This is a genomic window from Burkholderia sp. WTPI3, from assembly GCF_021483755.1.
Classification (GTDB): domain Bacteria; phylum Pseudomonadota; class Gammaproteobacteria; order Burkholderiales; family Burkholderiaceae; genus Burkholderia.
Genome location: NZ_JAGIXF010000054.1, coordinates 1 through 50,516, shown reverse-complemented (window position 1 = coordinate 50,516; position 50,516 = coordinate 1). Strand labels below are relative to the sequence as shown.

Genomic DNA, 50,516 nt, shown 5'->3' with positions numbered 1-50,516 from the left:
CACGCGATCGCCGTGTCGATACACGCGTTGCCGGATGAGTCTCTCTATGTCGTTCGCGAACTTTTCGTAGAGCTTCATCCGCCTCGCCCCGCCTGCGGTGAACCGGCCCGTGACGCATCGGCGAGCATGCCGCGTCGATGCGGGAAGCCGGATAGCCGTGCGCGATCGCGGGCGTTCCGGTTCGAGCGTCGTCCATTACCGAAAGTGAAGGCGGATATCAATGCGAAACCCATCATGACAGGGATCGGCATCCTACTGCGTCAATTCGGCGAATGTAAGTGACAGTTTGGCGGTGAAACGCCAAATCGCGCGGACGTGGTGAACAGATGGAAAGACGGCGGCACGCGGCGTTCTCGTGCCATCCGTTTCTGCGGCGTGCATGTTGCTGCGGGAACATGTCGCGACGTCGCAACGTCGTGCCATGTCATCACGCGACATCGATCCGTGCGTGTCGCGTCACGCTCGGATCAATGCGCGGCATTCCCGATCGTCGTGTCGGGCAGCGGCAGCGCGACGCGCACGTGCATTCGAAGTGTGCGAATGCGCGCGCGTCGGCGATGTCATCGGCGCAAAGATCGATCGGCCGCGCCCGACCCGGCAACGCTAGCACGATCGCAGGAAGCACGGCGATAGCGTCGCCGCGATGCCGGCGCATTGCACGGCACATTCGCGCACGGCGCGAACGCGCCCCGCCTACCCGAGCGCGTGACGAACGACCTTGCCGCCGAACCCCGTCACGACGTTGTCGACCGAGAACGGCGTGACCTCCCGCGCCTCGAGAATGACCGCGGCGCTGCCGGGCACGAGCTGCGTCGCAACCGATTCGACGAACCGGCCGTCGAGCAGCGCGTGGCCAGCCGCATCGGCGACGGTGCCGAGCCCCGCGCCGGCCGCCATGCCGGTCGCGACACCGAGCGGCCCGGCGAGCATCCCGAGCAGGCCGCCCGCCATCGCGCCGATCAGCCCGCCCTTGAACGGCGGCGCTTCGGCGTTGAGCACGGCGAGCTTGCCGGCCGCGTCCTTTTCGACGGCGATGCCGTTATAGATATGAAACCCTTCGTGCTTCTCCGACAGCGCGTCGAAGTCGTTCGCCGCGCGACGGGCCGTGTCGGCATTGCCGAACACGGCGACGATCAGTTGCCTGGCCATTCGATACCTCCTGCATTGACGATCCGGGCGACCGCCGCCGATCGACGGCCGTCCTCGGACGATTCGGGCCGCATGCATGGCGCGCCCGGCATTCAGGCATTCGATTCCCCGCCCCGCAGTCGGGCTCCGCCCGCCTACCTGCGCGCATGCGCATCGTCGCCGGCGTCGTCGGCCTCGATCGGGAACCGGTGCTGCCCGAAACTGAGGATCAGCACGCCCACCGCGAGCAGCACGATCCCGAAGGTGGTCATCAGCATCCGCTCGGGGCTGTCGGTCGCGCCGCGCAAGATCAGATCCCGCGCGAGCGACGTCATCGCGATGAACAGCGGAAAACGCACCGGCAAGCGGCCGAGCCGCAGATAGCGCACGTCCATCGCGAGTACTTCGAGATACAGGAACATCAGCAGGAGATCGGTCAGCGACACCTCGCCGGCCAGTACCACCCTCCACGCCTCCTGCGCCATCGCGAACACCGTCGCGAGTCCGATCACGATCAGCCCGCCCAGCTCGGCGGCATGAAGGAAATGACCGAAGCGACGGCGCAGGTGTTCGGCCGGCGGCCAGGAAGCGGTAGACATGTTCGACGTGTCGGGCGATGGAATGATGGGGACCGGAAAGCAGCGCCGCGGCCGGCTTCACCGGCGCGCGCATCGTCGCGAATCGCGAGCGAACCCAATCTACCGCGCACGTCACACGGTCTCAAGAGCACAGCGTCGCGCGCGTCAGGAGCACAGCTGGGCGAAGCCCGCACAAACCGTTCATCGTTTGACCCATTCGAATGACAGATTGACGATACGTGTTCCAAAGACCCGCCGAAGCTGCTAGATTGCATGCTCGACGACGTTACGCGGTGCGGAACAGCCACGCGCCGGGCGAACGCGCGGCCACCCTGCCTGCCGCCCCTTTTCGCGCCCGGGCGACAGGCCGCCGCCGCCGCTGCGGCCCGTTGCGCGATGCCCGCGCAACGTCCTTCATCCGCATGTCACAAAGAGAACAGTCGCATGACACAGTCCTACCGTTCGCCCTCGCGCGCCGCGGCATCCGCGGGCCGTTCGTCCCGACATGACTGACCGGCAGGCCGCGATGCAAACCCGTCCCCCGCTTTCCCAGGCTGTCCACAGCACGATCACGCGCAGCGCGATCTTCCTTGTCGCCACCGTCAACCCGGGCGCCGACCGCGCCGACACGATCCGAGGATGGTGCGGCGACATCGCCGCGCTGGTGCGCTCGGTCGGCAAGCGCGTGCCGGACGGCAACCTGTCGTGCGTCTGCGGCTTCGGCGCCGACGCATGGGATGCGCTGTTCGGCGCCCCGCGCCCAGCGTCGCTGCATCCGTTCCGCGAATTCGGCGCCGGCCAGCGCGTCGCGGTCGCGACACCCGGCGACATTCTGTTGCACATCCGCGCCGAAGCGATGGACCTGTGCTTCGAACTCGCGACGCAACTGCTCGGCGCACTCGGCGACGCGGTCACGGTCGTCGACGAAGTGCACGGCTTCCGCAATTTCGACCAGCGCGCGATGATCGGCTTCGTCGACGGCACCGAGAACCCGGAAGGCCGCGAAGCGGTCGACTTCACGGTGATCGGCGACGAGGATGCCGGATTCGCGGGCGGCAGCTACGTGATCGTGCAGAAGTACCTGCACGACATGGCCGGCTGGAACGCGCTCGCGGTCGAAACGCAGGAGCGCATCATCGGTCGCACCAAGCTGTCCGACATCGAACTCGCGCCGGACGTGAAGCCGTCGTGCTCGCACAGCTCGCTGACCACGCTCGACGAAAACGGCCAGGAAGTGAAGATACTGCGCGACAACATGCCGTTCGGGCGGCCCGGTTCCGGCGAATTCGGCACCTATTTCATCGGCTACGCGCGTTCGCCGGCGCCGATCGAACAGATGCTCGAGAACATGTTCGTCGGCCGCCCTCCGGGCAACTACGACCGGCTGCTCGACTACAGCCGCGCGGTCACCGGCTCGCTGTTCTTCGTGCCGTCGGCCGACCTGCTGGAAGCGCTCGCCGATCGCCCGGCGCCAGCCGATGCCGATGCTGCCCCGACCGCCCGGCCGGAACCCTCATCACCCGAGTCGCGCCGTGACGGCTCGCTGAACATCGGATCGCTGAAAGGAGCCAAAGCCTATGAATAACCTGCACCGCGAACTCGCGCCGATCTCGTCGTCCGCCTGGGAACAGATCGAGGAAGAAGTGGCACGCACCTTCAAGCGCTCGGTGGCGGGGCGCCGTGTGGTCGACGTCGAAGGCCCGGCGGGCCCCGAACTGTCGGCCGTCGGCACCGGGCACCTGCTCGACGTGGCCGCCCCGCGCGAGCAGGTCGGCGCGAGGCTGCGCGAAGTCCGCACGATCGTCGAACTCACGGTGCCGTTCGAACTGAGCCGCGATGCGATCGACAGCGTCGAGCGCGGCGCGCGCGACGCCGACTGGCAGCCGGCGAAGGACGCCGCGCAGCGGCTGGCCTTCGCGGAAGACGGCGCGATATTCGACGGCTACCGGGCTGCGGGCATCGTCGGCATCCGCGAAGGCACGTCGAACCGCAAGCTCACGCTACCGGCCGACGTCAGCGCGTATCCGGACGCGATCAGCGACGCGCTCGAAGCGCTGCGGCTCGCCGGCGTCGACGGCCCGTATTCGGTGGTGCTCGGCTCGGACGCGTACACGGCGCTCAGCGAGGCGCGCGACCAGGGCTATCCGGTCCTCGGCCACATCAAGCGGATCGTCAGCGGCGAGATCATCTGGGCGCCGGCGATCAGCGGCGGCTGCGTGCTGTCCACCCGCGGCGGCGATTACGAGCTGCACCTCGGCGAAGACGTGTCGATCGGCTACACGAGCCACACCGACAAGGTCGTCCGCCTGTACCTGCGCGAAACGTACACGTTCCTGATGCTGACAAGCGAGGCATCGGTGGCCGTGGCGCCGCAGGGCAACGCGGCGGCCTGACGTCCCGCTCGCGCGCGATGCCTGGCCGGCGTCGCGCGCACCGGCCGCGTTGCCGGCCGCACGTTCGTCGCCGACCGAACCATCCTGCATGGAGCATGACTTGACGTCCTCCCTCGCCTAAAGACGGGGGATTCCCGCACCTGGCGATGCACGTCCGAATCGGAGAATGTTCTGCGCAGCGTTGGTATCTCGATCATGCACGACACCACAGTCACTGCAGGTCCACTCTCTTGTTCGCAGTCCCGCGATACCTTTCGGCCGCGTCGTGCCGTCTTTCGACCCGCACGCCGAACAGGACTGGGTAGAACCGCTTTCGTCGACTTCCTCGAGCGTGGCCCCGTGCGCCAGTGCCCTGTAACGGAGCTTGTTTCGGAAGGACGACCAGGATGCGTCGCAGACGCTCTTCGCCATCCTGGTTCTGGCGAGTTTCGTGGCCGACACATTGCCGACCGCGATGTAGTCGAAGCGCCGCACCAGATCGAGCGCGAGTTTGCGCTGGAAATCGGCGCGAGCATTTGCGACCTTCGCATGCAACTTCGCGACATGCCGCTTGTGCTTGCGCGCCCGTTGCGCGTTCGGCAGTTTCTCGCCGGTCGAGAGCACGGCGAAGTCTTTCAGACCGAGATCGATGCCGACCCCGAAACGGATCGGCCGGGCCTGAACATCGGGCATCTCGATCACGATGTTGAGACACCAGTTGCCACGCGCATCCTGCGCGAAGTTGGTTCCGTCCTTGATCTCGCCTTCGGGAAGCGGCCGGCTGTTGAACACGCGAAAGGTGTTGCCGGCGAAGCGGAATGCGCCCCCTTCTCGCTTCAGATCAAGGCCCTTCAGCGGCACCAAGCCAAGCGGTTTCCTGCCGCGACAGCACAGGTAACGCCGCCGGTGCTGACTGCGCGACTTCGCGTATTGCTCGCATGTAGCGTTGATCGTGCCAGAGTGAATGCCAAGCGCCTTGCTGCTGCCGGTCGTCAGCACGTTCAGGTCGAAACCGGTCGGCCACCTCTTGTTCCATTTGAGCGCGTGCTTATGCGTGTCGTTGCAGCAGCTCCAGGCGGTGTTCTCCACGCGGCTCTGCTTGTTGAGCAGTCCGTTGAGCGACTTCACCCGGCAGCGGTAAAAGAGGAGCATGCTGGTGGTCCTAACCCGTTGAAAAAGCTGCCTGTCAACAGCAGGCCTTTCCTTCCGCCATCCGCCCCGACGGACGTCTCCTTGGGGGAAATGGCGGGATTTCTCGGAGCAAATGCTGATGAGCGAATCGAATGACGCACTACAGGCGCTGCAAGCGTCGATCGACAGCCTGAAGCAGGCCGTCGACGCCAACGCCAGCCGCCAGGCCGGCGACACCGCCGTGCTGTTCACCGTCGTGTCGCTGATGCTGGCCGAGTTGCCGCCCGACACCCGCAACCTGATCGAGGATTCGTTCTCTGTCTGGGCCAATGGTCTGCAGAATGCGGCACTGTCAACCGACGTGAAGCAGATCGCGCGCCAGCGGCTCGCGATGACGCTCTCGGACTGACACCGGCGCCACGGTTGTGCCATTCCGGCCCATACCGTGCAACCCGCCCGCCACGTCATCCTCTCCGCGCCACGCACCGGTTGCGGTGCGCGCGCGGCGCGGCGTCACGCGCCCTCGCATCCCGCCGCACCGCACCATCGCGCCGATGCGTGCGCACCGCGTTTCATCCCTCACACCCCGTCCCGCCCACCGCCCGCCGGCCTCCTGCGCGCCGATGCCGCACCGCGCTCCGTGCGCGTCGCGCGCCGGCATTTTTCCGCGTTGCGCACACCGCAGCCGCATACGCGCGCCGCTGTGCTCCTTGTCGCGCGCATCCGCACGCATGTGAGGGTGCAATTCGCGGCCGGGCCGGCGCGGAACTGTGTCTTGGAGGCCCCCGCCCGATTCGCTATTTTGAACGCAGTCGCAGTGATGTTGCGGGCTATGCGCAGCACCGGTGCCGCCGGCGTCGGCCATGGCCGTGCGCCGCACCGGCGCGCGCTGCGTGATCGGGCGGGCGCGGCGCGTGCGCCACCGGTCGCGGCGCGCCGGTACGCCCCGGCGTCGTACCGCATCGGGACTTCCCCTTCGATCCATGTTCATAGACAGGAGCCAGACCACCATGCCCGCACTTTGCGATATCTGTCACGCCCGGCCGGCCGTCGCGCGCGCCACCGTGATGCAGGACGGCGAGCGCAAGACGATCTCGATCTGCGACTACCACTTCCGTCAGCTGATGCGGCATCAGAGCATGCTGAACCCGTTCGACTCGCTGCTGGGCGGCGGCGGGTCGTCGCTGTTCGGCGAGCCCGGCGACGAATCGCCGCTCTCCGCCGAGGTTCCGCGCGAATCGGTCGACCCGACCGACGCGTTCAGCGAGCAGACGCTCGAACTGCTGCAGCACGCGGCCGAAAAGGCCCACGAGCTGCGCCGCACAGAACTCGACACCGAACACCTGCTGTACGCACTCGCCGACACCGACGTGTGTGCCGCGCTGTTGAAGGAACTGAAGCTGTCGCCGCAGGACATCAAGGCCTACATCGACGAGCACGCGCACACCGGCACCGCATCCTCCGACGCGTCGCTCGACAAGCTGTCGATCTCGCCGCGCGTGAAAAAGGCCGTGCAGTACGCGTTTCAGGCATCGCGCGATCTCGGCCACTCGTACATCGGCCCCGAGCATCTGCTGATCGGTCTCGCGTCGGTGCCGGACAGCATCGCCGGCACGCTGCTGAAGAAATACGGCGTGACGCCGGAGGCGCTGCGCCAGAAGGTCGTGAAGGTCGTCGGCAAAGGTGCGGAAGACGGCCGCGTCGATGCGCCGACCGGCACGCCGAACCTCGACAAGTTCGGCCGCGACCTCACCGCGATCGCGCGCCAGGGCAAGCTCGATCCGGTGCTCGGCCGCGCGCAGGAAATCGAGAGCACGATCGAGGTGCTCGCGCGCCGCAAGAAAAACAACCCGGTGCTGATCGGCGAGCCGGGCGTCGGCAAGACGGCGATCGTCGAGGGGCTGGCGCAGCGGATCGTGAACGGCGACGTGCCCGAGGTGCTGCGCGGCAAGCGGCTCGTCGAAGTCAACATCAACTCGATGGTGGCCGGCGCGAAGTATCGCGGCGAATTCGAGGAGCGTGCGAAGCAGCTGATCGACGAAGTGACTGCGAAGCATGACGAACTGATCCTGTTCATCGACGAGCTGCACACGATCGTCGGCGCGGGCCAGGGCGGCGGCGAAGGCGGCCTCGACATCGCGAACGTGTTGAAGCCCGCGCTCGCGCGCGGCGAACTCAGCCTGATCGGCGCGACCACGCTCAACGAATACCAGAAGCACATCGAGAAAGACGCGGCGCTCGAACGACGCTTTCAACCGGTGTTCGTGCCGGAGCCGAGCGTCGAGCAGACGATCGTGATCCTGCGCGGGCTGCGCGACAGCCTCGAGGCGCACCATCAGGTGACGTTCGCCGACGACGCGTTCGTCGCGGCCGCCGAGTTCGCCGATCGCTACATCACGTCGCGCTTCCTGCCCGACAAGGCGATCGACCTGATCGACCAGGCCGCCGCGCGCGTGCGGATCGGCGCGACCTCGCGCCCGGTCGACATCCAGGAAGGCGAAGCGCAGATCGCGCAACTGAAGCGCGAGCAGGACTACGCGACTTCGCGCAAGCGCTTCGACCAGGCGAAGCAGTTCGAGGAGCAGATCAACGAGAAGCAGCAGTCGCTCGACGAGAAGATGGAAGCGTGGCAGCGCAAGACCGGCTCCGAAACGCTCGAAGTGACCGTCGAATCGGTCGCCGAAGTCGTGTCGCGGCTGACGGGCATCCCGGTGTCCGAGCTCACGCAGGAAGAGCGCCAGAAGCTGCTGAAGATGGAGGAGCAACTGCGCGAGCGCGTGGTCGGCCAGAACGACGCGGTGGTCGCCGTCAGCGACGCGGTGCGGCTGTCGCGCGCGGGGCTCGGCCAGACCCACCGGCCGATCGCGACGTTCCTGTTCCTCGGGCCGACCGGCGTCGGCAAGACCGAGCTCGCGAAGGCGCTGGCCGAGACCGTGTTCGGCGACGAGCAGGCGATCATCCGCATCGACATGTCCGAGTACATGGAGCGGCACGCGGTCGCGCGGCTGATCGGCGCGCCGCCCGGCTACGTCGGCTACGACGAAGGCGGCCAGCTCACCGAGCGCGTGCGGCGCCGCCCGTACAGCGTGATCCTGCTCGACGAGATCGAGAAGGCGCACCCGGACGTCTATAACGTGCTGCTGCAGGTGTTCGACGACGGGCGTCTCACCGACGGCAAGGGTCGCGTGGTCGACTTCAGCAACACGATCATCATCGCGACGAGCAACCTCGGCGCCGCGATCATCATGGACAACCTCACGCAGCCGGAAGCCGCGCGCAAGACCGACAAGGCGATCCGCGACGAACTGATGCAGGTGCTCAAGGGCCACTTCCGCCCCGAATTCCTGAACCGGATCGACGAGGTGATCGTATTCCATGCGCTGTCGAAGGAGAACATCCGCTCGATCGTGCAGATCCAGCTCGACCGCGTGGTGCGCACCGCCGCCGCCCAGGACATCACGCTCGTGATGGGCGACTCGCTCGTCGAACACCTGACCGAAGCCGGCTATCAGCCCGAGTTCGGTGCGCGCGAACTGAAGCGTCAGGTGCGTCAGATCATCGAGACGAAGCTCGCGAAAGAGATCCTCGCGGACAAGCTGAAATCGGGCGATCGCGTCGAAGTCGATTACGACAAGGCCAGCGACGAAGTGAAGTTCAACAGGCTCGCGCCGCCCGAAGCGAAGGACGCGAAGAAGGACGCCGGCGGCAAGGACAAGGCGAACGGCAAGGCGACGAAGGCGTCTGGCGATGCAAAGGATGCCGAATCAAAACCCGAAACGCCTCCGGCCGCCGCGAAACCGTCCGGCAAGAAGGCTTCCGGCACGAAGAAGGACGCGCACTGACACCGCGCAGGTGCGGGTACCCAGGCACGCATGACCGGCTCCGTCCACCCGACGGAGCCGCCCCACGCCGCGATGCGGCGCAACCCGAGCCACCCGGCAGCGGAACCGGCTCAAGGAGACTCACATGACAAATCGACGCGAAGTGCCAGGCATCAGGAAGTACGATGGGCCCGCCGGCGGTTGGGGCGCGCTTCGCGCGACAGCCGAGGCCGTGCGCACGCAGATGGAAACCATCGAGGCGCCGATCGTGCTGATGCGGACCAACCAGCCGGACGGTTTCGACTGTCCCGGCTGCGCGTGGCCCGACAAGGAACACAAGTCGACGTTCCAGTTCTGCGAGAACGGTGCAAAGGCCGTCACCTGGGAGGCGACGACCAAGCGCGTGACGCCCGAGTTCTTCGCGGCGAACACCGTGGCGTCGCTGCTGCGCATGTCGGACTATGAGCTGGAGAACATGGGCCGGCTCACGCATCCGCTCGTCTACGATCGCGCGACCGACACATTCCGCGCGGTCGCATGGGATGACGCGTTCGCGCGCATCGGCGAAGTGCTGCGCGCGCTGCCGCCCGACCAGGTCGAGTTCTATACGTCAGGCCGCGCGTCGAACGAAGCCGCGTATCTCTATCAGCTGTTCGCCCGCGAGCTCGGCACCAACAACTTCCCCGACTGCTCGAACATGTGCCACGAGCCGACCAGCGTCGGCCTGCCGCAGTCGATCGGGATCGGCAAGGGCACCGTTTCGCTGGAGGATTTCGACCACTGCGAGCTGATCATCTCGATCGGCCACAACCCCGGCACCAATCATCCGCGGATGATGGGCACGCTGCACGAGTGTTCGCGCCGCAACGTGCCGATCATCGTGTTCAACCCGCTGCGCGAGCGCGCGCTCGAACGCTTCGCCGATCCGCAGGACATGATCGAGATGGCGTCGTTCGGCTCGACGCGGATCGCGTCGACGTACTACCAGGTCGATGCGGGCGGCGACGCGGCCGCGCTCAAGGGCATCATGAAGGCGCTGCTGCAGCTCGAAGCCGAGCGCGGCGACGTACTCGACCGCGACTTCATCGCGCAGCACACCGAAGGCTTCGATACGTTCTCCGCCGACCTGCAGGCCACGTCGTGGGACGACATCGAGCGTGCGAGCGGCCTCGCCCAGGCGCAGCTCGAACAGGTCGCGCTCGCGTATGCGAAGTCGAACGCGACGATCGTCACGTACGGGATGGGTGTCACGCAGCACAACAAGGGCACCGCAACCGTGCGCCTGATCGCCGACCTGCTGCTGATGCGCGGCAACATCGGCAAGCCCGGCGCGGGCGTGTGCCCGCTGCGCGGCCACTCGAACGTGCAGGGCAACCGCACGGTCGGCATCACCGAGAAACCGTCGGCCGCGTTCCTGCAGAAGATCGAGGAGGTGTGCGGCTTCAAGCCGCCCGCGCATCACGGGCACGACGCCGTGCAGGCGATGCAGGCCATGATCGACGGCCAGGCCAAGGCGCTGCTGTGCCTCGGCGGCAACTTCGCGGTCGCGCTGCCCGATCCGGACCAGTCGTTCCCGGCGATGGCGAAGCTCGACCTGAGCGTGCATCTCGGCACGAAGCTGAACCGCTCGCACTTGCTGGTCGCGAAGGAAACCTACATCCTGCCCGTGCTCGGCCGCACCGAGCTCGACATGCAGGCGAGCGGCCGGCAGTCGATCACCGTCGAGGACTCGATGTCGATGGTGCACGCATCCGCCGGCAAGCTGAAGCCTGCATCGGACGAACTGCGCTCCGAGCCCGCGATCGTCGCGGGGATCGCCCATGCGACGCTGCCGGCCAGCAAGGTCGCGTGGCTCGACCTGATCGCCGACTACGACCGCATCCGCGACCTGATCGATCGCACCGTGCCCGGCTTCGAGGCGTTCAACGAGCGCATCCGCACGCCCGGCGGCTTCCGGCTGCCGCTGCCGCCCACCGAGCGCGTGTGGCCCACGCCGACCGGCAAGGCGATGTTCTCGGTCTACACGGGCGTGAAGGAAGACGCGGACGTGCTCGGCGGCGAGCAGGTGCTGCGGCTCATCACGCTGCGCAGCCACGACCAGTACAACACGACGATCTACGGGCTCGACGACCGCTATCGCGGCGTGTTCGGGCGACGCGACGTGCTGTTCATGAACGTCGCGGATCTCGCGAAGTACGGGCTCGAACACGGCGACCTCGTCGACATCGAGACCATCACCGCATCGGGCCGCACGCTGCGCCTCGAGAAAATCACCGCGATCGAGTACGACATCGCGCCGGGGTCGGTCGGCGCGTACTACCCGGAAGCGAACGTGCTCGTGCCGCTCGACTACATCGACAAGGAAAGCGGTACGCCGTCGTACAAGTCGGTGCCGGTGCGCGTCGCGCGCGCGGCGGCCGTCTGACCGGCGGGCCGGCTCGTAGCGCAAGCGAGCCGGCCTGCCGCATCCCCGCCCCTCTCCACGGCCGCCGCATCGTCATCGATGCGGCGGCCATTTTGCATCGCGTCGCGAAACGCGCCGCTTACCGTGCCGCCGACGGCGGCAGATGCGCGCCGGTCTGACGACGCCGGTACGCGCTGTCGCGCGTCGCGAGCCAGTAGTACAGCGGCGACGTCAGCACGAGCCCGACGACCCACGACAAGTCCGCGCCGCCGAGATGCGCGGGAATCGGGCCCGCGTACATCGGCGTGTTCATGAACGGAATCTGCACGAGAATCCCGATCGCATACGCGAGCAGCGCCTGCGGATTGAAGCGGCCATACACGCCGCCGTCCGCCATGAAGATCGACTTGATGTCGTACTTGCCCTTGTGGATCACGTAGAAGTCGATCAGGTTGATCGCCGTCCACGGCACCAGCACGACCAGCAGCGCGAGCACCAGGTCGACGAGGTTGCCTACGAAGTTCGTCGACGCACCGATCGCCGCGTAGCAGCATCCGACGAAGATCACCACCGACACCACCGCGCGCGCTTTCGCGGTCGGAATCCACTTGTACGCGAACGTCTGCACCGATGTAATCACCGCGAGCACCGCGCCGTACAGGTTCAGCGCGTTGTGGCTGATCACGCTCAGCAGGAACAGCACGAGCATCAGCGGCCCGAGCGGGCCCGTCGCCTGCTTCACCGCATCCATCGTGTCCGCGCCGGCCGGCACCGCGAGCACCGCGACCGCGCCGAAGATGAACGCGAGCGTCGAGCCGATCGTGCAGCCGAGATAGGTCGCCCAGAACGTCGACGCCACGCCGACGTCTTCCGGCAGATAGCGCGAATAGTCCGACACGTACGGCGCGAATGCGATCTGCCACAACGCCGACAGCGACACCGTCGCGAGCCAGCCCGCGAAGTCGAAGCCGCCGCGCGTGAGGAAATCGGCTGTGCTCACATGCGACAGGATCATCCAGAAGCCGACGAGAATGCCGATGCCGAGCACCCACGTGCCGATCCGGTTCAGGATGTGGATGAACCGGTAGCCGACGATCCCGATCAGCCCCGAGCCTACCGCGCCGATCACGATGCCGACCGGCACCGGCACCGACGACGCGATGCCGTGCACCGACTTGCCGGCCAGCACGATGTTCGATGCGAAGAAACCGACGTACATCACCGCCGCGATCACCGTGACCAGCAGCGCGCCCCACGAGCCGAACTGCGCACGGCTCTGGATCATCTGCGGAATGCCCATCTGCGGGCCCTGCGCCGAATGCAGCGCCATCAGCACGCCGCCGACCGCCTGGCCGACGACGATCGCGACGATTCCCCACATCAGGTTCAGGTGAAAGATCTGCACGCCGAGCGCACCCGTCACGATCGGCAGCGGCGCGATGTTGCCGCCGAACCAGAGCGTGAACAAGTCGCGCACCTTGCCGTGGCGCTCGGCCGGCGGCACGTAGCCGATCGTGTGTTTCTCTATCATGGGGGACGCGTTGCGGTCCGCGGTGGTCATGGCGATGTCTCCTGTCTGGCGCGCGATGTGCGCTTTCCGTGTCAGCCGGCGCGACGGGATGCGCGCCTGCAAGCGGGTCCGGATACGCGGGCAACGACGCGCCGATCGCGCCCCATGGCGCGATGCTTGCAGCGACGAATGAACACTCCGCCTGCGCGTGTGCAGCGTCGTTGCGATCCAGGTTGCAGACGATGGTGCGCCATGCATGAAGCGACCGGAAAATACTAAAAATATTTCCGGGACATACGAAAAAACTCTGTAGCGGAAATTCCGGCACGACGCTTCTTCGGGTAAGGTGCTACGCACGGAAATGGACAGAATGCGCGTCGCGGCGTCACGCGGCGGCGCCGGTATCAGAGGTGCTCGTGGCTCACTACACTTTGCGGCAACTGAAATATTTCGTGACGACGGTCGAATCCGGCAGCGTCGCCGAAGCGTCACGTCAGCTCTTCATCGCACAACCGTCGATTTCCAGTGCGATCAAGGGCCTCGAGGAAAGCTTCGGCGTGAAGCTGTTCATCCGCCATCACGCGCAGGGCGTGTCGCTGACGCCGAGCGGCACGCGTTTCTACCGGAAAGCGCAGGAGCTGCTGCGCATTGCGCACGAATTCGAACAGAACGCGCTGGCCGACAACGACGTCATCACCGGACAGATCGACATCGGCTGCTTCGAGACGGTCGCGCCGCTCTATCTGCCGCAACTGATCGCAGGGTTTCGCGAGCGCTACCCCGGCGTCAACATCCGGCTGCGCGACGGCGACCAGCAGGAACTCGTGCAGGGGCTGACCGCCGGCACGTTCGATCTCGCGTTCCTCTACGACCACGACCTCGACGGCACGATCGAGACCGAACCGCTGATGCCGCCGCAGCAGCCGTACGTGCTGCTGCCCGAGAACCATCGCTTTGCCGGGCAAGCGCACGTGTCGCTGCGCGATCTCAGCGTCGAGCCGATGATCCTGCTCGACGTGCAGCCGAGCCGCACGTATTTCGTCAGCCTGTTTCACGAACTCGGATTGACGCCGAACATCGTGTTCGGCTCGCCGTCGATCGAGATGGTGCGCGGCATGGTCGGCCAGGGGTTCGGCTTCTCGCTGCTCGTCACGCGGCCGCATTCCGAATACACGTACGACGGCCGGCGCGTCGTGACGATCGGTCTGAGCGAAACGGTGAGCCCGTCGGGGCTCGTCACCGCGCGCCTGAAACGCGGGCAACTCACGAAGCAGGCGCAGTCGTTCGTCGATTTCAGCCGCGAGCGGCTTGCGCAGCTCATCGACGCATCGGCGCGCTGACGACGGACGCAAAAAAACGCACGCGCCGCGAAGCGGCAGCGTGCGATCTTGCAGCTTGATGCAACCCGACGCAGCCCGGTCAGTCCGCTGAAGCGAGATACGTAACGAGACGCCCCAGCATCGCGTCGCATCCGTGCAGTTGATCGAGCGTGACGAACTCGTCGGGCTTGTGCCCCTGATCCATACTACCCGGCCCGCACACCACCGTCGGAATGCCGGCCTGCCCGAACAGCCCGCCCTCGGTGCCGAACGCGACGGTGCCGAACGCGTCCGAACCGCTCAACATTGCGAGCAGCCGCGCGGCTTCGCTGTCGGGCGGCGTCGCGAGCCCCGGGTACGCGCCGAGCGGCTGCAGACGAATGTCGGTATCGGCCTGCACCGCGCGCATCTTCGGCAACAGTTCGGATTCCGCATAGTCCTGCAGCTTTCTCGGCACGTCGTGCGCATCGAACGCCGGCAGCGCGCGCACCTCGAAATCGAACTCGCATTCGGCCGGCACGATGTTCAGCGCGCGACCGCCCCTGATCAGCCCCGTCTGTACGGTCGAGAACGGCGGATCGAAGCGGCTGTCGTGATGCTCGGGCCGCGCGAGTGCCGCGCCGATCTCGCCGAGCCGGCCGATCAGCTTCGCCGCGTAGTCGATCGCGTTGACGCCGAGCGGCGCATACGCGGAGTGGCACGCCGCGCCCTTTACGTGACAGCGCATCGCCAGCTTGCCCTTATGACCGAGCACCGGCGTCAACGCCGTCGGCTCGCCGATCAGGCACAGGCGCGGCCGGTGGTCGCGCGCGGCCAGCGCGTCGAGCATCGGCCGCACACCGAGACATCCGACTTCCTCGTCGTACGAAAACGCGAGATGCACCGGCAGGCTCAACGGCCGCGCGACGAACGCCGGCACCGCCGCGAGCACCGACGCGATGAAGCCCTTCATGTCGGCGGTGCCGCGCCCGTACAGCCGGCCATCGCGCTCGGTCAGCCGGAACGGCTCGACCGTCCACGCCTGGCCGTCGACCGGCACCACGTCGGTGTGGCCCGACAGCGCGATGCCGCCGCGATCGCGCGGCCCGATCGTCGCGTACAGGCTCGCCTTCGTGCGTTCCGCGTTGTAGAACAGCTCGCTCGCGACGCCGAAGCGGTCGAGATAGTCGCGGATGAACGCGATCATCGCGAGGTTCGAATCGCGGCTGACCGTCGCGAAGCCGATCAGCCGTTCGAGCAGCGCACGGCTCGATGGATCACGCATCGCCCGGCACTCCGTAGCTCGGCGCGGCCGTCGGATTCAGCGCACGCGTCTGGTAGTCCTGCATCTGCGGGCGATAGGCCTGCCACAGCGCATCGAGCTGCCCGATCGGGTCGGCATCCGCCCAGTCGACGCGCAGATCGACGATCGGCCAGGTCACGTCGCCCGCCACCTTCAGCGCGGCCGAATGCACCGGCCCCGCCTCGCCGCCCGCCGCAATCGCGGCATGCATCGCGGCCAGCAGGCGATCGGCGAGCAACCCGGGCGCCAGCTCGAATGCGCGCGCCATGGCGTCGATCACGGCCGGCGCGGCCAGCAGGTTGCCCGCCGCCACGCATTGCTCGCCCTGCACCGCATGATGCGTGCCGAGCGCTTCCTTGCCCGTGAAGCACGCTGTCTGTCCCTGCCCGTCGATCACCGTGACCTGTCGATACTGGCTCCAGCCGTTCGCGCTGAGCGCGCGATCGAGCGCGGCGGCCGGCGCGAGCTGTTCGTGCTCGACCAGATCGAGGATCTGCGGGCCGAGCGCCGGCAGCGTGACGTTCTGCGTCGCGACCGCGCCGACGCCGGCGCGCACCCACGGACAGCGCGCGCCCACCGCGATGCTCGACGAGCTGATCGCGATCCCCAGCTGGCCGGTTTCCGGGCAGCGCCCGACGATGGAGAAAGTCATCTCGCCCCCTATGCGCGGTTCGACTGCCAGTTGTCCGGGATCACCGCGATCACGTCGATCTCCATCAGCCACTGCGGCTGGCCGAGCGCCGACACGACGAGCCCCGTCGAAATCGGGTACACGCCCTTCAGCCACTTGCCGACTTCCTGGTACACCGGCTCGCGATAGCGCGGGTCGATCAGATAGGTCGTCGTCTTCACGATGTGCGTGATGTCGCTGCCGGCTTCGTCGAGCAACTGCTTCACGTTCTTCATCGCCTGCTCGGCCTGCGCGCGCGGGTCGCCGAGGCCGATCAGGTTGCCGTCGAAATCGGTGCCGACCTGGCCGCGCACGTAGACGGTGTTACCAGCCCGCACGGCCTGGCACAGGTCGTTGTCGAGCGTCTGGTTCGGGTAGGTATCCTTCGTGTTGAACATGCGGATACGCGTGTGGGTAGGCTGGCTCATCGAGATCCTTCGAATGTCGGTGTGTTCGCCCGCCGGGCCGGAAGCGGTCGCGGCGTGGCGGGGTTCGGGGGTGGCGCGGCGTCGCGCCCGGGCGTCGTACCGGGCGCGGATAGCGGCGTACATGCGGATCAGCCGACCGCGTCGACCAGCGGGCGGGCATCGGCCCGCGCCGCGCGCGTCGTGTCGTTCTGCCCCGCGCGCGTTTGCACACGGCGTTGCGACGCGTCGTGATAGTCGAGGTACTTGCGCTGCGTGACGATGTGGTCGGCGATGTGCTTCGCGTCGTGCCACACGCCCCAGATGAAGCTGGAGCCGCGACGCGACAGCCACGGCAGCCCGAGGAAATAGATGCCCGGCTCCTTCGACACGCCGCGTTGATGCTGCGGCTTGCCGTTCGCGGCGAACGCGTCGACCTTCAGCCAGTCGTAGTCGACCGCATAACCGGTCGCCCACACGATCGACGTGACGCCGGCACCGGCCAGGTCGAGCGCGAGGATCGGCTGCGTCACGCAGTCCGGATTCGGCAGGATGCGGCGTGCTTCCGGCTCTTCCGGCAGATCGAGGCCGTTGCGGGCCACATAGGCGTCCGCCGCGTCGAGCAGCGACAGGTAGTTCTCGTCGCCGCGCGCGAGATTGACCGCGAGATCGCGTTCGAACACCGCGACGCCGCCGTCGAACGACTTCGTCAGCCCGACGAGCGTCACGCCCTGATGCGCGAGTGCGCGGAAATCGACCGTGTGACCGCCACGCGCGCCGCTCACGGCGATCGTCACGTGCTCGCGGCCGGGCGTCGCGACTTCCTTGTCCCATTCGCCGAGCACGCCGAGCCACCAGCAGAAATCGCGGCCGCGATAGGCACGCGGCGGCCGGTCGTGCGGGCCGACCGACAGATAGACCTGCCGGCCCGCCCGCTGCAGTTCGTCGGCGATCTGCACGCCCGACGAGCCCGCGCCGACCACCAGCACCGCGCCGTCAGGCAGTTGCGCCGGGTTGCGGTAGTCGGCGGAGTGGATCTGCACGAGGCTGGCGTCGTCTGGCGCGATCGGCGGAATGACCGGGCGCTGGAACGGCCCCGTCGCGACGACCACGCGGTTCGCCTCGATCGTGCCGTCGGACGTCTCGACGACGAAGCCCGGCTTGCCTGCGTTGCGCGTGACCTGCTTCACTTCGACGCCGGTGCGGATCGGTGCATTGAACTTGCGCGCGTACGCTTCGAAGTAGTCGGCGACCTGGTCCTTCGATGCGAACGCATCGGGGGCGAGCCCGTCGAATTCGAGCCCCGGGAAGCGGTCGTGCCACGCGGGGCCGTTCGCGACCAGCGAATCCCAGCGCCCGGTACGCCAGCGTTCGGCGATGCGGTCGCGCTCCAGCACGAGATGGGGCACGCCGAGCTTGCCCAGGTGCTCGCTCATGGCCACGCCGGCCTGCCCGGCGCCGACGACCAGCGTATCGATTGAAGTTGTTTGCACTGCCACGGCTGTCTCCTTCTGAAGTGCGGCTCGCTGCGGCACGGGTGGTGCCCGTTATCGTGCGAGTGGGAATGGAGACATTCTGCTGACAGGCAGACCTGGGCGAAATGATGTTTTTTGTGGTTGTTGACGAGCAAAAAGCTGGGGCGGGCGCACGTGGCAAGTGGCGCCGGCATTCTGGCGCGCGGCGCGGCGCGCTTTCCACGACGATCGACAGCCGCGCCGAGGCATAGCGTGAATTGCCGCATGTTGTACAATATTCTGCACATAATCGAAGCATACGGAGAAAACCATGGCCATCTCAGCCCGTGACGTGATTCCGCTCTCCCAAGCCCGAGCCAATTTGTCCGAACTGGCCGATCAGGTGAAGGCCGGTGCGGAAAAAATCGTCACGAAAAACGGCGAAAGCTACGTCGCCATCATCGACGCCCAACGGCTGGATTACTATCACCAGCTCGAACGCGAACGCATCCACTTGTTGCTGATCGAAGATGCCAGCCAAGGTTTGGCCGACGTATCTGCCGGCAAAGTAAAGGACGCTCGCAGCGCCCTTTCGGCGATCAAGCGCCGCCGCAACACCAAAGCAGCCGGCTAACGGATCGAATCGCCCCGTGACCACGCGCCGTACCGTCAAATTCACCGCCAACTTCGAGCACAACCTTGAAGAAATCGATGCCTTTCTGCTGGAGGCAGACACCCCGCAGGCCTTTGATGCACTGCTCGACGAACTGACGGATACAGTCATTCCCAATCTGGAACGCTTTCCCGGCATGGGTCGCGAGTTCCTCGACCGGCCTGCCCGCTCGGTGGAAGCCGCCAACGGAATTGCGCGTCTGGCAACGCAACTCGACGCCATCGGGGCGGGCAGCGAATTGCGCGAATACGTGACGACCCACTACTTGCTGCTCTACGCGCTGATCGAGGACACGGTGCATCTCCTCTCCATTCGCCATCAACGGCAATTGTCGTTCGATCTGGCCAGTCACTGGCCGACGTGAGCCAAACAATACGGGAAAGCCCTCCGCCGGTCGATCGGACACACTGATCGCAGCACCACGGCGATTCAGGCGACACCGTCCCCGGCAGCCACGCCGCTCAAACAATTCTTGACTGTGCCCGCCCCGCCGACCTGTTAGGATGCCCGTCTCTTGGCCTGGACCGCAGGCAACGGACCTTCGATCGTCCCTTTTTTGTCGCCCCCGACCGCCCCGGCCGTCGTCCCGGTCGACAAGGCCCGCCGAACGGCCCCCTGCCCCGTAAAACCCGCAACACCGCGGCGCCGGCCCATCCGGCCCGTTGCAGCAACCGTTGGAGTGGCGCACGTTGCGCCAGCAAGCATGAAGAAACTGAAGCAGCACATCCGTACCCTGCGCGAGAAGGACAGCACGCCCGTGGTACGCGCCGGCGCGCTGCTGCTGATGGCCGGCCTGCTGTACCTGCTGTGGCCGTCCGCCGAAGTCGCGCGCCTCGCGCTGGAATCCGTCGTACGCTGACGCACACCGCAGTCTCCACTGCGCTATACTTTCGCGATGGAAACCAAACCCGCCTCGCCGAACGTGCATTGCTGGTGGCGCGCCTGACCCAGGCGGCCCGTTTCCTTTTGCATGTCCCGAACGTGATGCCGCCAGCCATGGCGGCATTGTCGTTTCTGCGCGCACGTCATGGCTGGTGGCTTCGATAACCCGGAGCCAACCCTTACCATGACGCACCCGACCCGACCGATCATCCTCACCGGCGACCGCACGACCGGCCCGCTGCATCTCGGCCACTACATCGGCTCGCTGCGCGCACGCGTGCAGATGCAGCACGAAGCAACGCAGTTCCTGCTGCTCGCCGACACGCAGGCGCTCACCGACAACATGGGCCGCCGCCAGCGCGTCACCGAGAACGTGATCGAAGTCGCGCTCGATTACCTGGCCGTCGGCATCGACCCGGCGATCTCGACGATTGTCGTCCAGTCGCAGGTGCCCGAGCTCGCCGAGCTGTCGCAATATCTGCTGAATCTCGTGACGGTCGCGCGCCTCGAGCGCAATCCGACCATCAAGGAAGAGATCCGCCTGCGTGGCTTCGAGCGCGACATCCCCGCGGGTTTTCTGACCTACCCCGTGAGCCAGGCGGCCGACATCACCGCGTTCAAGGCGACGCACGTACCCGTCGGCGACGACCAGTTGCCGATGATCGAGCAGACCAACGAGCTCGTGCGCCGCTTCAACGCCACCGTGGACAAGCCGGTGCTGGTCGAATGCGAGGCCGTGCTGTCGGCGGTCACGCGGCTGCCGGGCATCGACGGCAAGGCGAAGATGAGCAAGTCGCTCGGCAACGCGATCACGCTCGGCTCAACGCCCGACGAGATCGCTCAGGCCGTGAAGGACATGTATACCGACCCGAACCACCTGCGCGTGAGCGATCCGGGCCAGGTCGAGGGCAACGTCGTGTTCACGTTCCTCGACGCGTTCGAGCCGGACGTGCACATGGTCGACGAACTGAAGGCGCACTATCGCCGCGGCGGCCTCGGCGACAGCGTCGTGAAGCGCGTGCTCAACGAGCGGCTGCAGGCGCTGATCGAACCGATTCGTACGCGCCGCCGCGAATTCGAGGCGGACAAGGCCGAGGTGATGGCGATCCTGAAGCGCGGCACGATGCAAGCGCGCGAGGTGGCGGGGGCCACGCTGGCTGAGGTGAAGGGCGCGATGGGGCTCACGTATTTCGATTGAGCGGGGAGGGTGACGCGCGTCGCCGTCTCGCGACGCGCGCCTCCGAAACGGGCGTCGGGGCGAGATGCGATCGTTGATGGTTGGAAACATTTCACGCCAACCACCCTTTCAACGGCAACGGTCGATTTCGCTGGCACCGCCATGCCGCTCGCCCCGCCAACACGCGGCAAGCGGCCGCAATCCCGCCGCTCCCGGTCAACTCGTCTCCCGGCGCAAACGTCACCGTCGGCTTCTCGTGAAATTGACTGGCAAAGAGCAATCCCTTGGCTTGGCCCGCCAACGACAACGACAACGACGGCGATTCTGTAATGGACGACAGCCACATGTGGAGCGCGCTGGAAACGTTCGTTCGCCAGGAAGCAGCCGTACCGGACACCCGCCGGATGACAGGCGAGACGTCGATATTGGACGACCTGGGGCAGACCGGAGACGACGCCGACATCTTCATGGAGCGTTTTTTCGCGCGGTTCGACGTGGCCCGTGGCGACTACGACTTCGGACGCTACTTCCTGATGGAAGGCGAAGGGTTCCTGTATCACGTCCTGAGAAAATATCTCCTCGGAAAACCCCATACGTTCAAGCGACATGCATTGACCGTCGGCATGCTGCACCGGGCCATATTGCTCGGAACCTGGGACACCGCGGCAATAGAGAAGTAGCCGTTCACGGGCGTCCCGCGCCGACCGCCACCCGTTTCCGGGTATTTCCCCGACCTCGTCGATATACGCAACCGCCCGCTATCCGCGTGCGCCCTTAGTCCAACCCGCCGATGCCGCCGCCCCGCCCGCCCGTTATCGTGTCCCCGTCATCCACGATCCCTCACGCATCATGACGCCACAGGAAATGATCGACCGTCTCGAGATCCACGATCTGCTGACGCGTTACTGTCACGCCGTCGACCGGCGCGACTGGCACGAATTCGAGCGGCTCTTCGCCGGCAACGCGATGCTCGACTACGCGGCATTCGGCGGCCCCGTCGGCAGCCGCGCGGACATCGCGGCCTACCTGAAACAGGTGACCTCGTCGCTGCGCGACACGCAGCACACCATCTCGACGTCGCTGCTGATCGTCGACGGCAACGCGGCCACCGCGCGCACGGCCGGCCAGGTGATGATGGTGTCGGCCGACGAAGCCGGCGACGATCGCGTCTGCTTCGTCGGGCTGTGGTATCGCGACCTGCTGGTCAGGAGCGAATTCGGGTGGCAAATCCAGAGCCGCATGCAGGAACGCAGCTGGATGCAGACCGCGCCGCCAGCCGCGGCGCACTGAAAAACGCATCGCCGGCCGTGCGTTCGCGCCGCGTCACTTCATCTGCATCAGTTGCACGAGGTTCCCGCACGTATCGTCGAGCACCGCAACGCGCACCGGCCCCGCATCCATCGGCGCCAGCGTGAAGCGCACGCCGAGCGCGTCGAGCCGCGCGAACTCCGCGTCGAGATCGTCGACCTGGAACGATGCCGCCGGAATGCCGTCCTCGTAGAGCGCCTGCTGGTACGGCCCTGCCGCGCGATGATGGCTCGGCTCGAGCAGCAGTTCGGCACCGTCCGGCTGATCCTTCGACACCACCGTCAGCCAGCGAAACGCGCCCACCGGCACGTTGTTCTTCAGCCTGAAGCCGAGCGTGTCGGTGTAAAACGCCAGCGCCTTGTTCTGGTCGTCGACGAAGATGCTCGTGACATAGATACGCATTCGTTCCTCTTCCGGATGATGCACGCCGCCGCGCGCGTTGCCGTTCCGCTCACGTGATCTGATACGTCGACGCCGGTACGAACTCCTCAGGCATCGCGCGATCGCCGAGCTCCAGCACCGACCGCTCGACCGTGCGCGTCATTGCATCGAGCGCCAACGCATTCGGCGCGAGACCGAACGGCTCCGCGACCTCGTTCGCGATCGCTTCGAGCGCGATCAGCGTGTACGAGATGAACACGCAGATCAGCGGCGTGAAGAACTCCGTCGAATCGACGAGACCGAACGGCAGCAGCACGCAGTACGCATACACGGTACGGTGCAGCAGTACGCTGTACGAGAACGGAATCGGCGTTGTCAGAATCCGCTCGCAGCCGCCCACCGACTTGCCCAGCTCGACGAGTTGCGCATCGAACATCCAGCACGTGGCTTCGCTGCCGGGTGCGCGACCGAGCGCGCGCACGATGCCGCCGCGCAACGCGTCGAGAATCGCGACCGGCTGGTAGCGCTTGTTCGCGAACGCGGCGGCACGTTCGGCGCCGAGGATGCGCTGCAGGTCTTCCGACGCATCGGTATGGCGAAGCTCATGCTTCAGCGCATACGTGAACGCGATCAGCAGATCGGCGAGACGGTTGCGTTCGGCTTCGGCGACGCTGTCGGGCAGGTAGCGCTGCAGTTGCGACGTGACGGTGCGCGCCGCGATCAGCAGGTTGCCCCACAGATGCCGCGCCTCCTTGAACCGCTCGAAGCTCGCGTTGTTGCGAAACGCGAGGAAGATCGCGAGCGCGAGGCCGAACAGCGTGAACGGCGCGGTATTGAGCGGAATCTTCTCGCCGAAGATGCGCCCGTTCGTGAACACCGCCAGCGTGCTGACGACCGCCATGAACGCGAGTTGCGGAATGATCGATTGCAGCACGGAGCCGTTCCACACGAACAGCATCCTGAGCCAGTTTTGTCGTGGTCTGACGATCATGATCTTTTCTCGACTGCCAAAGGAATACGCAATGCAAAGGGCGCGCCCGATGCGAAACGGCCCGCGCTTGGCGGGCCGCTGTCGCGTCGATACCAGCCCGATGACGGGATGCACCGCACTGCGCGTGATGATACGCCCGCACAGGCCGTGCCCCAATCGGGCGCACCGCTCAGTGATAGCCCGCGTCGCCCTCGCGCACCTTGCCGCGGAACACGCGGTACTGCATCGCGTTGTACACGAGAATGACCGGCAGCACGATCACGGTGCCGACGAGCGCGAACAGCTGGCTCGAATGGCTCGACGATGCATCCCAGATCGTCAGCGACGGCGGCACGATGTTCGGCCAGATGCTGATCACGAGCCCCGTATAGCCGAGAAACACGATCGCGAGCGTCAGCAGGAACGGCGTCGCTTCGTGCCGCTGCTTCACCGTGTGGAAAATGCCCCACACGCATGCGACGACGAGCACCGGCACCGGCAGGAACCAGCCGAGATTGCCGCTGCCGAACCAGCGATGCGCGACGGCCGGCAGACCGATCACGGTCCACAGGCTGACCACGCCCATCACGGCCAGCAGCACGCCCGTGAGCGGCTTCATCAGGAGCCGCATCTTGCGCTGCAGCTCGCCGTCGACCTTCAGGATCAGCCAGCCGCAGCCGAGCGTCGCATAGGTGACGAGCACGCCGATCCCGCAGAGCAGGCTGAACGGCGACAGCCAGTCGAACGGCCCGCCCGCGAACTGGTTGTTCTCGACCTTGATGCCCTGCAGCAGCGAACCGAGCACGATCCCCTGGCAGAACGCGGCGAGCGCCGAGCCGCCGATGAACGCGAGGTCCCACATGTGCTGCGTGCGAGTGGCTTTCGCGCGCAGCTCGAACGCCGCACCGCGGAAGATCAGGCCGACCAGCATCAGCACCAGCGGCAAGTAGTTCGCGGGCAGCAGCGTCGAATAGACAACCGGGAACGCACCGTACAGCCCCGCGCCGCCGAGTACGAGAAAGGTCTCGTTGCCGTCCCACACCGGCGCGACGGTATTCAGCATGACTTCGCGTTCGACCTTGGCATCGAAAAACGGAAACAGCAGGCCGATACCGAGGTCGAAGCCGTCCAGCATCACGTAGATGAACACGCCGAGGCCGATGATCGCGGCCCACACGACAGGAAGATCGATCTGCATGGCTTACTCCGCTTCGGTGACGTTCAGCGGCGTGGACAGCGCGCTCTTGCGCAGCCCCGGATGCCGGTGCATTTCGATATACCCGGCGTGCGCGGCCGGCCCGCGCTTCATCAGTTTCAGCATGTAATAGATACCCGTTCCGAACACCAGGAAATACACGATCACGAAGATCAGCAGCGACACGCCGACCTGCTGCGCGCTGAGCGGCGCGACCGAGTCGACGGTACGCAACACGCCGTACACCGTCCACGGCTGCCGCCCGACCTCGGTCGTGATCCAGCCGGCCAGCAGCGCGACGATGCCCGACGGCCCCATGCACACGACGAACCACTGGAACCAGCGCGTTTCATACAAACGTCCGCCCTTTCTGAGCAGCAACCCGAGCAACGCGGTGAGCAGCATCAGCATCCCGAGGCCGGCCATGATGCGGAACGTCCAGAACACGATCGGCGAATACGGGCGGTCCTGCGGCGGGAATTCCTTCAGCCCGCGAATCTCGCCATCCCAGCTGTGCGTGAGGATCAGGCTGCCAAGGTGCGGCACCTGGATCGCATAGCGCGTCGTTTCGGCCTCCATGTCGGGCAGGCCGACGAGGTTCAGCGCGGTGCCGCCCTTCTCGGTTTCCCACAGCCCCTCGATCGCGGCGATCTTCGCCGGCTGGTATTCGCGCGTGTTCAGGCCGTGCGCATCGCCGACGACGATCTGGATCGGCGCGAGCAGCAGCAGCATCCACAGCGCCATCGAGAAGCTGCGCTTCACCGGCTCGTCGCGGCGCCCCTTCAGCAAATGCCAGGCGCCGCATGCGGCGACGATGAAGCCCGCGACGATGAACGCCGCGATCGTCATGTGCACGAGGCGGTACGGGAACGACGGGTTGAAGATGATCTTGAACCAGTCGACCGGCACGACGAGGCCGTTCTCGATCTTGTAACCTTGCGGCGTCTGCATGAAGCTGTTCGACGCGAGGATCCAGAACGTCGAGATCAGCGTGCCGACCGCGACCATCAGCGTCGCGAAGAAGTGCGCACGCGGGCTCACGCGCTGCCAGCCGAACAGCATCACGCCGAGAAAGCCGGCTTCCAGGAAGAAAGCCGTCAGGACTTCGTAAGTGAGCAGCGGCCCGGTGATGTTGCCCGCGACGCGCGAGAAGCCCGCCCAGTTCGTGCCGAACTCGTAGGCCATCACGACGCCGGAGACGACGCCCATTCCGAAACCGATCGCGAAGATCTTCGACCAGAACTGGAACATGGATTTGTAGGCGGCGTCGCCGGTGACGAGATAACGCCATTCCAGCACCGCCAGGAAGCTCGCCATGCCGATGCTGATCGCGGGAAACACGATGTGGAACGACACCGTGAACGCGAATTGCAACCGGGCGAGATGGAACGCATCGAAGATTTCCATGACCGTAATTTGCTCGTGGTTGTGAGGACGTCAGCTCGAAGCAGGAAATCGCGCGACGGCACGTGCAAACATGGACGGATCGCACAGTGCACGGCAACGAAGCGTGAATGACGATATCGCGATTCCGACGATACTCGCAATCGCACAAACGTGCGCTGAAACTGTGCTTTTCCGGGGTGCGGAGATGTGTGTACGGAAAAGACATTTCGGCACCACAAGCCCGTCAGCTGTACTGCTTTGCGCAGTGCAACGCTGTATATCCGCGGCATGGCCGCACGCTCGTACCATCGTCCCGAAGCCTCCCGGTGGCAATCGAGCGCGACGTCGCGCTCCGCCCCCGGCAGAATCCGTTCCCGCCGGCCGGCGCATGCGCCTGCCGCCCCCTGGAGAAAACCGCATGGAGTCCAGCAACCACCCCAACGAGCCCGCCGGCAGCAGCGCGTGCCGGGTGACGCGTCATCGCGCCGGCGACGCGCGCGACACCGTCGATCGCGTCGTCGACGAGACGCCGGTTGCACTCGTGTTCAACGGCATCGCGCACACGGTGATGATGGCGACGCCGATCGATCTCGATGCATTCGGGCTCGGCTTCGCGCTGAGCGAAGGCATCGTCGAGCGCACGTCCGACGTCTTCGACATCGAAAGCGAATGCCGGCCCGGCAGCGCCGAAGTGCGGCTCACCGTGTCGCAGCAGGCATTCATGGCGCTGAAGGCGCACCGGCGCGCGCTGGCCGGCCGCACCGGCTGCGGCGTCTGCGGAATCGAAAGCATCGCGCAGCTCGACCTGCATCCGCCGCGCATCGCGGCGGCCGGCGCGGCGGCCGGGATCGGTGCCGACGCCGTCGCGCGTGCCGCACGCGCGCTGCCGGAGCAGCAGATCCTGATGCGCACGACCGGCGGCATCCACGCGGCCGCATGGTGCGACCGCAACGGCACCGTTCTGGAAGTTTTCGAGGATGTCGGCCGCCACAACGCGCTCGACAAGCTGATCGGCCGGCTCGCGCGGCGTCGCGCCGACCTGCGCGCAGGCTTCGTGTTCCTGTCGAGCCGCGCAAGCTACGAGCTCGTGCGCAAGGCGGCAAGGGTCGGCATCCCGATGATCGCGACGATCTCGGCGCCGACGTCGCTCGCGATCGATGTCGCGCGCGAGGCGGGCGTGCGGCTGCTCGGATTCTGTCGCAACGACGGCTTCGTCGAATACGTGTCGCCCGACACGCCCCCGTCACCCGAACCGACGCATGCACAACCGCATGCGCTCACCGCTTGATGAACGCCCCCACAGATTTCGATACCGCCCAACGGCATTTCGCCGGCACGTTCGCGCCGCTGCGAACGACCGTCTCCATGCCGGTCGCTCAAGCCGCCGGCCAGGTACTCGCCACGCCGCTCACCGCCGCGCTCGACCAGCCGCCGGCCGACCAGAGCGCGATGGACGGCTACGCCGTGCGTCACGCGGATCTCGCGCACGGCGAGCCGCTGCGCGTCGCCCAGCGCTGCTATGCGGGCGACACGCCGGCGCCGCTCGCGCCGCGCACGGCCGCGCGCATCTTCACCGGCAGCGTGATTCCGAGCGGCGCCGACACCGTCGTGATGCAGGAGCACGCGCACGAGCACGACGGCTGGGTCGCGTTCGACATACCGCAGCGCAGCGGATCGCATATCCGGCGCCGCGGCGAGGAAGTCCGCGCCGGCGATCTGCTGATGCCGGCCGGCGTGCGGCTCGGCGCAATGCACGTGGGCGTCGCCGCGGCACAGGGTTGCGCGCACATCGACGTGCGCGCGCCGCTGCGGGTCGGCATCCTGACGACCGGCGACGAGCTCGTCCCGTGCGGCCAGCCGCGTGCGCCGCAGCAGATCCACAACAGCAATGCACCGATGCTCGCCGCGCTGGTAGCGGGCACCAGCGCCCTCGTCGCGGCGAACGAGCACGCAGCCGACACCGCGGCCACGGTCGATCGGGCGCTGCGCGGTCTGGCCGCGCGCTGCGACTTGGTCGTATGCGTCGGCGGCGCGTCGGTCGGCGACAAGGATCTGCTACGCCCCGCGCTGACCGCGCTCGGCGCATCGTTCGTCGTATCGGGCGTGCGGATGAAGCCCGGCAAGCCCGTGGCGCTCGCGCGGCTCGACGCGCGGCCCGTCGTGCTGCTGCCCGGCAATCCGGGCGCCGCCATGATCGCGTTCGCGCTGTTCGTCGTGCCGCTGATCCGCCGCCTGCAGGGGCGCGACGATTGCGTGCCGGACGCACCGTCGCTGCCGATCGACATCGACGTCGAGCCGGATCCGCAGCGCGAACGCTTCGTGCGCGTGCGCCGCACCTTCGGTTCCGGCGGCGCACCCGTGCTCGACACGCTGCGTCAGCAAGGCGCCGGCACGCTGCAGTCGCTCGTGCAGGCGAGTGGGCTCGCACGGCTGCCGGCGGGCCGGCGCATCGCGCGTGGCGACGCGGTGCCGTATTACGATTTCGCGCACTGGCTCGCGTGAGCCCCGGCACGATGCCTGCCCGCCACGCACGCAGGAGCACGAACTGTATTCCTGCATTTCGCGCGGGATTGTGTCTCTGCCGGAAAATTCCGGCGGACTATGCTGACGATGAGGCTCGCCACGACCCGTGCGCCGACATGTCGGCACCTTCGCGGCCGATCGGCGACGCCACCCCGCTCACTTCATGCAGGCAGACGCACCGATCGTGAATGCCATCGTTTCCGCCGCGCCGGCCGCCGCCGCTTCATCCGGCGGCACATCGCCCGGCACCTTCTCCCGCGCGCTCGACACGCTCGAGCGACCGCTGCGCGATTTGCGGCTGTCCGTCATCGACCAGTGCAATTTCCGTTGCGGCTACTGCATGCCCCGCGACAGCTTCGGTGCGGACTATGCGTTCATGCCGTCGTCCGAGCGGCTGTCGTTCGCGCAGTTGGAGAAGGTTGCGCGTGCGTTCGTCTCGCTCGGCGTCGAAAAGATCCGCCTCACCGGCGGCGAGCCGCTGCTGCGCCGCAACCTCGAAGCGCTGATCGAGCGGCTCGCGACGCTGAACACCGTTGACGGCAAGCCCGTCGAAATCGCGCTGACGACCAACGGCTCGCTGCTCGCCGCGAAAGCACGCACGCTGCGCGACGCGGGCCTGACGCGCGTAACCGTGAGCCTCGATGCGATCGACGACGCCGTGTTCCGCAGAATGAGCGACGCCGACGTACCCGTCGCGCGCGTGCTGGCCGGCATCGAAGCCGCGCAGGCGGCCGGGCTTGCACCGGTGAAGATCAACGCGGTGATCGAGCGCGGCGCGAACGACGACCAGATCCTGCCGCTCGTGCGCCATTTCCGTCATAGCGGGGTGGCCGTGCGCTTCATCGAATACATGGACGTCGGCGGCGCGAACCGGTGGTCGGGCGACACGGTCGTGCCAGCCGCGCGGATGCGCGAGCTGATCGAAGCACGCTATCCGCTCGTGCTCGTCGGCGAGCCGGCGCACGACGCAACCGCGATCCGCTGCCGGCACATCGACGGCGCGGGCGAAGTCGGTTTCATCGCGAGCGTGTCGCGTCCGTTCTGCGGCACGTGTTCGCGCGCTCGCGTATCGGCCGACGGCCAGCTCTACACGTGCCTGTTCGCGACGCAGGGCACCGACCTGCGGCCGTGGCTCGACGAAGCCGAGCCGATCGACCGCCTCGCCGCTGCCGTGCGCGATCGATGGACGCAGCGCGACGATCGTTATTCCGAGCGGCGGGCCGCGCGTGCGGCCCGGCCGTCGGGCAAGACCTATCCGACCGTGCGCATGTCGCTCGTCGGCGGCTGACGGGCTGCCGTGCGAAGCGCGACGCACCGCCTACTGGAGAATCGTCATGACGAGTTTCACCGAATCCCGTGCCGCGCCACCCGACGATCCGTCGCGGGCCGGCAGCCATCCCGATTTCGCTGACCCGCACACCGAACTGCCGCCGTCGATTGCCGCCGGCTTCGAAGTGCGCGTGCAGCATGCTGCGATCGACGCCGGCGCCGAGCTCGCGCCGATCGTTCGCAATCCGAATGTCGGCGCGGTCGTGAACTTCCTCGGCGTCGTGCGCAACGAAGGCGACGTCGACGATGTGATCGCACTCGAAGTCGAGCACTACCCGACGATGACCGAGCAGGCGCTATGGAGCATCGTCGAGGAAGCCAGCGCACGCTGGCGGCTCGAAGCGGTGAAGATCGTGCACCGCGTCGGGCGCATTCCGCTCGGTCACGCGGTAGTCATCGTCGTGGTGGCCGCCGCGCATCGCGCATCGGCGTTCGACGCGTGCGAGTTTCTGATGGACTTCCTGAAGACGCACGCGCCGTTCTGGAAGAAGGAGATCCGGCACGACGGCGTGGCCGGCTGGGTCGAGCCGAAGGCGCACGACGATCAGGCGATGCGGCGATGGGGCTGAACCTGCAGGCCGTGTTCCTTCTGCCTCCGCCGCTTTCTCCGACTCCGTCGATCAGGCTCCGGACTTCGCCATGAAACTGACGATCAAATACTTTGCAAGCATTCGCGAACAGTTGCATACCGACGAGGAAATCGTCGAGATCGATGCTCGGGAACTCACCGTCGACGCGTTGCGCGGCAGACTCGCCGCGCGCGACGCGCGCAGCGGGGAAGCGCTGCGGATGGACCGCCCCGTTCGCGTGGCCGTGAATCTCGAAATGGTGACAGGCGGGTTCGTCGTGCGGGAGGACAGCGAAGTGGCGTTCTTTCCACCGGTGACGGGCGGGTGATTCGCTCGCATCGGGCGGCGGCCGATCGCCTTCCCCTCACACCGACATGCCAAGCTCCGCAAAACCGATTTGTCTGGCGCCGCAGGCTTGAGCCAATTGCGGATCGTGGCTCGAGAAAAACACCACGCGATTCTTCGACAACGTTTTGAACAGGTCGATCAGCACGGCACGCGCACCGGCATCCAGCCCATTGCCGGGCTCGTCGGCAATGACGACGGCCGGCTCGCCCAGCAAGACCGCGGTCAGAAATATCTTCTTGCGCGTGCCGAGCGACATCTGTTCGAAACGCTTGTCGAGATGCGGCGCGAGTCCGAACCGATGCGCGAGATCCAGCGTCCTGTCGTCGACAACCGTCTTTTTGGCCGACGCGACCAGTTCGAGAAACGCCCGTCCGGTCTGGAACGGGTACGCCATGCAGTCGTCAGGCACATAGGCGAGCGCCGATTTCGCCTTCAGCGGCGCGGCGCGCAGCGAATGCCCGTCGAGCCAGACCTCGCCTTCATCGGCGTCGACCGTGCCGGCAAGGATGCCGAGCAACGTGGTCTTGCCGCTACCGTTTTCGTCGCAGAGCGCGACGCACCCTGCGCCGAGATCGTGGTGCAGTCCATGGAAAATGACACGTTGGCCGTAGCGTTTCGAGAGGTTTTCGAATCGAAGCATGATGTATCGTCAGATGAAGATGGGCCACATCACGGCGACCCACACTGCAGCCAGTGTCGCGCCGAGCAAGACCGCTTGCCGCGGCAGATGGCACTGCGGCAACCGCAGCAACGGCAACAGCGGGGCCCCGGTTAACAGGACCGACGCAGCGCGCGGGAGCGACAGCACGCCGTGCGCCGCCAGCATCATCGGCCCCACGGCCGCAAATGGCAATGCCAGCACCGCGACGGTCAGTACATCGGCGCCAACCTGTGCGGCCCCCGCACGGGGCAGCGACCGCATGAACGCGGCGGCCTGAGCGTGGGCCGTGCGCAGATCGCGAAAGGTCGTCGCGGCGATCGACGCGATGGCCGCTTGCGAGATCAGCGTCAACGGCACGACACGTGCGTCGAAATCCCAGATTCCGTACAGAAAACACGCCGACGCGGCGGCCGCGCCCATCATCGCGCATCTGCCGAGGTTGGCAGCGGCGCCATGCCGGATGATGCCGGCCTGAAGCCTGACCCACGGCGGCATGACGAAACCCGAACGGGCGAGCGAGTCGCCGGGCGCACCCCGCGTAAGCACTCGACGGCATGCACGCCGGGGCGACGCCGTCGGCACGCGGGCCACCGCGAACGCCGCAACCGCCAACGCAATGGTCAGCGACGTGGCCCGCAATGCGCCATCCGCCTCCAGACCGGCGATCAGGAGGAAATTGGCGACGATCAGCGCAGGCCCGTTGCGCGGATCCCGCGACAGCGCCATCAACTGCGCGCCGAGCGTAATCAGCAGCAAATCGAGCACGTACAGATAGTTGGACAGTTGCTGCGGCAAGAACGCCAGCGCGATCGTCGCGGCCAGCACGGGCACCAGGAGCGGTGTACTCGCGATCAGCACGACGGCGGCATCGACGGCACGGCGACGCCCTTCGGACGTCGGCAGCGACTTGAGGTAAACGGCAAACGGGCCGCCGGCGACGGCCGCACGCTGCGCCAGCACCCATAGCACGCCGACGGCCTCGAGCAGGTGCACCCATGCGAACCGCCATTCGATCCCGTGTGCGGGCGCCAGCACGGCAAGCACCGGCGCGCCCAGCAGGCGGGTTTGCGCAAACACGGGCATCGCGGGCAGCAACAGCAACGCGGACAGGAATAGCGCCTGCCAATGCCGATGCAGCGCGCGGGATGTCGCCAGTACGTACCAACGTAGTCGCCAGGACAGCATCGTTCCTCCGCTCCTCCAAACGCAATGGCGCAAACGCGCCGATCGCCGAGCTCGGTATCGTGTCACGTCCGCAGACACACGACAACCGCGTACCGTATGTCGCAATGACGGACAGGCCGCCCGCCCTCGCCCCGACAACCATCGCACGACAACCTGTCGGCTACGTGCCGCGAACCGCGCCGGGTTCTGTGCGCCATCGCCGCAGCAAATCTGTCCCCTTATGTGCCAACGCGCTCCCGCAAACCGCCCGGGCCGTCCCGCAAGGAACACGCCGATTTCCTGTGTCCCGCCATCAAGTCTTATATAAGACATAAGACATTTGACGCTTCACCATATTGCGATTAGAATCCCGGTCAAAGCAGTGAAGTCGTGTCCGGAACAGCCTCGGCGTGCCTGGAAAGCCCTTCCCCTGAAACGCAATCTCAGCAGGTCCCCCCATGCTTGAAAACTTTCGTGCTCACGTGGCCGCCCGCGCCGCGCTCGGTATTCCCCCCCTGCCGCTGACGGCTCAGCAGACCGCCGAACTGGTCGAACTGCTGGCGAACCCGCCCGCAGGCGAAGAGCAGACGCTGCTCGACCTGATCACCCACCGCGTGCCCGCAGGCGTCGACGAAGCCGCGCGCGTGAAGGCCGGCTTCCTGGCCGCCGTCGCGAAGGGCGAGACCGCCTGCCCGCTGATCTCGCGCGAACGCGCGACCGAACTGCTCGGCACGATGCTCGGCGGTTACAACATTCAGCCGCTGATCGAACTCCTGTCCGACGAAGCCGTCGCGGCGGTCGCCGCCGACGCGCTGAAGAAAACCCTGCTGATGTTCGACCAGTTCCATGACGTGAAGGAACTCGCCGACAAGGGCAACGCGCACGCGAAGGCCGTGCTGCAGAGCTGGGCCGACGCCGAATGGTTCACGAGCCGTCCGGAAGTGCCGGAAAGCCTGACCATCACCGTGTTCAAGGTCACGGGCGAAACCAACACCGACGACCTGTCGCCGGCACCGGACGCAACCACCCGCCCGGACATCCCGATGCACGCGCTCGCGATGCTGAAGAACGCGCGCCCCGGCATCACGCCGGAAGAAGACGGCAAGCGCGGCCCGGTCAAGTTCATCGAATCGCTGAAGGAAAAGGGGCATCTGGTCGCGTACGTGGGCGACGTGGTCGGCACCGGCTCCTCGCGCAAGTCGGCCACCAACTCGGTACTGTGGTTCACCGGCGAAGACATCCCGTTCGTCCCGAACAAGCGCTTCGGCGGCGTGTGCCTCGGCGGCAAGATCGCTCCGATCTTCTACAACACGATGGAAGATGCCGGCGCGCTGCCGATCGAACTCGACGTGTCGCAGATGGAAATGGGCGACGTGGTCGAACTGCGCCCGTACGAAGGCAAGGCGCTGAAGGATGGCAAGGTAATCGCCGAATTCCAGGTCAAGTCCGACGTGCTGTTCGACGAAGTGCGCGCCGGCGGCCGCATTCCGCTGATCATCGGCCGCGGCCTGACCGCGAAGGCGCGTGAAGCACTGGGCCTCGCGCCGTCGACACTGTTCCGCCTGCCGCACCAGCCGGCCGACAGCGGCAAGGGCTTCTCGCTCGCACAGAAGATGGTCGGCCGCGCATGCGGTCTGCCGGAAGGCCAGGGCGTGCGCCCGGGCACGTACTGCGAACCGAAGATGACCTCGGTCGGCTCGCAGGACACCACCGGTCCGATGACCCGCGACGAACTGAAGGATCTGGCGTGCCTCGGCTTCTCGGCCGACCTCGTGATGCAGTCGTTCTGCCACACCGCCGCTTATCCGAAGCCGGTCGACGTGAAGACGCACCAGACGCTGCCGAACTTCATCAGCACGCGTGGCGGCATCGCGCTGCGTCCGGGCGACGGCGTGATCCACTCGTGGCTGAACCGCATGCTGCTGCCCGACACCGTCGGCACCGGCGGCGACTCGCACACGCGCTTCCCGATCGGCATCAGCTTCCCGGCAGGCTCGGGCCTGGTCGCCTTCGCGGCCGCCACCGGCACGATGCCGCTGGACATGCCGGAATCGGTGCTGGTCCGCTTCAAAGGCAAGATGCAGCCGGGCGTCACGCTGCGCGACCTGGTCAATGCGATTCCGCTGTACGCGATCAAGCAGGGCATGCTGACGGTGGCGAAGCAAGGCAAGAAGAACATCTTCTCGGGCCGCATTCTCGAAATCGAAGGCCTGCCCGACCTGAAGGTCGAGCAAGCGTTCGAACTGTCGGATGCCTCCGCGGAACGTTCGGCCGCCGGTTGCTCGGTGCGCCTGAACAAGGAACCGATCATCGAATACCTGAACAGCAACATCACGCTGCTCAAGTGGATGATCGCGCAGGGCTACCAGGATCCGCGCAGCCTGCAGCGTCGTATTGCCGCGATGGAACAGTGGCTGGCCGATCCGCAACTGCTGTCGCCGGACGCGGACGCCGAGTACGCGGCCGTCATCGAGATCGACCTCGCGGACATCCACGAGCCGATCGTTGCATGCCCGAACGACCCGGACGACGTGAAGACGCTGTCCGACGTCGCCGGCGCCAAGATCGACGAAGTGTTCATCGGCTCGTGCATGACCAACATCGGTCACTTCCGTGCCGCGTCGAAGCTGCTGGAGGGCAAGCGCGACATTCCGGTCAAGCTGTGGGTCGCGCCGCCGACCAAGATGGACCAGAAGCAGCTGACGGAAGAAGGTCACTACGGCGTGTTCGGCACGGCCGGCGCACGTACTGAAATGCCGGGCTGCTCGCTGTGCATGGGTAACCAGGCACAGGTGCGAGAAGGCGCGACGGTGATGTCGACGTCGACCCGCAACTTCCCGAACCGCCTGGGCAAGAACACGAACGTGTACCTCGGCTCGGCGGAACTGGCGGCGATCTGCTCGCGTCTGGGCAAGATCCCGACCAAGGAAGAGTACATGGCCGACATGGGCGTGCTCACCGCCAACGGCGACAAGATCTACCAGTACATGAACTTCGACCAGATCGAAGACTTCAAGGAAGTCGCCGACACCGTGCAGTTGTAAGCATGCTGTCGCGCTGCGGCGGGCCGGGCCCGTCGTGGCGGCACGCAATGGCGCCGCAGGCTGCATGCCTGCGGCGCCATTTTTTTTGGTTCATTGCGGAATTCCGGGGGGTGCCGGGGAGGAATGTCGGCGTTCGGCCATGAGGCGCCGTTCATGCCGCCGCGGCCTGGTACGTCTGACCGTCTGCAACTCGACCGGGAAAAGCCATTCTGTCCGCGCTCGTTGCCGTCGCCTCATCACACGCTACGCCGGTATTGAACAGCCTGCGTGTAAATCTTCGCAACAAGAAGTCGGTGCCGAATGTGCCGGTTTGACGAGCGATCCGTATGGCGACTTAGAGATGGTTTCATAAAGACGGTTGGACTCGCCGCAGAGTATTCCAGCAGATCAGGCAACAATCGAGTTTGAGGAACACTTCGTGAATGTCGGCGTGACGTTCAAAGCGAATACGTAGACGGCGGAAATTATGCAGCCACGCATGAGTACGTTCGACGACCCAACGGACTTTTCCAAGGCCACTGCCGTGCGGGTGACCGCGCCGCGCGACGCTGGTGGGGATGTTGCGCTCGATAAGGATGCGCCGGTATTTGTCGTGGTCGTAACCACGGTCGGCGTAGATGCGGGCAGGACGGCTCAGAGGCCGTCCACGCACGCCACCGATCGGCACGATGGCCTCGATCAGCGGAACCAGTTGGGTGACGTCGTTACGATTGGCGCCGGTCAGGATTGCCGCGATCGGCGTTCGGTTGGCGTCGGTAGCGATGTGGTGCGTCGAACCGGGTCGCGCTCGGTCGGTGGAGTTCGGGCCAGTTTTTCGCCCACCCCAACCGCACGAATCGGCGATGAGTCGACGACCACGCGGGAAAGGTCGATCTTCTCGGCCGCTCGCAGTTTCGCCAGCAGCACTGCGAGCAGTCGATCCCATAGGCCGGCTTGCTGCCAATCGCACAGCCTGCGCCAACAACTTACGCCTGAGCCGCATCCCATTTCGGACGGTTAGTCGCGCCAACGAATGCCCGTCTTCAGCACAAATAGGATGCTCGTCAAAGCCGCTCGGTCCGCTACTGGCTTGCGACCGGGATACTTGAAGCGGCGCGGCTTTGGCGGAGATAGCAGTGGTTCGATCAGTGCCCACAGTTCGTCATCAATGATTGGCTTACCTATCTCCTTGACCCGTCGTTCACGACGGCCAAGGTTATCAGGATGCCTGAAAAAGATAACAGCCCCTCGGGCTCTTTTGAAACCATCTCTTAAGGACTATCCGGCGGACATCCGTTGCCTGATGATGCCCCGAACGAGACGTTGTCCTCCTTCAAAGATATCCTGATCGAACGGCCCTCGCGTAGTGGGCTGCAATCCATTCCCGATATTGCATGGGCACTCGGTTAGAAACCAATCTTGCCAATTGATGCGCCGCCATCCACGTACAGCGTTTGTCCGGTCATGAACGCGGCCTCAGCCGACAGCAGGAACTCTACCGTCGCCGCGATTTCTTCGGGCTTGCCGAATCGTCCCATGGGAACGGCAGACAGGTAGCGCCGTTCGCCCTCACTGCCCGGTGCATTGTTCGACCGGAACAGTTCGGTCTCAGTCGGCCCGGGTGCAACGGCATTTACCGTAATGCCGCTGTCAGCCAATTCAAGCGCCCATGACCGCGCGAAGCTCACCAGCGCCGCCTTCGCTGCCGCGTAAGCCGTGCGTTGCGTCATGCCAAGAATCGTCAGGCTCGAGATGTTGACGATCCGGCCCCAACCCTGCGAGCGCATGCCAGGAAGCAACGCCTGAGCGGTCTGAACGGCAGGATGCAGATTGACCGCGAGCACGTCATCGAGTCCGCTCAGGTCAATCTCGCCGAGACGCTGAGGCTTGACGAGACCGACGTTGTTGACGACACCGTCGAAGCGGTAACGCTGTGTCAGGTCCGTGAGAATTGCGTCGGTGGCATCGCGGTCAGCCAGATCGACACAGACAAGTTCGCCGGGGTACGCAGCGTTCTGGCGTGCCAGTCCGACGACGCGATGGCCCGCGCGCGCTAGCCGCTCGCTTAACGCACGGCCGATGCCTTTGGTCGCGCCGGTGATCAGGAAGGTCCGATTGTTCATGAGATGCCCTTTAAAAATCGAAGCGCCGCACGCTGCGGCGCGTCCTGCTTACGCGGCAGACTGCTTGCCAGACACGTGGTCGGGCTTCGTCCACTCGTTGCCCTTCATGAAAGCGTCGTATGGTGTATGGACGATGTGATTCGTGTAGTTGCTCATGACCTTGGTCGCGACACCGAGAACCACCTCAAGCACATTGCGGCGCGTATAACCGGCCGCGAGGAAGGAGTCCACTTCCGCGTCCGGAACGAACCCACGTTCGCGCACCACTATCGTCGTGAAGCGATGGAGCGCCTCCAGCTTCGTGTCCGGCAAAGCCGTGCCCGCGCGAAGCGCTGCGACCACTGCAGGCTCCATCCCGATCATCTTTGCGAGCGTGCTGTGGCCCGCCATGCAGTAGTGGCAGTCGTTTTCGAAGATCGACGTCAGATAGACGACCTGCTGCTCGTGAGGCGTGAGCGTGCTTTTCGCAAAGAGATCCCATAGCGCCGTATAGCCGGCGAGCAGTTCCGGTGATTCGGCCATGTGCGCCTGGAGATTCGGCACAAAACCGAAGGTACGCTTCGCGTCTTCAAGGGTCGGCTTCGACTCTGCAGGTGCGGTGTCAATCGTGAAAGATTCGAAGGAAGTCATCGTCTGCTCCTCGTTGGTTGACGGTGAGCAGATGATGAGGCGCAATGTGCGCAACAGGAAGACAGGCTGTGTCGATAACTGCCATTCCTCGCTGGAATGAACCCGCGACCTCGGCGCCGCAGAATATCCCCGTTCCCATCACCTGCGGCGGCGCCCCCAACCTGCTTGCGGCGCCGGCCATCTAGTGCCGCCACACTATCCGCCAGACTGGCGGGTTATACCTGTGCAATGCCGCCGTCGACGAACAGCTCCGTGCCGGCGACGAAGCTGCTGTCGCCGGACGCGAGGAACAATACGGCCGATGCGACCCAGCGGTGTCGCGGCGGCGTACTTTGCCCGCAATTCGTCTGCTTCAGCCGCGGAAGAAACCTGACTGTCGATGATCGGTGTGTCGATGGCACCCGGGCTTATCGCATTGACACGGATACCTCGGCCCTTGAATTCGACGGTCCATGTCCGCGCCAGCGAGCGAACGGCGGCCTTCGCTGCGCTGTAGGTGTCGTGAGCCTGCAGGCCTTTGATGCCTGCAATCGAGCTGGTGAGGATCATGCTGCTCCCCTCGGCCATTAGCGGCAGCGCCTTTTGCACGGTAAAAATGAGTCCGCGTACGTTTACGTCGAACGTGGCGTCGTAGTGCGCGGGCGTGATCTCATCGAGTGTCCGGTGTTCGATCGAACCTGAATTGGCGAAAAGTGCGTCGATTTTGCCGCGCCGCTCCTTGACGAGCCGAAACAGGCGATCCAGGTCATCGAGCTTCGTCACGTCGGCCTGCACGGCTGTCACGTTGCGACCAATCTGCTGCACGGCTTTGTCGAGTTCCTACTGCCGCCGGCCGACGATGAGCACATAAGCGCCCTCGTCGACAAACCGCTGCGCGGTGGCGAGGCCGATACCGCTGCTACCGCCCGTGATAACGGCAGTCTCGTTTTCAAGTCGATTCATGGTGCTGTCCTTCCGGAATGGAATAACACGGTGCTTTGTGTGTGTTTCATGCGTCGTTGAGTCGGCCAAAGCGGCACTTCCACCTGTTTTGGCCTGCGCGTCATGGAACGTCACTACGGGTTGTCTCCCCGGAATGAAAGGCATAGTCCGTGTAACCGCGTGCACCGCCTCCGTAGAACGTCGAGCGGTCGTAGCGGGTGAGCGGCTTGCCGGCGCGCAGACGCTCGGGCAGGTCGGGATTCGAAATGAACATGCGTCCGAATGCGACGAGGTCCGCATGCCCGTTGGCGACAATCTGCTCGGCGCTTTCGCCCGTGAAACCACCGGCGGCGATAATCGTGCCTTTGTAGATGCGCCGCATGTTCTTCGATGTCACGTCCAGGTCGCTCGTTTCCTGATCGACGATGCCGCGAACGCGCGGCTCGATGACGTGCAGCCAGGCGAGGTCATAGCTGTTCAGACGCTCTGCCACACGGCCGAACGTGGCATGCGGGTCGCTGTCGGACATCGTGCCGTACGTGCCGCTTGGCGACAGGCGCAGAGCAACGCGTCCTGGACCCCACACGGAGACAACGGCATCGAGCGTTTCGAACAGGAATCGCGCACGGTTTTCGATCGGACCGCCATATGCGTCCGTGCGATGGTTCGTGCCGTCAAGAAGGAACTGCTCGAAGAGATATCCGTTTGCGCCGTGCAACTCGACACCGTCGAAGCCTGCTTCTTTCGCCCGCGTGGCGCCGCGGCGAAACTGCTCCACGATGCCCGTGATTTCGTTCAGTTCAAGCGCACGCGGCATAACCAGCTCGGCTTCGATAATGTTGCCGTCCACATCGCGAATGGCTGCGTGTTCGAGCGAGCGTAACGCGGACGGGGCAACGGGCGTGACGCCGCCCGTGTTGGCCGGATGCGCCTGGCGTCCGGCATGCCACATCTGCAGGAAGATGCGAGCGCCTTTTGCATGCACTGCATCGATCACACGTTTCCAGCCTTCCACCTGCGCTTGCGTGTAGATGCCCGGCGCGTCGACATACGCGATGCCAAGCGGCGAGACAGCCGTTGCATCGGTAATCAGCAGGCCGCCCTCGGAGGCTCGCTGCGCGTAGTAGTCGACCATCAGATCGCCAGGGACATTACCTGCTTCGGTACGCATGCGCGTGAGCGGAGCGAGAACGACACGGTGATTGAGTTCGAAAGGTCCGACATGGATACGACTGAAGAGCTTGTTCATTCGTTCATCCCTCTGGTGGGCGTTCTGGATGAGCGAATCATGGCCGCCGGGGTGGCGGTGCGGAAGACGGCTGCCAGCGATAACAGTCATTCTGCGCGGGCATCTCCTGATCCACGACCGGACCGCCATGCCCCGGCGGAATGTCAGTTATGCCCGACGCGCGTCTGCCGCGAAGCGGGACATCCGGGCATGATCGGCGCGTCGGGTCATGTAACGGTGCAGGGTCGATTGTCCGCCGTCGACACACCATGTTCGTCGCGCGCTGAGCGGCAATTAAGGCGGTCAGTGTGCAACAGGAGCAGCGACATGAAGATACTGGTGACGAGTGCCAGCGGCGCGAACGGCGATGGATACGGTCAGCTTCTGGCGTTCTCGATCGATGGAGCGGCGCAAGGCGCTTTCAGCAACGACTTGCGTATTGTCGATCCGCGTGGACTTCGCGTGAACGCGAACCGCCAGTTACTTTACGTGAACAGCGGCGACGACCGCATTGTCGCGCTTGACCCGCGAGGCGAAGTTCAGTACGACACGTGCCATATCCAGAACCTGAATGCCGGCGGCGGCAATCTTGGTCCGGACGAACGCTACTACGTGGGACTGCGCACAGAAAGAACCATTGCCGCGTTCCCGCCCGATCTCGACGGGATTGGCACGCCCATACTGCAGCCGGGCGTTGTCCCGTTTCCTCGCGGCTTCGCGTTCGCCAGCGATGGCGCGCTGTTCCTCGCGTCTGGTGTCGGACCGGACGGACGCGGCGAAAATGCGATTCTGCGGTTCGCGCCAGGCAGCATGCGACAGATCGGGGCATTCGCAGCCGACGACACAATGAGTCCACTGGATCTCGCTATCGCCCCTCAGGGTAATATTCTGGTGTCGAGCGAGTTTCCGTTCGGCTCACCCGCAGCCATAACATCTGTTAGAGAATACGACGCAGACGGCGGAGCACTGGTGCGGGTGTTCTCTGCTCCGGACAACGTCCCGTTTCGCCGTCCGCGCGGATTGCGGTTCGGACCGGACGGTCATCTGTATTGCACCGCGCAGGATGGCGTGATCGCGTTCGACTATGAAAGCGGGCACTGCCTCGGCATGGTCGTCGATCATCCCCGGCTGAACGGGCAGGCGATCGAATTTTTCGGCGACTGACTAGTCGTTGCGCATGCCGCTGGCTGCGAAGTGACTACCGCGAAACATGTGAGGGAAGCCCAGTATGGATCGACTGGCTGCAATGGAAATTTTCGTGAGCGTCGCCGAGGCAGGATCGTTTTCGGCGGCCGCAAAGCGGATGAATGTCGGGCAGCCCGCCATTTCGAAGGCCGTTGCGCAGCTCGAAGAGCGCCTGGGTACGCGGCTCATCTTGCGCTCGACGCGAGGTCTGACGATGACGGATGCCGGCCAGCGTTTCTATGAGCGCGCGAAGCGCGCGATCAGGGAGGCCGACGAGGCGGAGCAGCTCGTTCGCGATGCGTCCGAAAGCGTATCAGGCACGCTGCGCGTGAGCGCGGCGGTGACGTTCGCGTGTCTTCACGTGCTACCGGCACTGGATGCCCTCATGAGCCGGCATCCGCAGCTGGAAATTGACCTGAGGCTCGACGATCGCAACATCGATCTGCTGGAAGAAGGCCTGGACCTGGCTTTGCGGATGGGATCGCTGGCCGATTCCACCATGACGGCGCGGCGCATCGGGCGGAGCCCGCGGCTCGTCGTCGGCACGCCCGAATATTTCGGGCGTGCCGGCGTGCCCACGACGCCCGCCGACCTGATCCAGCATCAAGCAATCGTTTATTCCCAGCACGGCGGTGGAGAATCATGGACGTTCAGCAGGAACGGTGACGACGTGGACGTGACGGTATCAGGACGCCTACGCGTGAGCGCGGCCGAAGGAATACGGACGGCGGTCCTCAGCGGAATGGGGCTTGCCGTTGCGTCGCGCTGGATGTTTTCTCCCGATCTGGCGTCGGGCAGGGTCAAAGCCGTTTTGACCGACTGGACTTTGCCCGCGCTCGATCTGTGGGCCGTCTTCCCGTCAGGGCGGCTGGTGACGGCGAAAGCACGCGCATTCGTCGATTTCGTGGAAGAGACGCTCGCTCGGGCGTCATAGCAAGTCGTATCGGCCAAACCCATTGCTCAATGGAATAACCAGAATTCCGTGCCGCCTGCTACTGCCAACTCCGGCTCAAGACTAAATTTCGTTTAACCGACCGGATGTCGGAAAGTCACTCAAACATAGCGCGCGATATGCGGTGCGAAAGCTTGAGCGAGTACATGAACGATCGAATCGGAGCAACGGAATGAACACGAGCAACAAGGTGCTGGTGGCGGGTGCAAGCGGACTCATTGGCGTAGCCGCTATCGAAGGCTTCCTCTCTGCAGGTTGGGATGTCGTAGGCATTTCCAGACGCAAGCCGAAACTGCCGAGCGGTCGCGACTTCGAATTTATCCCGGTGGACTTGCGCAATGAGAACGCCGCCCGTGAAGCGCTGTTCGCGCTCGACGGCGTCACGCACGTTGCCTATGCGGCGATCTACGAGAACGCGGAAGATCTGGTGAGCGGCTGGTCGAACCCAGCGCAGATCGAGATCAACAACGCGATGCTGCGCAACGTGATCGAACCTCTCGTTGCAGGGAAGTCGACGCTCAAGCACGTGTCTATCCTGCAGGGGACAAAGGCATACGGCGTGCACCTTCACCCTATCGCTATTCCCGCGCGTGAGAGCGACCCACGCGACAATCACGCAAACTTCTTCTTCGACCAACAGGACTATCTCCGCGACGCAGGGGAAAAGCACGGCTTCACCTACACCGCGCTACGTCCTCAACTTGTCACCGGGAAGACGGCTGGCGCCCTCAACGTGCTGCCTGCCATCGGCGTCTACGCGGCTATCCGCCGCGAAAAGGGCGAAGCATTCGGCTTTCCGGGTGGCCCATCGTTCGTCTGGGAAATGGCAGACGCCGACCTCGTCGGCCAGGTGATGGTGTGGGCTGCGCAATCCCGGCAGGCGGCAAACGAGATCTTCAATGTCACCAACGGAGATGTCTTCGAATGGCGGAGCGTTTGGCCCGCGATGGCGAAGACGCTGGGCGTGAAAGTCGGAGCCGATGAACCTGTGAGCGTTGCGCAATACATTCGGGACAATGCCGACGTGTGGGCGAAGATCGTCGAGAAGTACGGCCTTGCGAGCGGCGATCTTCAGGCGTTCGTCGGACAGGGCGATCAGCACGCCGACTTTGCGTTTGCATACGGCGCACCGGCGGGCCCGGTTGCTTTCGTCAGCACCATCAAGCTTCGCAAAGCAGGATTCAATGCGGCCGTCGACACCCGAGACGCATTTTGCGACGCGCTCCAGTCTTTCATAGACCAGAAACTCCTGCCGCCCGCATCGCGATAAGTCGAAGCGGACAAATCGCCGCGTCGAGGCCGAGCTGGTGACTGACGGATGCTGGCCGAACTTCCGGGTTCGGCCACATTCGGTCATTCATAATTTTCGTTTGAATGGCCGCTTCAGACTCGGTGCGAGTCATTGGACAACAGGTGTGCGAGTCCCGATTGAGAAACAAGTTTGCGCGCGTACCCCCATGGCGCTGAACGCTCGCCACGCGCCCTAACCCTGGAGCGACAAAGGATCGGCCTAGTCCATGCGCTCATTCAAATACGCCGTGGGCGCAACGCCGAAGCTGCGGCGGAACATCGCCGTGAACGCACTCACGCTGCCGTAGCCGACTTCAAGCGCCGTCGCCGTGACCGACTTCCCCGTCGCTAGCAGCGCCAGCGCCTCGAAGATCCGCGCCTGCTGGCGCCAGTCCGAAAAGCTCAGTCCCGTTTCGTTCCGGAACGTGCGCGTGAACGTGCGCCGCGACATGTTCGCGAGAGCAGCCCATTCGTCGAGATCGCGCATATCGTCGGGCGCTGCGACGAGCGCGCGGCACACGCGTAGCAGCCTCTCATCGGTGGGCATCCGCATGTGCAACGGTGCGGTCGGCAAACGCACGATCTCGTCGAGGATCAGAAGCATCAGACGCTCGTCGCGTCCGCCCAACTCGTATTCGGTCGGCACCAGCATGGCTTCGAGAATCAAGGTGCGCAGTAATTCCGATACCTTGATCACCTTGCAACGCAGCGGCAACGGCTGACTCACGGCAAGTGGCTCGATATACAACGTGCGGAACGAGACGTCCCCACGAAAGATGACTTCATGCTCGACGCCGCCCGGCAACCAGACCGCACGTTGCGGCGGTACGGTCCACGTCCCCTCGTCGGTCACCACGGTCAGCACACCCGTAGTTGAGTAAAGCAACTGCGCCCTGCGGTGCTTGTGCCGGCCATCGCGGCTGCCGCTGCGGTACTCGACCGCCATTGCCGCGACAGGGCGCGGTACGTCCTGATAGTCGCTCGATTCGATGCTGCGCATGAATGACCCGATCGCTATGTTAATCGACCCACTCTATCATACGGGCCGAATACTGGCTGTCTATATTTCAGCGTCCGCAGCCTCTGACATGCATCGCCTTTGAATCAACCCAATCTTGCCCAACCCATGACCGTACCCTCCATCACAGTCTGCGTCGATCCGCTGGAACCCGGTATCCGCCGTTTCGTCGACACCGTCACAGCGGCTTACGCGCGGCAACCGGACCTGGACACGTTACCGCTCGTCACTCGCCGTGCCATTGCAGAGCAAGTCCGGGCGCCGTGGGCCGCAGGCGGCCCGGCCATGGCGCACGTCGACGAAATCGATGTGCCCATGCCCCATGCGGGTACGAGCGTTCATATGCGCGTGCTGCGCCCGCCGCTCGACGGCGACCTGCCGGCTTTCGTCTATCTGCACGGCGGCGGCTGGATGATGTTCAGCCTCGACACTCATGACCGCCTGATGCGTGAATACGCGGCGCGCGCCGGCGTCGTCGTGATCGGCGTCGACTATGCGCTCGCGCCCGAGCACCGGTTCCCGGTCGCTATCGATCAGGTGGTGCAGGTGATCCAGTGGCTCGCGCAGCCGGGTGCGCTGCCAGGCGTCGATGTGCGCCGTCTGGCCATCGGCGGCGACTCGGCAGGCGCAAATCTCGCGATGGCAAGCGCGCTTCGGCTGCGGGACATCGGCAAAGGCAATCTGCTGCGCGCGCTCGTGATCAACTACGGCGCGTTCGATCCCTCCCCCGCCTATCAATCGTACGAAGCGTTTGGCGATGGGCGCTACCTGCTGTCTTCGCACGAAATGAGGCAGTTCTGGAGCAACTATCTGCGCGACAACCAGGACACTCGCGACCCGCTGGCCGCACCGATCCTCGCCGACCTTGCCAACCTGCCGCCAAGCTTCTTCACGATCACCGATCTCGACGTCCTGCGCGATGAAAACCTGCGCATGGCCGAGCGGCTAAGGGATGCGCAGACAGACGTCACAGAGGTTGTTTATCCCGGCACCGTTCACAGCTTCCTCGAAGCGGTATCGATTTCAGCAGTGAGCAACACGGCGCTCGACGACACCAGCTCGTGGCTGCGCACGCAACTCGCGTCCCCCATTCAATAAGGCCCTGCCATGTACTCCAAGCCAGCCTTCGCCCCGGCAAATACGCACGAAGTACACGAATTTATTGACCGAACGGTATTCGGAACGCTCGTGACGAGGTCGCCGGACTCGCTCGTTATCTCGCACTTGATCTTCATGGTCGATCGCACCCGGGGTCCGCACGGCACGCTCGTGTCGCATCTTTCAAGGGCCAACGAACACGCAAATTTGGTTCTGCAAGGCGCCAAATCGGCGGCGATCTTTGTCGGCGAGCACGGCTACATCTCGTCATCCTGGTACCCAGGCTACCCCATGCGCGACAGCGCGCCCACCTGGAACTTTTCTGTCGTCCACTGCCACGGCCGCCCGCGCGCGCTGGACGCGGACGGCGCGACCGCGCACCTGCGCGACGCCGTGCGGCATCTTGAACAGGGACGCGACAAGCCTTGGAGCATCAACGAACTCGGCGACGAGGGCATCGCGCGGCGCGTGGCAAACATCGTGGCGTTCGAACTGCCTATCGATCGTCTGGAGGCGAAATTCAAGCTCGGCCAGGACGAACGCCTGCCCGACACACACGCCGCTATCGAACATCTGCAGCGCGACGGCGGATGTCCGTTGGCAACGCGAATGGAGGAGAAGAACCGACATCGAAATTGACGTATCGACATGACATGTGCGGTCCCGATCTGCTGGATCTCTTCCCTTTTAAACGAGACATCATGGAAACGAGAAAACTTCATCCCCTGCTCATCGCCGTCACGGCGACACTCCTGTCGGCGCATATGTCCGGCGCGCTCGCCGACCAGGTCGTACGCATCGGCTTCTCGGCGCCGCTGACCGGCAACAGTGCTCACGCCGGCAAGGATCAGGAAAACGGCGCGCGCCTCGCGATCGAGGAGATCAATGCCAGCGGTCTCGTCATAGGCGGCAACAAGGTCACGCTCGCACTCGATTCGCAGGACGACGCGGGAGATCCGCGCACCGCAACGCAGGTTGCACAAAAGCTGGCCGACGATAAGGTCGTTGCCGTGATCGGGCACATGAATTCGGGCACCTCGATTCCGGCGTCAAAGATCTACAGCGATGCGGGTATCGTCCAGATCTCGCCATCGGCGACGAACCCGCAGTACACCCTGCAGGGATTCAAGACGACCTACCGTGTCGTCGCGACCGATGCACAACAAGGACCCGCGCTCGCCACCTACGCCGCCGGATCACTGAAAGTGAAACGCGTGGCGGTGGTCGACGATTCAACCGCTTACGGTCAGGGGCTCGCCGACGAGTTTGCAAAGAGGGCCAAGGCGCTGGGCATCACGGTGCTGTCCCACGATGCAACCAACGACAAGGCCATCGATTTCCGCGCGATTTTGACGAAGATAAAGGGCGAATCGCCCGATGCGATCATGTACGGCGGCCTGGACGCAACGGCGGGTCCGTTCGCGAAGCAAGCGCGGCAACTCGGCATCAGGGCGAAGATTCTTGCGGGCGACGGCGTCTGTACCGAAAGAATCGCGGATCTCGCGGGCACGGCATCCGATTCAATCGTTTGCTCCGAAGCGGGCCTCGGGCTGGAGAAAATGCCCGGCGGCGAGACTTTCGTTAAGAAATACGAAGCACGCTATCACCAGCCGATCCTGATCTACGCACCGTTTTCGTATGACGCGGTTTATATCGTTGTCGATGCGATGAAGCGTGCGAACTCGACCAGCGCAAGCAAGATCATTGCGGCCATGCCGCAGACCAACCATTCCGGTGTGATTGGCCAGACGCAGTTCGATAAGCACGGCGATTTGCGCCACGGCGTTATTTCGCTTTACACCTACCGGGCAGGCAAGAAGACGCTACTCGATGCCGTGATGGTGTAATGCATGGCTATCAAGCACGGCAAACGCTTCATCAATACATTAGCAGTACATATCATATATTCAGGAACGCGGTGGAATGACGACGCCTCGTGCGCACCGTCGTTCCCACGTCGCATAAGCGGTATGGATTGCAGGTAATTTACCGACAAAGGGGATTTCATGAGGAAGATCGCAGCAGCCGTAGCGGTGAGTGGCACGTTCGCACTGACCGCAAATGCACAAAGCAGCGTCACGCTGTACGGTATCGTCGAAAACGGCGTCACCTACGTGAACAATGCGGGGCACGGCTCGGTCGTCGCGCTGGTCAGCGGCGTCGCACAAGGCAGCCGCTGGGGCCTGAAGGGGGCCGAAGACCTGGGGAGCGGGTTCAAAACCATCTTCCAGCTCGAAAACGGCTTTAATGCCGACACGGGTAAGTTGGGCCAGGGCGGTCTGCTGTTCGGCCGGCAGGCATACGTCGGGATCGACAGCGACAGGTTCGGCACGCTCACGCTCGGCCGCCAGTATGATTCGATTCAGGACTATTTGCAGCCGACCACGATGAACGGCAACTGGGGGGCCTATTTCTCGCACGCCGGCGACATCGACAATTCGGACAATGGCTTTCGCATCAACAATGCGATCAAGTACAACAGCCCGGCTTTCGCCGGGTTCCAGTTCGAAGCACTGTATTCGCTTGGCGGCGTGGCCGGATCAGCAACGGCAAACAACACGTTCTCCGCAGGCATCGGCTATACGAACGGCCCGGTCTACCTCGCGGCGGTCTACGAGAGGGCGAAGACACCCGCGACACAGTTCGCCGACGGCAACTTCGTCTCGAACCAGGCTACACCAAGCGCAAACGGACCGTTCGGTTACGTCGGTCAGCCCGCGAATATGCAGGTGATCGGTGTGGGAGGCACCTATGCGATCGGCAGCGCGCTGATCGGTCTCGACTACACGAACACGCGGTTTGGTTCAGCCAATGGCACGAACAGTTCAGTGATCTTCGACAACTACGAGCTGTGGGGGCAATATCGGGTGACACCGGCCGCTACTCTTTCGGCGGGCTACACGTTCACTGCGGCGCGGGTCAATTATCTGGAAAGTGGCAATCGACCCAAATATAACCAGTTCAATCTGATGGCCGACTATGCGCTGTCCAAACGCACCGACGTCTATCTGATGGGCGTGTATCAGAAGGCCTCGGGAGGCGCGCTCGCCGATATTTACGATGGCTTCCCGGCAGGTCAATCGAGCAGCACGAATCAGTTGCTCGCACGCGCAGGCATTCGCGCGAAGTTCTAGTGTAGCCGGCTACTATGCTAGCGGCGCCTGTCAAGACAATCACGACGTCATGCGTCGCGGAACCGGAGCATAACTGCGTAATCTCCAGGGCAGGTTTTGGATGGCATCGGGCTTTACTGGCCTTGCCATCCTTTTTTCTGCCGGGCGGTGTTACTGCGCGCCCAGTTCGTCGCCAATCTGGCTGGCGCGCGCTGCGGCTGCGAGTGCACCGTTGACGATGGCCTCTTTCACGTGCTGAACCTCGAACGCGTCGAGCGCGGCAGCGGTCGTGCCGCCTTTGGACGTGACACGTTCGCGTAAGACACTGACCGGTTCGGTCGATTCGACAGCCAGCTGCGCGGCGCCGCGAAACGTCGCGACAGCAAGCGTCGCGCTTTGCTTGTCGCTCAGGCCAAGTTGATGGGCCGCTTCTTGCAGTGCCTCGATGAAATAGAACACATACGCCGGTCCGCTGCCCGAGATCGCGGTGACGGCGTCAAGATCCGACTCATCGTCGAGCCATAAATGCGCACCTGCCGCACCAACTATTTTCTCTGCCGCCTGCTTGCTCGACGCATCGACGTCGTCCGTCGCAGCGAGTGCTGTCATACCCATACCGACCAACGCCGGCGTGTTCGGCATCGCACGTACCACGCGCTGGTATCCGCCTAGCCATTGACATAGATCGATCAATCGCACACCTGCTGCGATGCTGATGACCAGTTGTGTGCCGAGGTGCGGCGCCAGCGCTTGCGCGACCACCTTGAGCGCCTGGGGTTTGACGGCCAGCACGACGACGTCGTAACGCGCAAGCGCGGCGTCGATGGCAGCGCTTGTGGCGACTGCGAATTGATCCGCCGCGCGGCGGCGTGCGTCTTCGTTCACATCAATGACGTGGAGGTCGTTCCGTGCGACGTCGCGTTTGATTAGCCCGCCGATCAATGCGACGGCCATGTTGCCGCCGCCAATAAAGGTAATTTTCATAGGTCCGGATGTGTCGCGAATGGGAGTGGTTGCTCACGCGATTCATAGCCTGCGCAAGCGCAGACGATGCTAGCAAGCTTTCCCTGCGTGTACTCGTGGGCTGAGGCCGACGTGCGTCGCTGTCGGGCCATGTGCGCTGCGTTTCGCGGCGTCGAACAGCACGTCAACCCGCATATGTTCGAAGGGAATGAATTTCCTGAAACGAGCACCTTGGACAGACCAGCTTATTTACCGCCCGCGGAACCGGATATGTCAGGCGGGACACCCGACAAGCCCTATGGCCTGCCGAATGGAACCTATCGTTCCACATTT

The 50,516-nt window shown here is 64.8% G+C and carries 46 protein-coding genes and 2 pseudogenes; 27 read left to right on the top strand and 21 right to left on the bottom strand.

Annotated elements, in window-relative coordinates:
• Window positions 1–282, top strand: a 282-nt coding sequence (locus J7024_RS25290) for a hypothetical protein (RefSeq protein ID WP_234745569.1), incomplete at its 5' end; no start/stop codon positions are given.
• Window positions 283–693: 411 nt separating this feature from the next.
• Here J7024_RS25290 and J7024_RS25285 read toward each other — a convergent pair.
• Window positions 694–1,149 carry a DUF1269 domain-containing protein gene (locus J7024_RS25285; RefSeq protein WP_124897775.1) on the bottom strand — a complete coding sequence of 152 codons (456 nt, stop codon included), beginning with the start codon at window positions 1,147–1,149 and terminating at the stop codon, window positions 694–696.
• Window positions 1,150–1,283: 134 nt separating this feature from the next.
• Window positions 1,284–1,727: a phosphate-starvation-inducible protein PsiE gene (locus tag J7024_RS25280; RefSeq protein ID WP_124897774.1), complete on the bottom strand. Its 444-nt coding sequence runs from the start codon at window positions 1,725–1,727 to the stop codon at window positions 1,284–1,286.
• Window positions 1,728–2,211: 484 nt separating this feature from the next.
• Between J7024_RS25280 and J7024_RS25275 the strand changes: the two genes are divergently transcribed.
• Both J7024_RS25275 and J7024_RS25270 read left to right on the top strand, forming a co-directional pair.
• Window positions 2,212–3,291: a Dyp-type peroxidase gene (locus J7024_RS25275; protein WP_175752220.1), complete on the top strand. Its 1,080-nt coding sequence runs from the start codon at window positions 2,212–2,214 to the stop codon at window positions 3,289–3,291.
• Window positions 3,284–4,099, top strand: a complete 816-nt coding sequence (locus J7024_RS25270) for a family 1 encapsulin nanocompartment shell protein (RefSeq protein WP_124897772.1) — start codon at window positions 3,284–3,286, stop codon at window positions 4,097–4,099. Before J7024_RS25275 ends, J7024_RS25270 begins: the two co-directional genes overlap by 8 nt.
• Window positions 4,100–4,216: 117 nt before the next feature.
• On the opposite strand, the gene J7024_RS25265 is transcribed toward J7024_RS25270, so the two are convergent.
• A complete protein-coding gene (locus J7024_RS25265; protein ID WP_124897771.1) occupies window positions 4,217–5,230 on the bottom strand; it encodes an RNA-guided endonuclease InsQ/TnpB family protein in 1,014 nt (337 codons plus the stop codon).
• A 118-nt stretch (window positions 5,231–5,348) separates the two neighbouring features.
• Here J7024_RS25265 and J7024_RS25260 point away from each other — a divergent pair, with 118 nt between their 5' ends.
• The 3 genes from J7024_RS25260 (at window position 5,349) to J7024_RS25250 (ending at window position 11,455) form a co-directional block, all read left to right on the top strand.
• Window positions 5,349–5,618, top strand: coding sequence for a hypothetical protein (locus J7024_RS25260; RefSeq protein WP_124897770.1), 270 nt, complete (start codon window positions 5,349–5,351; stop codon window positions 5,616–5,618).
• Window positions 5,619–6,219: 601 nt separating this feature from the next.
• A complete protein-coding gene (locus J7024_RS25255) occupies window positions 6,220–9,051 on the top strand; it encodes an ATP-dependent Clp protease ATP-binding subunit (protein WP_124897769.1) in 2,832 nt (943 codons plus the stop codon).
• 124 nt (window positions 9,052–9,175) lie between these two features.
• Window positions 9,176–11,455 carry an FdhF/YdeP family oxidoreductase gene (locus J7024_RS25250; RefSeq protein WP_124897768.1) on the top strand — a complete coding sequence of 760 codons (2,280 nt, stop codon included), beginning with the start codon at window positions 9,176–9,178 and terminating at the stop codon, window positions 11,453–11,455.
• Between the two features lie 118 nt (window positions 11,456–11,573).
• Here J7024_RS25250 and J7024_RS25245 read toward each other — a convergent pair whose 3' ends face one another.
• Window positions 11,574–12,995: a purine-cytosine permease family protein gene (locus tag J7024_RS25245; protein WP_124897767.1), complete on the bottom strand. Its 1,422-nt coding sequence runs from the start codon at window positions 12,993–12,995 to the stop codon at window positions 11,574–11,576.
• 365 nt (window positions 12,996–13,360) lie between these two features.
• Between J7024_RS25245 and J7024_RS25240 the strand changes: the two genes are divergently transcribed.
• A complete protein-coding gene (locus J7024_RS25240; protein WP_124897766.1) occupies window positions 13,361–14,284 on the top strand; it encodes a LysR substrate-binding domain-containing protein in 924 nt (307 codons plus the stop codon).
• A gap of 79 nt (window positions 14,285–14,363) precedes the next feature.
• Here the strand turns inward: J7024_RS25240 and argE are convergent, their stop codons facing one another.
• The 4 genes from argE to J7024_RS25220 form a co-directional block, all read right to left on the bottom strand.
• Window positions 14,364–15,527, bottom strand: a complete 1,164-nt coding sequence (argE, locus tag J7024_RS25235) for an acetylornithine deacetylase (protein WP_175762382.1) — start codon at window positions 15,525–15,527, stop codon at window positions 14,364–14,366.
• Complete coding sequence (locus J7024_RS25230; RefSeq protein WP_175762384.1) at window positions 15,520–16,197, bottom strand: DUF1028 domain-containing protein; 678 nt, start codon at window positions 16,195–16,197, stop codon at window positions 15,520–15,522. The genes argE and J7024_RS25230 overlap by 8 nt, the downstream gene beginning before the upstream one ends.
• An 8-nt stretch (window positions 16,198–16,205) precedes the next feature.
• Window positions 16,206–16,643 (bottom strand): RidA family protein, encoded by a 438-nt coding sequence (locus J7024_RS25225; RefSeq protein ID WP_124897763.1) that lies wholly within the window; start codon window positions 16,641–16,643, stop codon window positions 16,206–16,208.
• A 128-nt stretch (window positions 16,644–16,771) separates the two neighbouring features.
• Window positions 16,772–18,118: a flavin-containing monooxygenase gene (locus J7024_RS25220; RefSeq protein WP_124897762.1), complete on the bottom strand. Its 1,347-nt coding sequence runs from the start codon at window positions 18,116–18,118 to the stop codon at window positions 16,772–16,774.
• Window positions 18,119–18,404: 286 nt separating this feature from the next.
• Between J7024_RS25220 and J7024_RS25215 the strand changes: the two genes are divergently transcribed.
• From J7024_RS25215 to J7024_RS25190, 6 genes are all read left to right on the top strand, one after another.
• Window positions 18,405–18,707, top strand: a complete 303-nt coding sequence (locus J7024_RS25215) for a type II toxin-antitoxin system Phd/YefM family antitoxin (RefSeq protein WP_124897761.1) — start codon at window positions 18,405–18,407, stop codon at window positions 18,705–18,707.
• Window positions 18,708–18,723: 16 nt separating this feature from the next.
• Complete coding sequence (locus J7024_RS25210) at window positions 18,724–19,110, top strand: type II toxin-antitoxin system RelE/ParE family toxin (RefSeq protein ID WP_124897760.1); 387 nt, start codon at window positions 18,724–18,726, stop codon at window positions 19,108–19,110.
• A gap of 339 nt (window positions 19,111–19,449) precedes the next feature.
• The gene (locus J7024_RS25205) at window positions 19,450–19,605 is read left to right on the top strand and encodes a hypothetical protein (RefSeq protein WP_172441956.1); all 156 of its coding nucleotides are present in this window, start codon (window positions 19,450–19,452) and stop codon (window positions 19,603–19,605) included.
• Between the two features lie 207 nt (window positions 19,606–19,812).
• Window positions 19,813–20,826: a tryptophan--tRNA ligase gene (gene trpS, locus J7024_RS25200; RefSeq protein WP_124897759.1), complete on the top strand. Its 1,014-nt coding sequence runs from the start codon at window positions 19,813–19,815 to the stop codon at window positions 20,824–20,826.
• Window positions 20,827–21,134: 308 nt separating this feature from the next.
• On the top strand, window positions 21,135–21,485 hold the full coding sequence (locus J7024_RS25195) for a DUF1493 family protein (protein ID WP_175752214.1): 351 nt from the start codon (window positions 21,135–21,137) through the stop codon (window positions 21,483–21,485).
• 169 nt (window positions 21,486–21,654) lie between these two features.
• On the top strand, window positions 21,655–22,095 hold the full coding sequence (locus J7024_RS25190; RefSeq protein WP_124897758.1) for a nuclear transport factor 2 family protein: 441 nt from the start codon (window positions 21,655–21,657) through the stop codon (window positions 22,093–22,095).
• 33 nt (window positions 22,096–22,128) lie between these two features.
• Here the strand turns inward: J7024_RS25190 and J7024_RS25185 are convergent, their stop codons facing one another.
• The 4 genes from J7024_RS25185 to J7024_RS25170 form a co-directional block, all read right to left on the bottom strand.
• On the bottom strand, window positions 22,129–22,515 hold the full coding sequence (locus tag J7024_RS25185) for a VOC family protein (protein WP_124897757.1): 387 nt from the start codon (window positions 22,513–22,515) through the stop codon (window positions 22,129–22,131).
• Between the two features lie 49 nt (window positions 22,516–22,564).
• Window positions 22,565–23,485: a bestrophin family protein gene (locus tag J7024_RS25180; RefSeq protein ID WP_124897756.1), complete on the bottom strand. Its 921-nt coding sequence runs from the start codon at window positions 23,483–23,485 to the stop codon at window positions 22,565–22,567.
• 169 nt (window positions 23,486–23,654) lie between these two features.
• Window positions 23,655–24,662 carry a cytochrome d ubiquinol oxidase subunit II gene (gene cydB, locus J7024_RS25175; RefSeq protein ID WP_124897755.1) on the bottom strand — a complete coding sequence of 336 codons (1,008 nt, stop codon included), beginning with the start codon at window positions 24,660–24,662 and terminating at the stop codon, window positions 23,655–23,657.
• 3 nt (window positions 24,663–24,665) lie between these two features.
• Complete coding sequence (locus J7024_RS25170; RefSeq protein ID WP_124897754.1) at window positions 24,666–26,066, bottom strand: cytochrome ubiquinol oxidase subunit I; 1,401 nt, start codon at window positions 26,064–26,066, stop codon at window positions 24,666–24,668.
• 397 nt (window positions 26,067–26,463) lie between these two features.
• Here J7024_RS25170 and fdhD point away from each other — a divergent pair, with 397 nt between their 5' ends.
• From fdhD to moaD, 5 genes are all read left to right on the top strand, one after another.
• On the top strand, window positions 26,464–27,333 hold the full coding sequence (gene fdhD, locus J7024_RS25165) for a formate dehydrogenase accessory sulfurtransferase FdhD (protein WP_175752211.1): 870 nt from the start codon (window positions 26,464–26,466) through the stop codon (window positions 27,331–27,333).
• Window positions 27,333–28,547: a molybdopterin molybdotransferase MoeA gene (locus tag J7024_RS25160; RefSeq protein WP_175762388.1), complete on the top strand. Its 1,215-nt coding sequence runs from the start codon at window positions 27,333–27,335 to the stop codon at window positions 28,545–28,547. Before fdhD ends, J7024_RS25160 begins: the two co-directional genes overlap by 1 nt.
• Window positions 28,548–28,731: 184 nt before the next feature.
• Window positions 28,732–29,856, top strand: coding sequence for a GTP 3',8-cyclase MoaA (gene moaA / locus J7024_RS25155; protein WP_124897751.1), 1,125 nt, complete (start codon window positions 28,732–28,734; stop codon window positions 29,854–29,856).
• A gap of 46 nt (window positions 29,857–29,902) precedes the next feature.
• Window positions 29,903–30,466 carry a molybdenum cofactor biosynthesis protein MoaE gene (locus tag J7024_RS25150; RefSeq protein ID WP_098553764.1) on the top strand — a complete coding sequence of 188 codons (564 nt, stop codon included), beginning with the start codon at window positions 29,903–29,905 and terminating at the stop codon, window positions 30,464–30,466.
• Between the two features lie 70 nt (window positions 30,467–30,536).
• On the top strand, window positions 30,537–30,794 hold the full coding sequence (moaD, locus tag J7024_RS25145; protein WP_124897750.1) for a molybdopterin converting factor subunit 1: 258 nt from the start codon (window positions 30,537–30,539) through the stop codon (window positions 30,792–30,794).
• Between the two features lie 36 nt (window positions 30,795–30,830).
• Here moaD and J7024_RS25140 read toward each other — a convergent pair whose 3' ends face one another.
• Window positions 30,831–31,454: an ABC transporter ATP-binding protein gene (locus J7024_RS25140; RefSeq protein ID WP_124897749.1), complete on the bottom strand. Its 624-nt coding sequence runs from the start codon at window positions 31,452–31,454 to the stop codon at window positions 30,831–30,833.
• A gap of 9 nt (window positions 31,455–31,463) precedes the next feature.
• A complete protein-coding gene (locus J7024_RS25135) occupies window positions 31,464–32,738 on the bottom strand; it encodes a DUF6136 family protein (RefSeq protein ID WP_175762390.1) in 1,275 nt (424 codons plus the stop codon).
• A 359-nt stretch (window positions 32,739–33,097) separates the two neighbouring features.
• Between J7024_RS25135 and acnB the strand changes: the two genes are divergently transcribed.
• Complete coding sequence (gene acnB, locus J7024_RS25130) at window positions 33,098–35,683, top strand: bifunctional aconitate hydratase 2/2-methylisocitrate dehydratase (RefSeq protein ID WP_124897747.1); 2,586 nt, start codon at window positions 33,098–33,100, stop codon at window positions 35,681–35,683.
• A gap of 346 nt (window positions 35,684–36,029) precedes the next feature.
• On the opposite strand, the pseudogene J7024_RS25125 reads toward acnB, so the two are convergent.
• From J7024_RS25125 to J7024_RS25105, 5 genes and pseudogenes are all read right to left on the bottom strand, one after another.
• Window positions 36,030–36,847, bottom strand: a pseudogene (locus J7024_RS25125) (IS5 family transposase).
• A 221-nt stretch (window positions 36,848–37,068) separates the two neighbouring features.
• Window positions 37,069–37,785 (bottom strand): SDR family oxidoreductase, encoded by a 717-nt coding sequence (locus J7024_RS25120; protein WP_124897746.1) that lies wholly within the window; start codon window positions 37,783–37,785, stop codon window positions 37,069–37,071.
• Between the two features lie 48 nt (window positions 37,786–37,833).
• Window positions 37,834–38,415: a carboxymuconolactone decarboxylase family protein gene (locus tag J7024_RS25115; protein WP_175752205.1), complete on the bottom strand. Its 582-nt coding sequence runs from the start codon at window positions 38,413–38,415 to the stop codon at window positions 37,834–37,836.
• Between the two features lie 215 nt (window positions 38,416–38,630).
• Window positions 38,631–39,357: pseudogene (locus J7024_RS25110) on the bottom strand (SDR family NAD(P)-dependent oxidoreductase).
• Window positions 39,358–39,457: 100 nt separating this feature from the next.
• The gene (locus J7024_RS25105) at window positions 39,458–40,585 is read right to left on the bottom strand and encodes an alkene reductase (RefSeq protein ID WP_175770692.1); all 1,128 of its coding nucleotides are present in this window, start codon (window positions 40,583–40,585) and stop codon (window positions 39,458–39,460) included.
• Between J7024_RS25105 and J7024_RS25100 the strand changes: the two genes are divergently transcribed.
• The 3 genes from J7024_RS25100 (at window position 40,559) to J7024_RS25090 (ending at window position 43,971) form a co-directional block, all read left to right on the top strand.
• Window positions 40,559–41,728, top strand: a complete 1,170-nt coding sequence (locus tag J7024_RS25100; protein ID WP_175770691.1) for a hypothetical protein — start codon at window positions 40,559–40,561, stop codon at window positions 41,726–41,728. The genes J7024_RS25105 and J7024_RS25100 overlap by 27 nt on opposite strands.
• A 64-nt stretch (window positions 41,729–41,792) precedes the next feature.
• A complete protein-coding gene (locus tag J7024_RS25095) occupies window positions 41,793–42,683 on the top strand; it encodes a LysR family transcriptional regulator (protein ID WP_175770690.1) in 891 nt (296 codons plus the stop codon).
• A 190-nt stretch (window positions 42,684–42,873) separates the two neighbouring features.
• Window positions 42,874–43,971, top strand: coding sequence for an NAD-dependent epimerase/dehydratase family protein (locus J7024_RS25090; protein ID WP_124897741.1), 1,098 nt, complete (start codon window positions 42,874–42,876; stop codon window positions 43,969–43,971).
• A 240-nt stretch (window positions 43,972–44,211) separates the two neighbouring features.
• Here the strand turns inward: J7024_RS25090 and J7024_RS25085 are convergent, their stop codons facing one another.
• Window positions 44,212–44,991, bottom strand: a complete 780-nt coding sequence (locus J7024_RS25085; protein WP_175752200.1) for an AraC family transcriptional regulator — start codon at window positions 44,989–44,991, stop codon at window positions 44,212–44,214.
• A 126-nt stretch (window positions 44,992–45,117) separates the two neighbouring features.
• On the opposite strand from J7024_RS25085, the gene J7024_RS25080 reads away from it, so the two are divergent.
• The 4 genes from J7024_RS25080 to J7024_RS25065 all read left to right on the top strand — a co-directional run bounded on the left by J7024_RS25080 (window position 45,118) and on the right by J7024_RS25065 (window position 49,241).
• Window positions 45,118–46,107, top strand: coding sequence for an alpha/beta hydrolase (locus tag J7024_RS25080; protein WP_124897739.1), 990 nt, complete (start codon window positions 45,118–45,120; stop codon window positions 46,105–46,107).
• A 9-nt stretch (window positions 46,108–46,116) separates the two neighbouring features.
• Window positions 46,117–46,746 (top strand): FMN-binding negative transcriptional regulator, encoded by a 630-nt coding sequence (locus J7024_RS25075; RefSeq protein ID WP_124897738.1) that lies wholly within the window; start codon window positions 46,117–46,119, stop codon window positions 46,744–46,746.
• 62 nt (window positions 46,747–46,808) lie between these two features.
• Entirely contained in the window at window positions 46,809–47,954 is a 1,146-nt protein-coding gene (locus J7024_RS25070; protein ID WP_442861911.1) for a branched-chain amino acid ABC transporter substrate-binding protein, read from the top strand.
• Between the two features lie 159 nt (window positions 47,955–48,113).
• Window positions 48,114–49,241 carry a porin gene (locus J7024_RS25065; protein WP_124897736.1) on the top strand — a complete coding sequence of 376 codons (1,128 nt, stop codon included), beginning with the start codon at window positions 48,114–48,116 and terminating at the stop codon, window positions 49,239–49,241.
• Between the two features lie 150 nt (window positions 49,242–49,391).
• Here the strand turns inward: J7024_RS25065 and proC are convergent, their stop codons facing one another.
• Window positions 49,392–50,204 (bottom strand): pyrroline-5-carboxylate reductase, encoded by an 813-nt coding sequence (proC, locus tag J7024_RS25060; protein WP_124897735.1) that lies wholly within the window; start codon window positions 50,202–50,204, stop codon window positions 49,392–49,394.
• A 129-nt stretch (window positions 50,205–50,333) separates the two neighbouring features.
• On the opposite strand from proC, the gene J7024_RS25055 reads away from it, so the two are divergent.
• A partial coding sequence (locus J7024_RS25055) for a hypothetical protein (RefSeq protein ID WP_234745568.1) occupies window positions 50,334–50,516 on the top strand: 183 nt, incomplete at its 3' end.

Excerpts from the sequence above, each read along its gene's own strand:
- J7024_RS25185 (WP_124897757.1), bottom strand. The coding sequence starts at position 22,515 with ATGCGTATCTATGTCACGAGCATCTTCGTCGACGACCAGAACAAGGCG.
- J7024_RS25100 (WP_175770691.1), top strand. The coding sequence starts at position 40,559 with ATGGATACGACTGAAGAGCTTGTTCATTCGTTCATCCCTCTGGTGGGC.
- J7024_RS25160 (WP_175762388.1), top strand. The coding sequence starts at position 27,333 with ATGAACGCCCCCACAGATTTCGATACCGCCCAACGGCATTTCGCCGGC.
- J7024_RS25270 (WP_124897772.1), top strand. The coding sequence starts at position 3,284 with ATGAATAACCTGCACCGCGAACTCGCGCCGATCTCGTCGTCCGCCTGG.
- J7024_RS25195 (WP_175752214.1), top strand. The coding sequence starts at position 21,135 with ATGGACGACAGCCACATGTGGAGCGCGCTGGAAACGTTCGTTCGCCAG.
- J7024_RS25205 (WP_172441956.1), top strand. The coding sequence starts at position 19,450 with ATGAAGAAACTGAAGCAGCACATCCGTACCCTGCGCGAGAAGGACAGC.
- J7024_RS25265 (WP_124897771.1), bottom strand. The coding sequence starts at position 5,230 with ATGCTCCTCTTTTACCGCTGCCGGGTGAAGTCGCTCAACGGACTGCTC.
- moaD (WP_124897750.1), top strand. The coding sequence starts at position 30,537 with ATGAAACTGACGATCAAATACTTTGCAAGCATTCGCGAACAGTTGCAT.
- J7024_RS25225 (WP_124897763.1), bottom strand. The coding sequence starts at position 16,643 with ATGAGCCAGCCTACCCACACGCGTATCCGCATGTTCAACACGAAGGAT.
- argE (WP_175762382.1), bottom strand. The coding sequence starts at position 15,527 with ATGCGTGATCCATCGAGCCGTGCGCTGCTCGAACGGCTGATCGGCTTC.
- trpS (WP_124897759.1), top strand. The coding sequence starts at position 19,813 with ATGACGCACCCGACCCGACCGATCATCCTCACCGGCGACCGCACGACC.
- acnB (WP_124897747.1), top strand. The coding sequence starts at position 33,098 with ATGCTTGAAAACTTTCGTGCTCACGTGGCCGCCCGCGCCGCGCTCGGT.
- J7024_RS25120 (WP_124897746.1), bottom strand. The coding sequence starts at position 37,785 with ATGAACAATCGGACCTTCCTGATCACCGGCGCGACCAAAGGCATCGGC.
- J7024_RS25075 (WP_124897738.1), top strand. The coding sequence starts at position 46,117 with ATGTACTCCAAGCCAGCCTTCGCCCCGGCAAATACGCACGAAGTACAC.
- J7024_RS25245 (WP_124897767.1), bottom strand. The coding sequence starts at position 12,995 with ATGACCACCGCGGACCGCAACGCGTCCCCCATGATAGAGAAACACACG.
- J7024_RS25215 (WP_124897761.1), top strand. The coding sequence starts at position 18,405 with ATGGCCATCTCAGCCCGTGACGTGATTCCGCTCTCCCAAGCCCGAGCC.
- J7024_RS25150 (WP_098553764.1), top strand. The coding sequence starts at position 29,903 with ATGACGAGTTTCACCGAATCCCGTGCCGCGCCACCCGACGATCCGTCG.
- J7024_RS25280 (WP_124897774.1), bottom strand. The coding sequence starts at position 1,727 with ATGTCTACCGCTTCCTGGCCGCCGGCCGAACACCTGCGCCGTCGCTTC.
- moaA (WP_124897751.1), top strand. The coding sequence starts at position 28,732 with ATGCAGGCAGACGCACCGATCGTGAATGCCATCGTTTCCGCCGCGCCG.
- J7024_RS25095 (WP_175770690.1), top strand. The coding sequence starts at position 41,793 with ATGGATCGACTGGCTGCAATGGAAATTTTCGTGAGCGTCGCCGAGGCA.
- J7024_RS25180 (WP_124897756.1), bottom strand. The coding sequence starts at position 23,485 with ATGATCGTCAGACCACGACAAAACTGGCTCAGGATGCTGTTCGTGTGG.
- J7024_RS25250 (WP_124897768.1), top strand. The coding sequence starts at position 9,176 with ATGACAAATCGACGCGAAGTGCCAGGCATCAGGAAGTACGATGGGCCC.
- fdhD (WP_175752211.1), top strand. The coding sequence starts at position 26,464 with ATGGAGTCCAGCAACCACCCCAACGAGCCCGCCGGCAGCAGCGCGTGC.
- J7024_RS25255 (WP_124897769.1), top strand. The coding sequence starts at position 6,220 with ATGCCCGCACTTTGCGATATCTGTCACGCCCGGCCGGCCGTCGCGCGC.
- J7024_RS25080 (WP_124897739.1), top strand. The coding sequence starts at position 45,118 with ATGACCGTACCCTCCATCACAGTCTGCGTCGATCCGCTGGAACCCGGT.
- J7024_RS25230 (WP_175762384.1), bottom strand. The coding sequence starts at position 16,197 with ATGACTTTCTCCATCGTCGGGCGCTGCCCGGAAACCGGCCAGCTGGGG.
- J7024_RS25090 (WP_124897741.1), top strand. The coding sequence starts at position 42,874 with ATGAACACGAGCAACAAGGTGCTGGTGGCGGGTGCAAGCGGACTCATT.
- J7024_RS25085 (WP_175752200.1), bottom strand. The coding sequence starts at position 44,991 with ATGCGCAGCATCGAATCGAGCGACTATCAGGACGTACCGCGCCCTGTC.
- J7024_RS25285 (WP_124897775.1), bottom strand. The coding sequence starts at position 1,149 with ATGGCCAGGCAACTGATCGTCGCCGTGTTCGGCAATGCCGACACGGCC.
- J7024_RS25065 (WP_124897736.1), top strand. The coding sequence starts at position 48,114 with ATGAGGAAGATCGCAGCAGCCGTAGCGGTGAGTGGCACGTTCGCACTG.
- J7024_RS25170 (WP_124897754.1), bottom strand. The coding sequence starts at position 26,066 with ATGGAAATCTTCGATGCGTTCCATCTCGCCCGGTTGCAATTCGCGTTC.
- cydB (WP_124897755.1), bottom strand. The coding sequence starts at position 24,662 with ATGCAGATCGATCTTCCTGTCGTGTGGGCCGCGATCATCGGCCTCGGC.
- J7024_RS25070 (WP_442861911.1), top strand. The coding sequence starts at position 46,809 with ATGGAAACGAGAAAACTTCATCCCCTGCTCATCGCCGTCACGGCGACA.
- J7024_RS25140 (WP_124897749.1), bottom strand. The coding sequence starts at position 31,454 with ATGCTTCGATTCGAAAACCTCTCGAAACGCTACGGCCAACGTGTCATT.
- proC (WP_124897735.1), bottom strand. The coding sequence starts at position 50,204 with ATGAAAATTACCTTTATTGGCGGCGGCAACATGGCCGTCGCATTGATC.
- J7024_RS25190 (WP_124897758.1), top strand. The coding sequence starts at position 21,655 with ATGACGCCACAGGAAATGATCGACCGTCTCGAGATCCACGATCTGCTG.
- J7024_RS25275 (WP_175752220.1), top strand. The coding sequence starts at position 2,212 with ATGACTGACCGGCAGGCCGCGATGCAAACCCGTCCCCCGCTTTCCCAG.
- J7024_RS25105 (WP_175770692.1), bottom strand. The coding sequence starts at position 40,585 with ATGAACAAGCTCTTCAGTCGTATCCATGTCGGACCTTTCGAACTCAAT.
- J7024_RS25115 (WP_175752205.1), bottom strand. The coding sequence starts at position 38,415 with ATGACTTCCTTCGAATCTTTCACGATTGACACCGCACCTGCAGAGTCG.
- J7024_RS25260 (WP_124897770.1), top strand. The coding sequence starts at position 5,349 with ATGAGCGAATCGAATGACGCACTACAGGCGCTGCAAGCGTCGATCGAC.